Here is a 57,671-nt window from a genome sequence, read left to right as displayed (position 1 = left end):
TTTGGCGTCGGATGCTACTCCTATTGTAGAATATACGGATCAGGTGGTTTATCTGGAAGATGAAGAAATAGCACTCATCCGCCGAGATAAGCCTTTGCGCATCGTGAACCTGAACAATGTAGAATGTTCGCACGAAGTGAAAACGGTCGCCCTCAACCTTGGTCAATTGGAGAAAGGAGGATATCCGCATTTCATGCTGAAGGAAATCTTCGAGCAACCGGATTGTATCTGCGATTGCATGCGGGGACGTATCAATGTGAATGAGAATCATGTGATACTTTTTTCCGTGATAGACCATAAAGAGCGCTTGCTTCGTGCCAAACGGTTCATCATCGTGGCGTGCGGAACGTCTTGGCATGCCGGCCTTATTGGCAAGCAGTTGATAGAAAGTTTCTGCCGCATCCCGGTAGAAGTGGAATATGCCAGTGAGTTCCGCTATCGGAATCCTGTCATAGATGAGAACGATGTGGTCATAGCCATTTCGCAAAGTGGTGAAACAGCCGATACCTTGGCTGCCGTAGAGCTGGCCAAAAGCCGTGGGGCTTTCATCTTCGGTATTTGCAATGTCATTGGCTCCAGCATCCCGCGCATCACGGATACAGGTGCTTACATTCACGTGGGGCCGGAGATTGGTGTGGCTTCCACAAAGGCTTTTACGGGACAAGTGACGGTATTGGTGATGTTGGCTCTTACCTTGGCCAAGGAAAGGGGAACGCTTTCCGAGGCCGAGTACTTGTCAATGGTTCGCGAATTGAGTGCCATTCCAAGTAAGATGAAAGAAGTACTCCAGCTTAACGACCGTATTGCCCAACTTTCGAAGATATTCACTTACGCCCACAACTTCATTTACTTGGGACGTGGATACAGCTATCCGGTAGCTTTGGAAGGGGCGCTTAAGCTGAAGGAAATCTCATACATACACGCCGAAGGCTATCCCGCAGCCGAGATGAAGCACGGGCCTATTGCTTTGATAGATGCCGAGATGCCTGTCGTGGTCATCGCCACCCGCAACGGTCTTTACGAAAAGGTGCTGAGCAATATACAGGAAATCAAGGCCCGCAAGGGACGTGTCATTGCCCTGGTCACCCGAGGAGATACGGTAATCAGTCGCATAGCCGACACGTGCATTGAATTGCCGGAAACGCCCGAGTGCCTCGAACCGCTTATCACTACCGTGCCCCTGCAAATGCTGGCCTATCACATTGCCGTGTGCAAGGGGATGGATGTGGATCAGCCGCGCAACTTGGCTAAATCGGTGACGGTGGAGTGATATCGAATAGCAGGGTTGAACGTTTCAACGTAGTAAGGTTGAACGTTTCAACGTAGCAAGGTTGAACGTTTCAACGTAGCAAGGTTGAACGTTTCAAAACAATTATAAACTGACATACATTATATAATATATATGGAACAACTGAAACATGAATGTGGCGTGGCCATGATACGCCTGCTGAAACCCTTGGAGTACTACGAACAGAAGTACGGGACATGGATGTACGGGCTGAACAAGCTTTACCTGCTGATGGAGAAGCAGCATAACCGGGGGCAGGAGGGAGCCGGTCTGGCTTGCGTCAAGCTGGAAGCTAACCCCGGAGAGGAATACATGTTTCGCGAAAGGGCTTTAGGCTCGGGAGCCATTACGGAGATATTCAATACCGTGCATAGCCAATTTAAAGACCTGACGCCTGAGCAACTGCACGATGCGGACTATGCCAAGAAATGCCTGCCTTTTGCCGGCGAGGTCTATATGGGACATCTGCGTTACTCTACTACAGGCAAGTCGGGCCTCTCGTATGTGCATCCGTTCTTAAGGAGAAACAATTGGCGGGCGAAGAACCTGGCTTTGTGCGGCAACTTCAATCTGACTAATGTGGATGAGATATTTGCCCGCATCACAGCTATGGGGCAACATCCCCGCAAATATGCCGATACCTATATCATGCTGGAGCAGGTAGGCCACCGGTTGGACCGGGAAGTGGAACGACTCTTCAACATTGCTGAAGCTGAGGGATTGGCAGGGATGGATATCACTCACTATATAGAAGATCATATAGATTTGGCCAACGTGTTGCGCACGTCGAGCAAGGAATGGGATGGGGGATACGTCATCTGCGGACTGACGGGTAGCGGCGAGTCATTTGCCATCCGTGACCCGTGGGGGATCCGTACCGCTTTCTGGTATCAGGACGATGAAGTGGCAGTGCTGGCCAGTGAGCGTCCTGTGATACAGACGGTATTCAATGTACCCATCGACTCCATCAAGGAAATGCAACCCGGACAGGCGGTTATCTTTACCAAAGGTGGCAAGATGCGTACGGTGCAGGTGAACAAGCAGCGCGCTCTGAAGCCCTGTTCTTTCGAGCGCATCTATTTCAGCCGAGGAAGTGATGCCGATATCTACCTGGAAAGGAAACTCCTCGGCAAGGAGTTGGTGCCCAGCATCCTTCGGGCCATCGACAATGATATTGACCATACTGTTTTCTCCTTCATCCCCAATACGGCTGAAGTGGCCTATTGCGGCATGATGGAAGGGTTGAATGAATACTTGAATGAAGAGAAGGTCTATCAGATAGATGCCTTGGAACACACTCCTACGCACGAACAACTGGTCAACATCTTGTCCCGTCGTATACGTAGCGAGAAGGTGGCCATCAAGGACATCAAGCTGCGCACGTTCATTGCCGAGGGCAACACCCGCAACGACTTGGCAGCCCATGTGTACGACATCACTTATGGTAGCTTGGTACCGGGAGTAGATAACTTGGCTATCATAGACGACAGCATCGTGCGCGGCACCACCCTCAGGCAGAGCATCATCGGCATATTGGACCGGTTGGGACCGAAGAAGATCGTCATCGTGTCCAGCTCTCCCCAAGTGCGCTACCCCGACTACTACGGCATCGATATGTCCCGCATGAGTGAGTTCATCGCTTTCAAAGCTGCCATCGAACTGCTGAAGGAGAGGGAGATGCGCAACATCATCGCCTCGGCCTACCGTAAGTCGAAAGAGCAGGCAGACTTGCCCAAGGAGCAGATGCAGAACTATGTGAAGGACATCTACGCACCTTTCAGCGACGAGGAGATTTCGGCCAAGATTGCTGAGCTGCTCACGCCTAAGGGCATCAAAGCCAAGGTAGAGATTGTCTACCAGCCCATACAAGGACTTCACCAAGCCTGCCCCAACCATCCGGGCGACTGGTACTTCAGTGGCGACTATCCCACGCCAGGCGGGGTGAAGATGCTGAACAAGGCGTTCATCGACTACATCGAGCAGGTATATCAGTTCTAAATGAAGAATGAAGAATTTAGAATGAAGAATGAAAAGAAGAAACCCGACATCGCGGGCGAATGGTTAACCATTGGCATCGCACTCGGCGTGGCATTTGGCATCATCTTCGATAACATCGGCCTGTGGCTGCCCATCGGCGTATGCATAGGGCTGGTGGGACCTGCGATGAAAAGAATAAAGAATAATAAGAACAACAATAACGAACCAGATAAAGAATGAGAAACGTAACCCTTATCCTCGACGACGGCTCGTGCTTCCACGGGCAGTCGTTCGGTTATGAGAAGCCCGTGGCGGGCGAAGTGGTCTTCAACACGGCCATGACGGGATACCCCGAAAGCCTGACAGACCCCAGCTACGCCGGGCAGTTGATGACACTGACTTATCCCTTGGTGGGCAACTACGGCGTGCCGCCCTTCACCTTCGCCCAGAATGGGCTGCCCCACTACATGGAAAGTGAAAAGATACATGCCGAGGCCATCATCGTCAGCGACTACAGCGAGAACTACAGCCATTGGAACGCTGTGGAGAGCCTGGGCGACTGGTTGAAACGCGAACAGATTCCCGGCATCACGGGCATCGACACGCGGGCACTGACCAAGGCTCTGCGCGAGCATGGCGTGATGATGGGCAGAATCGAGTTTAATGAAGAATCAAGAACGAAGAATGAAGAATTTCCTTCGTATGGGGAGATAAACTATGTGGACCGCGTGTCGTGCAAGGAGATCATTGTCTATGCAGGCGACAAAAGCAAGACGTTCCCCGTCGATACCCCGAAGAACGAACTGAACGAACAACTGAATTCTTCATTCTTCATTCCTAATTCTTCATTAAAAAAGGTCGTCCTGGTCGATTGTGGTGTGAAAGCCAATATCCTCCGCTGCCTGATAAAGCGCGGCGTGGAAGTCATCCGCGTTCCCTGGAATTATGACTTCAACGGCCTGGAGTTCGACGGCCTGTTCATCTCCAACGGCCCCGGAGACCCTGATACGTGCGATGCTGCCGTGCAGAACATCCGCCGCGCAATGCAGAACGAGAAGCTCCCCATCTTCGGCATCTGCATGGGCAACCAATTGCTAAGCAAGGCCGGAGGGGCGAAAATCTACAAGCTGAAGTACGGACACCGCAGCCACAACCAGCCCGTGCGCATGGTGGGGACGGAGCGCTGCTTCATCACCAGCCAGAACCACGGCTATGCGGTGGACAACAACACGCTGGGCACGGATTGGGAACCGCTCTTTGTGAACATGAACGACGGCTCGAACGAGGGCATCCGCCACAAACGCAATCCCTGGTTCTCCGCACAGTTCCACCCCGAAGCGGCATCGGGACCGACGGACACGGAGTTCCTGTTCGACGAGTTCGTGAAGCTGCTCTGATTTGTAAATAGTTTTCTCGCCCGTCCCGTTTGAAAACAGCCATTGTAACTTGTTGATAATCAATAGGAGTCCCGCGAGGGTCTCGTCGGGGACAAACGAGGCCCTCGTGGGGGACAAACGACACCCTCGTCGGGGACAAACGAGGCGGTCATGGGGGACAAACGGGAAAGTCGTCATTCAGATGTAAATAAATATGTAAACAAGAACAATCCTATAAGCAATATGAAACCAACAGATATAAAGAAAGTGCTGCTCCTGGGTAGCGGCGCATTGAAGATTGGTGAGGCAGGCGAGTTCGACTACTCCGGCTCGCAGGCTCTCAAGGCCCTGAAGGAAGAGGGCATCGAGACCGTGCTCATCAACCCCAACATCGCCACCGTGCAGACCTCGGAAGGCGTGGCCGACCAAATCTACTTCCTCCCCGTCACGCCTTACTTCGTGGAGAAGGTCATCGCGAAGGAGAGGCCGGACGGCATCATGCTGGCCTTCGGCGGGCAAACGGCGCTGAACTGCGGCGTGTCGCTCTACCGCGAAGGCGTGCTGGACAAGTACAACGTCCGCGTGCTGGGCACGCCCGTGCAGGCCATCATCGACACCGAAGACCGCGAGCTGTTCGTCGAAAGGCTGAACGAGATTGACGTGAAGACCATCAAGAGCGAGGCCGTAGAGTGTGCCGAAGACGCCCGCCGTGCCGCCCGTGAGCTGGGCTATCCCGTCATCGTCCGCGCCGCCTATGCCCTCGGAGGCCTGGGCAGCGGCTTCTGCGACAACGAGGAGCAACTGAATGTATTGGTAGAAAAAGCCTTCTCGTTCTCCCCCCAAGTATTGGTAGAGAAGTCTCTGCGCGGCTGGAAAGAGGTGGAATACGAGGTGGTGCGCGACCGGTATGACAACTGCATCACCGTCTGCAACATGGAGAACTTCGACCCCTTGGGCATCCACACCGGCGAGTCCATCGTCATCGCACCCAGCCAGACGCTCTCCAACACCGACTACCACAAGCTGCGCGAGCTGGCCATCCGCATCATCCGTCACATCGGCATCGTGGGCGAGTGCAACGTGCAGTATGCCTACGACCCGCAGTCGGAAGACTACCGCGTCATCGAGGTCAATGCCAGGTTATCCCGTTCGTCCGCCTTGGCAAGTAAGGCGACGGGCTATCCCCTGGCTTTCGTGGCAGCGAAGTTAGGATTGGGATACGGCCTCTTCGAACTGAAGAACTCCGTCACCAAGACCACGAGTGCCTTCTTCGAGCCGGCGTTGGACTACGTGGTCTGCAAGATACCCCGTTGGGACTTGGGCAAGTTCCACGGTGTGGACAAAGAGCTGGGCTCCTCAATGAAGTCCGTGGGCGAAGTCATGGCCATCGGCCGCACCTTTGAGGAAGCCATCCAGAAGGGCCTCCGCATGATAGGACAGGGCATGCACGGCTTTGTGGAGAACAAAGAGTTGGTCATCCCCGACATCGACAAGGCACTCCGTGAGCCGACGGACAAGCGCATCTTCGTCATCTCCAAGGCATTCCGTGCAGGTTATACCGTCGACCAGGTGCACGAGCTGACCAAGATAGACCGCTGGTTCCTGGAGAAGCTGATGAACATCATGCAGACCTCGAAGGAACTCCACGCTTGGGGCGCCAACCACAAGCAACTGACCGACCTGCCCGACACCTTATTATATAAAGCGAAACGTCAGGGCTTCTCCGACTTCCAGGTGGCCCGCGCCATCGGCATGGAGGGAGAGATGGAGGATGCCATCGTCACCATGCGGCAGCATCGCAAGCAGCGCGGCATCCTGCCTGTGGTGAAGCAGATAGACACGTTGGCGGCCGAGTATCCTGCCCAGACCAACTACCTGTATCTGACATATAGCGGCACGGAGAATGATGTACATTACCTGGGCGACCGCAAGTCCATCGTCGTACTCGGCTCCGGTGCCTACCGCATCGGCTCCAGCGTAGAGTTCGACTGGTGCGGCGTGCAGGCACTGAACACCATCCGCAAGGAGGGCTACCGCAGCGTCATGATTAACTATAACCCTGAGACGGTATCGACTGACTACGACATGTGCGACCGTCTCTACTTCGACGAACTGACGTTCGAGCGTGTCATGGATATCCTCGACCTGGAGAACCCGCATGGAGTCATCGTCTCTACCGGCGGACAAATCCCCAACAACCTGGCCATGCGCCTCGATGCCCAGCAGGTTCCCATCCTCGGCACCTCGGCCAAGAGCATCGACAACGCCGAAGACCGCGACAAGTTCTCCGCCATGCTGGACCGCATCGGCGTGGACCAGCCCGAATGGAGCGCACTGACCTCGATGGAAGATATCAATGCTTTTGTGGAGAAAGTAGGTTTCCCCGTCTTGGTGCGTCCTTCGTATGTACTGAGCGGTGCCGCCATGAACGTCTGCTCCAACCAGGAGGAACTGGAACGCTTCCTCCAGCTCGCAGCCAATGTCAGCCAGAAACATCCCGTGGTGGTCAGCCAGTTTATCGAACATGCCAAGGAGGTGGAGATGGATGCCGTGGCAAAGGATGGAGAAATCATCGCCTATGCCATCAGCGAACATATCGAGTTTGCCGGAGTACACTCAGGAGATGCCACCATTCAGTTCCCGCCTCAGAAGCTGTATGTCGAGACCGTTCGCCGCATCAAGCGCATCAGTCGGGAGATAGCCCGCGAGTTGAAGATATCGGGGCCGTTCAACATACAATTCCTGGCAAGAGACAACGACATCAAGGTCATTGAGTGCAACCTGCGCGCCTCCCGTTCCTTCCCCTTCGTGAGCAAGGTGCTGAAGATTAACCTCATCGAGCTGGCCACCAAAATTATGCTGGGCATCCCCGTGGAGAAGCCGGACAAGAATCTGTTCGACCTCGACTATGTGGGTATCAAGGCCAGCCAGTTTAGCTTCAACCGCTTGCAGAAGGCCGACCCTGTGCTGGGCGTCGATATGGCCTCGACGGGTGAAGTAGGCTGTCTGGGTGACGACACCAACTGCGCCATCCTCAAGGCGATGCTGTCCGTGGGTCAGCGCATACCCGAGCGGAACATCTTGCTGTCCACGGGTGGGCCGAAGCAGAAGGTGGAGATGCTCCAGGCTGCCCGGCAGTTACAGCGTAAGGGCTATAAGCTTTTTGCTACTGGCGGCACGTCGAAGTTCCTGACGGAGAATGGAGTGGAGAACACCTTGGTCTACTGGCCCAGCGAGGAGGGGCAGCCGCAGGCGCTCGACATGCTGCACCGCAAGGAGATAGACATGGTGGTGAACATACCGAAGAATCTTTCCGCGGGTGAATTGACCAACGGCTACAAGATTCGCCGCGCAGCCATCGACCTGAACATCCCGCTTATCACCAATGCCCGTTTGGCCAGCGCCTTCATCAACGCTTTCTGCACGATGTCGGTGGACGACCTGGCTATCAAGTCGTGGGCGGAGTACTGTTAAAGAGTTGAGAATTGAGAATTGAGAGTTGAGAAATAAGGGGGATTGAAGACTTCTGCAAGGGGGGGTGTGTCAAAATATAAAATGGCACGCAGATGACACTGATTAAACAGATTTTCGCAGATTTGTCTAACTGTAAATCAACGAAGTATAATCAGTGGTCATCTGTCGCATCTGCGTCATCTGCGTGCCATTTTATATTTTGACACACTCTCTTGTTTTTGTGGGGCAGGGGGAGGATATTCTTCATTCTTCACTCTTCATTCTTCATTTTCATGCTGCACCGTCAGCACCCCCGGCCAGAGATATGCGCGTGCTTTTTTCAAGGGCTTGGGGCTGGTAGAGCACTGGCTGACCACCTTCAGCCGGTACTGCCCCGGCGCGAGGTCGGCGGGAAGCTGGAGGGCGATGCGGCCGCGGGTGCAGAGGGCGAAGGTGTCGGGCGTCAGGTGGCAGGCCACGTCCATCGTGTCGGCACGAAGCAGGTAGACGCCGCGTTCGGGCAGGTCACCATTCATCAGCAGTTGTTGGCCGTAGATGAAGACGATGCCGCCCGGGGTGAGGCGGTCGCCGATGCTGCCGCTCTTGTTGTCTTTCACGGTGTGGATGAAGAACTTGGTGCCTCCCGGTGTGTCTTGCAGCAGGATTTGTTCGTCCATCAGCCGTTGCAGGCGGGGGCTGACGCTGTATCTCACGGTCGCCTGGTTCTGTGCGCGCACGTCGGGGTCATAGCGCCGGCTGGTGCCCCAGATGCCGTTCACCGTGGGGGTGAGGCGCCCGATGGGCAGGCGGACGATGGAGCCTTCGAGCAGCATCTCTTCGACTTTGCGCAGGAAGAGGCCGACGGCATGGCGTACGTTTTCGGGCTCGAGGGCGATGCTCTTGTCGTGGCTGACGCGTTGCAAGACGTCGTCCAGCGTATAGCTGCGGGGGTGGCGCACTTGGGGGACGAGGGCGTCTTTGATGGGGGTGAGATTGGAGGGGTGCAGGGTGACGTACCACGTGCGGTTCTTCTTAGTCATAGGCAAGGGGTGTTTGGTGAATGAAGAGGCGCAGCAGCCTCGATAGAGCCTCCGGATACATAGGCTGTTCTCCTCCGGATACATAGGCTGTTCTCCTTCGGATACCGAGGCTTCTACGCCGGATATCTGTGCAAAGATACAAAATATATTTCACGTGAGATAACTTTTTTATTCCATGTGGAATAATTTCTTTATTCCACATGAGATATATTGCTTATTCCTCGTGGAATATGTAGTTTATTCCACGTGAGATATGCGGCCTATCCTTAGGCTAATCGGAGGGGGATATGCCTGTGAAGCGTGTGCCTCTCACGACTCATAGGAGGTGCCGCATCCCTGCGGCACCCTCTTACACACAAAAAGCCCGCAGGGCGCGTCGTCCAACGCCTGCGGGCCTACTCGTATCTTGTATCTCGTATCTCGTAGCTACTTATAATTCTCCAGCCCCGTCTCGAGGAACTGCACATACTTCTGCACATCCTCGTCGTAGGAGTACGAGTGGTTCAGCGGCCGCCCCTCGTTGTCCACCAGCACGTAGAACGGCTGCGCGTTCGCCCCGAACTTCGTGCGTTGCAAGTAGCTCCACTTGTCGCCCACCGTGCGCAGCGTGCGTTCCGCGTCGTTCTCCACCACACGCATGGGTTGGGGCAGGGGCGTCTTGTCGTCCACGTACAGCGTGATGAGCACATAGTCGTCATTGATAAGCGTGCGCACCTCCGGGGCCGTCCACACCGACAGCTCCATCTTGCGGCAATTCACGCAGCCATAGCCCGTGAAGTCCAGCATCACCGGCTTGCCCTGCTGGCGGGCATAGGCCATGCCCTGGTCATAGTCCGTGAACTGCGCGTGCACCTCGTCCGTGTACAGGTTGAAGTCCTGCGTCTGCAACGGCGGGGCGAAGGCACTCACCGCCTTCAGCGGCGCACCCCACAGGCCCGGCACCATGTAGATGGCAAAAGCCAGCGAGGCCAGGGCGCAGAAGAAACGCGTCACACCGATGCGCGTCTCCTCGTCGTCGTGCGCAAACTTAATCTTGCCCAGCAGATACAGGCCCAGCAGCCCGAACAACGCAATCCACAACGCCAGGAACGTCTCACGGTCCAAGATGCCCCATCCGTAAGCCAAGTCGGCCACCGACAGGAACTTCAACGCAAAGGCCAACTCGATGAAGCCCAGCGTCACCTTGATGACATTCATCCAGCTCCCCGACCGCGGCATCGACTTCAGCCACGACGGGAACAGGGCAAACAGCGTGAACGGCAACGCCAACGCCAGCGCAAAGCCCAACATGCCGATGGCCGGACCCATGATGCTGCCCGTGGTCGACACCTCCACCAACAGGAATCCGATAATCGGCCCCGTGCACGAGAACGACACCAGCGACAGCGTGAACGCCATCAGGAAGATGCTCAGCAAACCCGTCGTCTGCTCCGCCTTGCTGTCCACCGCATTGCTCCACCGCGAAGGCAACGTAATCTCAAACGCCCCCAGGAACGACGCGGCAAACACCACCAGCAGCAGGCAGAAGAACACGTTGAACACAGCGTTCGTAGACAACGCATTCAGCGCGTTCGCCCCGAACAGAGCCGTGACCGCCAGCCCCAGCGTCACGTAGATGACCACGATGCTCGCCCCGTAAGTACAAGCGTCGCGCACACCCTTCCGCCTGTCCTTCGACCGCTTCAGGAAGAAGCTGACCGTCATCGGGATGATGGGCCACACACACGGCGTGAACAACGCCAGCAATCCCCACACGAAGCCCATGCCGAAGACATAGAGCCACGACAGGTCGCGCTGCGCCACCGTCTCGCCAAACCCGTTCAGCTCGTCCACCACCGGTGCCCAGTACGACGGTTGCCCGTCCGTCACCGCTATCGACGTCTGTCCGTCCGCCCCGCCGATAACGGGACTGTCCCCTCCGGCCGGCCTCTCGCCATAGCTGAAAGGCACCTGCGTGGGCGGCAGGCAGTTCTCGTCGTTGCACGCGCCATACTCCAGGTAACCTTCTATCACGTAGTCCTCTGCCGTCAGCTTCAGTTCCTGCACGAACTGCGCCTCTCCCTCGAAGTAGCGCACCTGCATGTCGAACAACTTGTCGTAGGCCTCCACCTCCTTGCCCACAGGCTTCAGTGTGCCCACCAGTTCGCACCCCTCCAGCTTCTCGGCGTGGAACGAAGCCGATATCGGCCCCCCGTCGCCCAGGTCGGTGGAGTAGACATGCCATCCCGGGTCAATCTTCGCGGTGAACACCACCTCGGCCTTCCCGTCGTCCTGCTTGTTCAACTCCATCTTGAACTTCACCGGTTCCAATATCTGCGCCTGCGCCGCCATCGAGGCCAGCACCAGGCACACTGTCATGAAGATGTTACGTATCCTTGTCTTCATACCCTCCTCCTCAAATTTCATAGTCCACACAAGCCCGGCTCTCCTTCACATCAGCCAGCAGGGCGGCAGCAGCCACATGGTCGGGATGCGCGGCATACGCCTTGACATCCTCCAACGAATCAAACTCACTATACAGGGCAATGTGCCACGACTCGCCCGGGTTGATATTCAATCCCACTTCCACTTTCCGGACAAAAGGTATCTTGGCCGGCAGTGCTTCGATGGCCTGCTTGAAGGCGTGCATAACCTCCAGCTTGCGTTCGGCCGGCGCCTCTTCTTTCAACTTGAATAATACAATGTGCTTTACCATATCATTATCATTTCATTTAAGTTATTAGTTTGTAAGTTTATGAGTTTGTGAGTTTATGAGTTTGTAAGTTTATGAGTTAACACGTGACAAGGTCTTGCAAAATGATGACTCAGCTTCCCCCATGTAGTCTCGTCCCCTCGTCCCCTCGTCAACTTACCAACTCATAAACTTACCAACTCACAAACTCATAAACTCACAAACTCATAAACTCATCTTACTTCTCCTCCGCAAACATCGGGTCCCAGGCCGGCAACTGTATGGGCTTCTGACTGAACACCTTCAGCACCTTCTCCGGCACATACTTCGTCTCCACCACCAGGCGGAACATATATTCGTCAAACCAGCGGTCGGTCATAATCAGGTGTCCCTGATGGCCATACGATGCCCCCCAACTGTTTTCCACCATCCACTTCGTGGGCTTGCCTTCTTCATCCAGGTCAACGGCCACCAATGTCATGGCATGGGCAGACATGCTGCTGAAGGTCTGTATGCGTTGCTTCTTGTCCATATCGAAGTCCACGCCCATCAATGAGCCGAAATCATAGTTGTTCACATCCAGATAGCCCCGTTTGGAATCCAACTGCGTGATGTCGCTGCTGAAGTACATGGCCGTGCTGTCTTTCAGCGAAGCAATGGCCATCTGCTTGATGTCTTCCAGCGGCAGGTTGACGTATGTCCAGTTCTTGCCGTCATAACGGTGACGGTCGTAGGCAATCTCATAACACTTATAATATTCACGGGTGGGGTCGTTCATCAGCATCACATAATTGTTCAGCAACTGCGTGTCGCCGTATTTCTCCAGAAACGACATCGGTGTGTGATGCTCTACCTCCACACGCTTGCCACCGGCATCGCGGCGCACATAATCGAACTCCGTAGGCGGAACACCCACGGTAAGGGCCAGCATACGGTAGACCGTCTTCAGCATCTCTGTCTTCCGCTCTTCAAGGGCAGCCGGTTTGGTGCCTTGGGCCTTCTTGTCACGCAGCTCCAACCCAAACTCCTTCAGCTTCAGCCCGATGAGGTTGGACATCTGGCTGGTATGTTCGCTGCTATAAGTCTCGGGCATGGCCTCTTTAGGCACTAAACCATACTTGCTTACAATGTCTGCTACACCGGTAAAGGTGCCCCCATCACTCAACGGGTGTTTGAACAGCCATTCTACGGTCTGGTCGGTCATCGGTTTGTCTGCCGTATCGATAATGCCTTGCAGGAACAGGTTGGCCTTCTCCAGTTGGTCCCAAAAGAAAGAATATGCCTGCGAAAATTCCAACCCCGGTAAGTTATAACGAGCGATGGCTTTGGCCCGCATCACGTTCATGCCTGCAAACAGCCAGCACCGTCCGGATGACTGTTGGTCAGTAATACCTTTTGATTTCACCCGGATGGAGAAATCAGTGTCCAATCCCTTCTGATTGTCCCAGTTGACTGTCAACTTACGGATGTCGTTATTGACTATTGCATTGCGGATGGCCTTTTCCGAGCGTGTCTCTTCATAAGATTGTTGAATCTCTCGAAGCATATCAGGGCTGATGCCTCCCGTTTGCTGAGCTTGTGCAGCCCATGAAGAAATGCTGAACAGGGCTACGATTAAAAACTTCTTTTCCATTTATATATCTGTTTATTGTTGTTTTCGGGGGCAAAAATAGTGGATTTTTTAATATTTTAGGACAGCCTTTAGATTTATTGTCGCTTTTGAGGAAACTATTTCACGAAAAAGAGTTTCCTTTGCAATTCATTTACATATCGCATGAAGAAATCTGTATTGATTACTATTTTATTATCCTTGATAACAGTGAGCGCTTTACAAGCTCAAGAGACAAAAAATGATTCATTGACATCGCACGATTCCGTTTTCTCTCAGAAAGAATTACGTCGGCAACGTGTAGCTAAACGCAATTTCCATTATAATATATTAGGGGGGCCTAGCTATTCTCCCGATTTCGGTTTGTTAGTAGGAGGCAGTGCTTTGATGACTTTTAGTATTCAGCCTTCGGACAGTACCTTAAAACGTTCTGTACTCCCTATGACCATTGCTTTTATATTCGATGGAGGCATTAACTTGTTTATGAAACCGCAGTTGTTCTTTAAGAACGACCGTTTTCGCATCTTTGGCAAATTCAGCTATAAGAATACTCAAGAAAATTATTATGGAGTAGGCTATTCTACCAATAAAAATTATGTGCGAAGCGATACGACCAGTCAATACCGGTATAGCGGCGTACAAATTAATCCCTGGTTTTTGTTCCGCCTGGGCAATACCAATTTATTTGCAGGTCCTCAGATTGATATCAATTATGATCATTTCACTAATCCGGGAAAGTATCTGGCGATGGAAGAATCTTACACAGATGCTGGTGGGGATGCACATGGATATAAGAACTTTAATTCCGGATTGGGCTTTTTGCTGACTTATGATAGTCGTGATGTACCATCCAATGCTTATCGGGGAATGTACTTGGATTTTCGAGGCATGATGTATCACAAAATATTTGGGAGCGATAAAAACTTTTATCGGTTAGAGTTAGATTACCGTCAATATAAGCAAATAGGCGAACGTAAAGTCATAGCTTGGACTGCTCAAAGTAAAAATGTCTTTGGCAAGGATATACCTTTGACACAATATTCTTTGACGGGTACACCTTTTGACTTGCGAGGCTACTACATGGGGCAATATCGTGATAAATCTTCGCATGTAGTATTGGCAGAGTATCGCCAGATGTTTAATACAGACGAAGACACTTGGTTAAAACGCATCATTCAGCATTTAGGATTCGTGGCATGGGCCGGCTGTGGCTTTATGGGGCCTACGGCCACTAAGGTGGAAGGGGTGCTGCCCAATTACGGTGTCGGCTTGCGTATCGAGGTGCAACCTCGTATGAATGTACGTTTGGATTTGGGTAAGAATACGGTGAATAATCAGACTCTGTTTTATTTTAACATGACAGAAGCGTTTTGACAGGAAGACCAATCCTTGCCTGTCCGGGTGATGGTAAAAGCTCATGAAGGAAAGGATTGGTCACAAATTTTATCAGATAGACTTAACTGTTTCTATGATTGGTGATGCGTATCCGTTCTATGCCGTAATTGAGTGCAATAATTACGGTCGTTAAGAGTTCGGATAGGCAAAGAGCCAGCCAGATGCCATGAATCCCCATGGCTTTGGGAAGAAACAAAAAGCTGGGTATCAACAGAATGAATCCGCGTAACAAGGCAATAAGAGTGGCAGACTTTACCCGTTCTATGCTTTGGTAATAGCCTATTACAGTCAAATTGATGATAAAGAAGACGAAGGCTGCTGCGAAGTATGGGTATCCTTCGATAGCCAGACGGGCAGCCGGGCTGTCCGGACGAATGAACAGCCCCACTAATAGATGGGGAAAGTAGGCGAAAATCATTGTTACCATGATGCCACAAACGACTGCCGTGTATAGGGCTATCCGTTCTGTCGCAGATACCCTTGTCCGGTATCCCAATCCAAAGTTATAGCTGATAATAGGCTGGGCCGATTGGGCTATGGCATTGCCAACCATGAATACAAAAGGTATGTAATAGCAGGCGATGCCGAAGGCACCTACGCCGTCGTCTCCTAAGTATTTCATAAACACATGATTGCCCATGAACATCAGCATGGCCAGTGTTGCTTCGGTCAGCAGTGCGGAAGAGCCGATGCGGCATTGGTAACTGATGTTTCGTAGCGAGAGGCGCAGGCTTTTCATGCTCCACTTCAGTCGGTAGAGGCGCAATCTGGTGGCGAAGCCAGATAGGTAGGCAATCCCTATGATGCTGCCTGCAAGCAAACCGATGGTAGCTGCCAGGGCCGCCCCCATTAATCCCCACTTCAGCGGGAAAATGAACAGCCAACCTAAGATGACGGAAATGAGAGCGGCAGCGACGTTGCACTGCATGGCCAGGCGGGGATTACCGTCCAGACGAATGACGAACAGGCAGATGGAACACCACATCTGGAACAGTAGGGAAGGTATGAACCAGAGTAAATATTCGCGCACCAGGGGAGTCAGTGACGGGGAAGCGCCGAGCAGACGGGCGGTGTCTGAGGGCCAGATGTACATCAGTGTGGAGGGGACAATGGCTATTAGCGTCACTGACAGCAGTGCTTGTGTGACATGGATACGGGCGGCTTTCGTCTTTCCTTTCGACAATTGTATGGAGGCCACGACGGACGAGCCTACGCCCATCATCAGTCCTACGCCGGTGAAAAGCATCAGCAGGGGGATGCAGATGTTGATGGCGGCGATGCCGTCGCTGCCGATGCCGTGGCCTACGTAGATGCCGTCTACGGCTGTGACGGCCGACATGCTGAGCATGCCCATGAGGGTGGGGATGAAATACTTCTTGAACAGTGTAAACACGTTGATGGTTCCTAAGTCGATTGCATCTCTTTTCATTGTTCTTTTTGCTTTAAGGGTTTCGTTGATAGAATGTGAAATGAGCTTGCAAAGTTTGTCTTGTTGTGCCGGCACACATGAAAAAAGCCGGATAAGAAGATTGGTTTTACCCAGTCATCTTATCCGGCATTTCTTCTGCCCTCCGATGAGGATTACAAAACGCTTTGTCTTGCTATTTCGGCGCAAAGTTGGGTCAAAAGTTGGAAGTATGCAAGTTTTGACCCGGAAAAATGAAAAGATTCTTGGCCGGCGTCAGGCGAAGATGTCGGTGCGCTCGACGTAGGCTATGACGTCGCCTTTGTTGACGATGTCGCCTTGTTTGGCGCAGACTTCGACGACGCGTCCGGTGAATCCGGTCATGACTTTCTCGTATTCGCCCCAGGGGGTGGAGAGGTAGCAGAAGACTTCGTCGTGCTGGTATTTGCGCCCGATGAAGGGTGCGGACGAGGGGCCTTCGACGGATACTTCCCACAGGACTTGTCCTTTGGAGGGGGCGATGATGGGGTCGGCTTTGGCGCGTTTGAGCTTGCGTATGGCGTCTTCGGAGAGGCCGCCTTTGGCCAGGGAGGCGTCTTTGGCGCGCATGAGTTCTTCTTCGAAACGCTTTTTGGCTATGCCGGACTTGTAGTCGCGGTACTGGCGGTCGTGCATGGCCAGTTCGAAGAGTTCTTCGTCGTCGGGGCCGCAGTCCCAGCCGTTGTCGGCCATTTCCTTGCGGTATTGGTCGAGGGCATCGGGGTAGTTTTGCTGCGGGTCGGCGTCGGTAAATTCGTAGCCTTTCTGGTGGGCCAGTTCGATGATTTCGGGGGCCAGGGGACCGGGCAGTCGTCCACTCTTGCCGAGTATCATGTCCCAGGTGTGGTTGTCAATCATGGTCCAGCGTTGTTCACCTTTGACGAGTTGCATGAGGTTCATGAGGGCCACGTTCTTGACGTATTGGCTGAAGGGGGTGACGAGTGGGGGATAGCCGAGTTTGGGCCATACGTATTCTACTTCGTCGAAGAGCATGACGAGCAGGTCGTCCAGGCTGAGTTCGGGTTTGCCTTGCCCCTTGAGCAGCATGTTGATGCCGGCGTGCACGCCTTTGAGGTCGGCCATCATGGAGCCCATCATGCCGCCGGGCAGTCCGCATTTGAGCAGCAGGGAGGACATGTGTTTGTTGGTGGGGTCCATGAAGTATCCCAGGAAGTCGTCGATGAAGCTTTGCGTCATGCTGCGTGTCTCCATGTAGGCTTTCATGTTGATGTAGGGCACTTGGAAGCCGGCATCGCGCAGCATGGCCTGTACGGAGATGACGTCGGGGTGAACCTTACCCCAGGACATGGGTTCCATGGCTACGTCGATGATGTCGGCGCCGTTTTCGCAGACTTCGAGGATGGAGGCCATGGAGAGGCCGGGGCCGCTGTGGCCGTGGTATTGGATGAGGACGTCGGGGTGTTTCTCCTTGATGCGCTTGACGAGGCGTCCCAGCATGGCGGGTCGTCCGATGCCGGCCATGTCTTTCAGGCAGATTTCGGGGGCTCCGGCGGCGATGAGCTGGTCGGCGATGCCGGCGTAGTAGTCGACGGTGTGGACGGGGGAGTAGGTGATGCAGAGCGTGGCCTGGGGTATCATGCCTGCCTCGAGGGCGTACTTGATGGAGGGGATGATGTTGCGCGTCTCGTTCAGGCCGCAGAAGATGCGGGTGATGTCAACGCCTTGGGCGTGCTTGACGCGGTACATGAGGCGGCGCACGTCGGCGGGTACGGGGTACATGCGCAGGGCGTTCAGGCCGCGGTCCAGCATGTGTGTCTGTATGCCTGCTTCGTGGAAGGGTCGGGTGAAGGCGCGTACGGCCCGGTTGGGGTTCTCGCCATACAGCAGGTTCACTTGCTCGAAGGCGCCGCCGTTGGTCTCGACGCGTGCGAAGCAACCCATGTCGATGATGAGCGGGGCGACGCGTACCAATTGGTCTACTCGCGGCTGGTATTTGCCGGAAGATTGCCACATGTCTCGGTAGACAAGGCTGAATTTGATTTCTTTTTTCATGTCAGTTCTTCAATTACAGTGTTTCTACAATGTCGGTTAACTTGAACGATTGCAAATGTAGCCTTTTTCGTTGACATATTGTCATCTTCCCCTCCGAAAAAACAAGGGCAGAAGATATGTTTAATATCATATTATAGCCTCCCCGGGGGCAGCCGGCCGCAGTCCGCAGACACCTGCCTCCAGACCCCTTCCGGAAGCACGGCGGGAGGGCGTCTGACATCACGCGTGAAAGGCATCCGACATCACGCGTGTTTTATATTGTTAATAGGCGTGATGTCAAGACCCTTTCACGCGTGATGTCAGATGGGCTTCATGCGTGATGCAAATCGGTAACACGCGTGATGCAGACAAGTAACACGCGTGATACAGACGGGTAACACGCGTGATGCAGACAGGTAACACGCGTGATGCAGACGGGTAACACGCGTGATACAGACAGATAACACGTGTGATACAGACAAACAGCCGCCGACATCACCCCACCACACCTTACGGACAGCCCGCATCTTTTTTTACGAAAAAATCGTAGAACATATGTGATTTTTTCATAGCTTTGCTGACAGATAACGAAAAACACATTATTCACTTAAAATCAAATCAAGCAATCATGAAGTCAATCAAACACCAAGCACTTCTTCTGCTGACACTCCTGCTGGCCGCCGCGCCCGCGTGGGGACAAGGGCTGAAAGCCTTCAAGCTGAAGAACGGTCTTTCCGTATATATATGGGAAGACAACACGAAATCAGACGTCTACGGCATCGTGGCCGTCCGCGCCGGCTCCGTCAACGAACCCGCCGAATACACCGGACTTGCCCACTACCTGGAACACGTCATGTTCAAAGGCACCGACCAGATAGGCGCCCTGGATTGGGCCAAGGAGAAACCCCTGTACGAGCAAATCATCGCCAAATACGACGAGCGGGCCGCCACCGACGACCCGGCACGGAAGGAAGCCATCAACCGCGAAATCAACGAACTGAGCGTCGAAGAAGGCAAGCTGAGCGTCTCCAACGAGTTCTCCGACCTCATGGAAAGCATCGGAGGCAAAAACCTCAACGCCGCCACCGGCTACGACCAGACCTACTACCACAACTCCTTCCCTGCCTACCAGATAAACAAGTGGCTGGAAATCTCCTCCCAACGATTCATCAACCCCGTCTTCCGCACCTTCCAGTCCGAACTCGAGAACGTGTACGAAGAATACAACATGTACCAGGACGACCCCGGCAGCCAGCAACGCAACTTCCTCTTCTCCAAAGCCTTTGAGGGACATCCCTACGCACGCGACGTCATCGGCCTGCCCGAACACCTGAAAAACCCGCACCTGAGCCGGCTCATCGACTTCTACAACCAATGGTACGTCCCCGAAAACATGGTACTCATCCTCGTGGGCAACGTCAACGCACAGCAGATAGCCCGAAACATCGCCGGAACCTTCGGACGCCTGCCCAACCGCCCCCTGCCGGAACGCAAGACATGGCCCGACCTCAACATACAGGGACGCACCCAACACACCGCCAAAGTCGGCTACTATCCCAGCGTCTGCCTAATATATAAAGGTGTACCCGCCGGACATCCCGACGAAATTCCCCTCGAAATAGCCATGTCCCTGCTGAGCAACAGCAGCCACACCGGCACCCTGGACAAACTGGCCCTCGACGGCGAACTGACCGACTGCGCCGCCATGCCCCTGACCATGCGCGAACAAGGCCGCAACCTCGTCCAGTGCGTACCCCTGTACGATGAAAACCAACGCCGCTTCGAATCCAACAAAAGCACCGAGAAAAAAGCCCTGAAAGCCATCAGGCAAATAGCCGACGGACAGTTTGCCGACTGGCAAATCGAAGCCATCAAAATGAACATGTGCCGCGACTTCGACGTACAGATGGAGTCTAATACCTTTAAAGGAAACCTCCTGATGGACGCCTTCATCAACGAAAAAGACCTGGCACGCGTCCTCAACTACAAAGACGAAGTCATGGCCGTCACCACCGACGACATCAAACGCGTCGTCAAGCAATACCTGAACGACAACTACCTGGCCCTCTACATCGAACAAGGCAAAACCAAGAAAGCCGAGAAAATTCAGAAGCCCGGCTACAAACCCATCGAGCCACCCGTAGGCAAACAATCGCTCTACGCCATGCAATTCAAAAACATGCCCATCGGACAGGTAGAAGAAAAGTTCATCGACTTTAGCGACGTGCAAGTCAAACCACTTAACGACCGCTCCAAACTCTACTACACGCCCAATACCGAGAACAACGTCTTCAGCCTCACCCTGCGCTACGGCGCCGGCGAACGCGAGTTCCCCAAATTGGGCATCGCCGCCGAACTCATGAACAACGCCGGCGTGATGGGAGCCTACGAACCGCAGCAACTGAAAGAAGAACTGAGCAAACTGAACGCCACTTGCCAGGTATGGGCCAGCGACGACTACCTGTACATCATGATGCGCGGCTACGAAGAGACACTTCCCCAAGCCTGCCAACTGCTGTCACGGCAGATTCTCATGCCACAATTGGACGACAAACAACTAAGCCGCATCAAAGGTTCCGTGCTCGGTTCGCGCCAACAACGCAAAGAAAACGTCAACACACTGGCCGACGCCCTGTCGCAATACATCCGTTACGGGGAAAAATCCTCCTACATCGACGAACTGACAGACAAACAGATGCTGGAGCTCCAAATATCCGAACTGACAGGCGACATCAACCGTGCTGCCAACTACGAGGCAGAAATCTTCTATTGCGGAACCCTGCCCTTCGAAACAGCTTATAACGTACTGAGCCAGAACCTGCCACTCGTAGCCAACGAACGTCCCACGACTTCGCCCCAAGACAAGTCATTGGTTTCCGTGACAGAAAACACCGTCTACTTCCTGCCTAACGACGATGCCGAACAAGCACAAATCTTCTTCTTCATGCCCATGGGCGCTTATGACAAGAAAGACGACGTGCAGCGCGATGCCTTCAACCAATACTTCTCCGGAGGATTCGGAGGACTGGTGATGAACGAAATCCGTGAGAAACGTTCGATGGCCTACTATGCAGGTGCACAAGTGATAACCCCCTCCTTACCCGGTAATCCGACATACATGTACGGACATATCGGAACCCAAAACGACAAGGCAAACGATGCCATTGACGTATTCATGGGCTTGGTAAATAACATGCCCCGCAATACAGAACGCATCGGCAACATTAAAAGCTACCTGCGCCAAGAAGCTTTGAGCAGTCATCCCGACTTCCGCGACAAAGCTCAATACTTACGCATTTTCCAACGTATGGGCTACGAAGGCGACCCAGCCAAGGAAAACTTGCCGAAAATCGACGCCCTGACATTTGACGATATTGCCAAGTTCTATGAACAAAACGTGCAAGGCAAGCCTTACGCCATAGGCATCATTGGCAATCCGAAAATGATTGACCTCGATCGGCTTGGACAGTATGGCAAGGTTGTTCGCTTGAACAGCCGTAAACTGTTCAACACAGAAGACACACTCTTCTAAGAAAAACGATTATCCCCGCAAGCAGTTTCAAACTACTTGCGGGGATTTTTATGTAGATATCAAGTCCGTAAAAGGAATTATTCATTTTCATTCCCGGAAAGGATAGGAAGGCAAATATTATAACGCACAGCCAGCACGCGGACCAGAAAAACCGTGATGCCACCCGCCAGTTGGCAAATAAAAGATTCGGCACCCAACTCCCAACAAATCCAATAAACTGTCCCTCCTACGACACAAGCCATAGCATAAATCTCTTTGCGAAAAATAAGCGGTGTTTCATTAATAAGCACATCGCGGATAACACCACCTGCCGCTCCCGTGATACTGCCCATGATAATAGCCACCCAGAATGGATAACCCAGAGCCAAAGCTTTGCCGCATCCTACTACAGTGAATAGTGCCAAACCAATAGCATCGAATGTAAAAAGCGTGTTGTTCATGTGTACAATATGTTTTCCGAAGACAATCACCCATACCAAGGCCAAAGCCGTGCAAAACAGATAAATCGGGTCTGTCATCCATGCAGGAGTTACGTCCAGTAGCAAATCGCGGATGGTTCCTCCCCCCACCGCTACTGCAAATCCACACACATAAGCTCCAAACCAGTCGAAGCGTTTAGCAGAAGCCAGCCGTATGCCGCTGACGGCAAATGCAAAGGTTCCTATGAAATCGAGTATTTGAACAAATGTAGGCACCGTATCTTTCTTTAAAAATTCAGGCAAAGAAACGAAATTTTCATGTAAAAACGTATATTTGCACCGTCATTTATTTATAACTACACCGATGAAAGTAACTATCATCTCAGGAGCCCGCCCTAATTTCATGAAAATAGCTCCCATTTGCCGGGCCATTGACTCTGCGCGAAAAGCAGGGAAAGACATTTCTTATCGTGTCATCTATACAGGTCCGCAAGATGACGTAGCATTAGAACCGTCCTTGTTCAGCGACCTAGCCATGCCCGTTCCGAACGGTTACCTGGGCGTTTCTGGACATGACCATTCTCAAGTAGCTGCAGCCATTATGCTGGCTTTTGAAAAGGAATTAGATAATCATCCGGCTGACACTATATTGGTGGTCGACGACATGACTGCCACCATGAGTTGTGCCATCGTGGCTAAAAAAAGAGGTTTGAAAGTGGCCCATGTGATTGCTGGTACGCGTTCGTTCGACATGAACATGCCCCGTGAAGTAAATCGTACGATTGTCGATGCTATTTCCGACTATCTCTTTACTGCAGGAATGATAGCTAACCGGAACCTGAATCAAGAAGGTATGATACCAGATTACATACACTATGTTGGTAATATACTCATAGATACTATCCGCTACAATCGTAATCGTTTATTGCAGCCTTTGTGGTTTGACACCCTTGGTCTTCGTAAAGGCAACTACATTCTTCTCACTCTTAACCGGCATGATTTGCTGGAGAAACGAGTTGTATTACAATCTCTTTTGCAAACCCTTGTCAACAAAGTAGGGAATTTGCCCATTGTCGCTCCCTTGCATCCCTATGCAGAGCAGATTGTAGCATCATTGGGGTTGGCTGTACCTACTCTTCATTTGCTCCCCCCACAAAGCTACCTTCATTTCGGTTTCCTTATTAACCAAGCTAAAGGCATCGTGACCGATTCAGGTAATATCGCCGAAGAAGCTACCTTCCTTGACGTCCCCTGCATCACTCTTAACACTTATGCCGAACATCCAGAAACATGGCGCATCGGCACCAACGAACTTGTAGGAGAGAATACTTTTGCTTTATCTGCAGCGCTTGACAAATTAATGCAAGGTGAGTGGAAACACGCAACATTACCTGAACGTTGGGATGGACGCGCTGCAGAACGAATTGTACAAACCTTGTTGAAATAGCTGTTACACATATTTCTCTCAATGCCGTAAATATACTCTTTGATAGTAAACTCTTAAAGATTCCTGTTTTTCTTTAGAGTATATTTGCTTCAAGAAGTACATCTATTTGCTATTTTTGTGCCCTGAAAGTGAAAGATATGAAGCAACTACACATATATTACGTTCTTTTTTTGCTGCTAACATTCATTCCACAGGATGCAATAGCCCAAATTCGGGGAGTCATCACCGATTCGCTTACTCATGAACCGCTGATGTTTGTCAACGTGCAATACAAAGGTTCGACTTTTGGTACACGTTCAAATGAAGAAGGCGAATATCGCTTGACTATCAGGCAGGGGTTTGATGAAATAATCTTTTCCTATATGGGCTATAAAACAAAAATAGTAAAAGTACAGCCTGGAGAGAGTAATATGGATATACAATTATGCCCGGATAACATTGTGCTGTCAGAATTAGTGGTCAAGCCTAAACGCGAACATTATTCGCGTAAAAACAATCCGGCTGTTGATTTTATGCGTAAAGTTATTGCACATAAAAAGAATCTGAAATTAGAAGAAAAAGATTTCTATCAATACCAGAAATATGAAAAAATGAAGATGTCTCTCAATGACATCACTCCGGATAAATTAGAAAAAGGAGTATACAAGAAGTTCGCTTTCTTTAAAGATCAAGTTGAAGAATCTGCTCTGTCTGGTAAACTGATTCTACCTCTTTCCATCAAAGAAACGGCCAGTCGTACTATTTATCGTAAAACACCTCAAAGTAAGAAAACGATTATAGAAGGTATGAATTCGACGGGTGTAGAAGAATTCTTCAATACAGGTGATATGCTTGGAACTGTCTTAAATGATGTTTTTTCGGACATCAATATTTATGACGACAACATTCGTTTGCTACAACGCTATTTTACTAGCCCTATTGGTCGTGGAGCTATTGCTTTTTATAAATATTATCTGGAAGATACGATAATGGTAGATGGTAGTGAATGTATTCATTTGACATTTGTGCCTCAGAACTCACAAGATTTTGGTTTCACTGGTCATCTGTATGTATTGAAAGATTCAACGTATGCTGTAAAACGCTGTACTATGAATCTACCGAAAAATACAGGAGTCAATTGGGTGGAATCAATGAATATTGTTCAAGAGTTTGAACAACTTCCTGACAAAAGCTGGGTATTAGCAGATGATGATATGATTGTGGAATTGGGTATTACAAAAGGTATACAAGGTCTCGAGGTTCAACGCACAACCAAATATACAGAATATAAGTTTGATCCTATTGAACCTCGTCTTTTTCGATTAAAAGGAGATGTAATAAAAGAAGCTAATATGTTATCACGCCCAGATGAATATTGGGCCCAAATTCGTCAAGTGCCTTTGACTGCAAAAGAAAGTTCGATGGATGTTTTTATGAATCGTATAGAACAGATTCCCGGTTTTAAGTATATCATCTTTGCAGCAAAAGCATTAATAGAGAATTTTGTAGAAACTGGTGGCAAAAAACATCCCAGCAAAGTAGATATTGGACCAATCAATACAATGATAACCAGCAATTATCTGAATGGAACCCGTTTTCGTGTAAGTGCTATGACAACCGGTAATTTGCATCCTCATTGGAGTTTTAGTGGTTACGGAGCTTATGGAACGAAAGACAAAAAATGGTTTTATTCTGCTCAAGCCGCTTACTCTTTCAATAAACGAGAATATGTATTATGGGAATTTCCTAAACACTACATCGCTTTCAAATACACATATGATGTAATGAGCCCAATGGATAAATATTTAGTTACGGACAAAGATAATATGTTTGTTGGGTGGAAATGGGCAACAGTGGATCAGATGTCGTATATCCGTGATGCAACATTAACTTATGAACTAGAATCACAAACTGGATTTTCTATGCAGGCTCTCATGCGGCATCGCAATGATCAACCCGGGGGAAATTTGGCATATTGGAAGAATAATGGAAGTGTTGCTGGAGTATTGGATGAGAAAAACACTAAAGTACATGATATAACGACAACAGAGTTAGGAGTAACGTTAAGGTATGCTCCAGGAGAAACTTTCGTTAATACCAAGCAGAGACGCATCCCAGTATCGCTTGATGCTCCTGTTTTTTCATTATCGCACACAACTGGTTTCAAAGGAATATTAGGTGGAGATTATAATTTCAACTTAACGGAATTGAGTATGAGAAAAAGGTTTTGGTTCGGGTCATGGGGAAAACTTGATGTAACCGCCCGTGCAGGTGCACAGTGGAACAAAGCTCCTTTTCCTTTGCTAAATTTGCCGATGGCCAATCTTTCTTATATTACTCAAAACAATGAATCGTTCAATCTTATTAATAATATGGAGTTTATGAATGATAGATATGCATCATTGGCTTTAAGCTATGATTTAAATGGAAAACTTTTTAATCGCATTCCGCTCATCAGAAAATTGAAATGGAGAGAAATGTTCAGGATACGAACATTATGGGGTACGCTAACCGATAAAAACAATCCATATAAAAATCAAGATCCAGAGATATTTCTTTTCCCTATGCGTGATGGCCAACCGACAAGCTATGTCATGGGAAGAACGCCTTATATTGAAGCAAGTGTAGGCATCTATAACATTTTCAAATTGCTCCATATAGAATATGTTAGAAGATTGACATATACGAATATACCCGGGACAACCAAATGGGGAATACGATTCATGGTGTTAACTCTATTTTGAAATTATGCAACCTTTAGCAGAAAGACTTCGCCCCAATACATTGGATGAATATATTGGGCAAAAACATCTTGTAGGACAAGGTGCTGTATTACGTCGTATGATAGATTCCGGGCATATTTCGTCTTTCATTCTTTGGGGGCCTCCTGGAGTTGGAAAGACTACATTAGCACAAATTATTGCGCATAAGTTGGAAACCCCTTTCTATACATTGAGTGCGGTAACTAGTGGAGTAAAAGATGTACGTGACATCATAGAGCGTGCCAAGAGTAATCATTTTTTTTCTGCTACCAGTCCTATTCTTTTCATTGACGAAATTCATCGTTTCTCCAAATCTCAACAAGATTCTTTATTAGGTGCTGTGGAACAAGGAATCGTTACGTTGATAGGAGCAACAACAGAAAATCCTTCATTTGAGATCATCAGGCCATTGCTTTCTCGATGTCAACTCTATGTGCTCAGGCCTTTAGAAAAAGATGATTTGTTAACCTTGCTTCATCGTGCTATTACTACCGATTTCATATTAAAAGAAAGAAAAATTGAACTGAAGGAAACAAATGCCTTGTTACGTTATAGTGGAGGAGACGCTCGTAAACTACTTAATATACTTGAATTAGTGATAGAAGCAACAGAACATGATCCTGTAGTCATTGATGATTCTCTTGTCATAGACTGTCTTCAACAAAATCCATTAGCTTATGACAAAAATGGAGAGATGCACTACGATATCATTTCTGCTTTCATTAAAAGTATTCGAGGTTCTGATCCAGATGCTGCTATATATTGGCTAGCCCGTATGGTAGAAGGGGGAGAGGATCCTACATTCATTGCTAGAAGATTGGTTATCAGTGCTGCTGAAGACATAGGGCTTGCCAATCCCAATGCGCTGTTGTTGGCTAATGCTACTTTTGATACTGTTATGAAAATAGGATGGCCCGAAGGGCGTATTCCATTAGCAGAATGTACCATATATTTGGCAACCAGCCCTAAAAGCAATTCTGCTTACATGGCAATCAATGATGCCCTGGCTTTGGTAAAACAAACAGGAAATTTGCCAGTTCCTCTACATTTACGCAACTCACCAACTAAATTGATGAAACAATTAGGATATTCTGATGGCTATAAATATGCCCATAATTATCCTGGACATTTCGTTCGTCAGCAGTTTATGCCCGACGATTTGAAAAATTACCATATCTGGCACCCTCAAGAAAATTCAGCAGAAATGCGCCACAAAGAACGAATGGAACAACTTTGGGGGAAAGAATGATGAAAGTAGCCTTCATTTTTTATTCTAAGTAAATGCTCTATACATATTAATCAATATCAATATAGTAACAACAGAAAATATGAAAATTGTGGTATTAGACGGTTATGCCGCCAATCCGGGTGACCTTTGCTGGGATAATCTCAAAGCGCTAGGAGAATGTATTATTTACGACCGCACCTCTCCTAGCGAGTTACTAGAACGTGCAAAAGGTGCTGAAGTGCTTTTAACGAATAAAACAACTCTTAGTGCTACAGATATCGATTCATTGCCTACACTACGTTACATAGGCGTTTTAGCGACAGGATATAACATAATAGATATTAAAGCAGCGAACCGGCATGGTATTGTTGTAACAAATATTCCTGCATACAGTACTGGTTCTGTTGCACAAATGGTTTTTGCACATTTGTTGAACATTGCTTTGCAAGTACAACATCATGCAGAAGCTGTACGTCAAGGCCGGTGGACGTGTAGCAAAGATTTTTGTTTTTGGGATGCACCTCTTATTGAGTTAAGCGGAAAAAAAATAGGCATCATTGGATTAGGGAATATTGGTTATCAAACAGCTCGTATTGCTTTAGGTTTTGGCATGCAAGTTGAAGCCTGGACTTCTAAATCGTCTCTTCAGCTTCCTCCAGAGATTCATAAAGCAAATTCATTGGATCAGCTTTTTACAGAATGCGATGTGATCAGTTTGCATTGTCCTTTGACCAATGAAACTCATAATATAGTTAATGCTCAACGCCTGGCATTAATGAAATCGACAGCAATCCTAATTAATACCGCTCGAGGGGCATTGGTAGACGAACAGGCTTTGGCCAATGCATTAAACGAAGGAAGAATCTACGCAGCTGGATTAGATGTTTTATCCTCAGAACCTCCCCACACAGATAATCCTTTGCTCCATGCGCGCCATTGTTTTATAACTCCACATATTGCTTGGGCCAGTATTAATGCTCGTCAACGTTTGATGGAAATAGCTGTTTCCAACATTAAAGCTTGGCAAGAAGGGAAAAATGTGAATAATATTGCCATATAATTTTTCGTTATAATAGTTTGTATATTCATAAAGAAAAACGTACCTTTGCACGCGATATCTAAATGGATAGCATAAGGTTGGTTCCGTAGCTCAGCTGGATAGAGCAACGCCCTTCTAAGGCGTGGGTCCTGCGTTCGAATCGCAGCGGAATCACACTTTTTTAAAGTTTTTGAGTTAAGGCAAATTAAAAGCAGGGAGCTTGGGAAAGTTTCTTGCTTTTTTGCTTTAAAAACTATTGCTCGCATTTACATTTTTGCTCAAGCTTGAGTTTCATTACTATTATTTTAAATAACCTTTCTCTGTTTTTCCTAACTTTTTTGTATTTTTGCGCCCTTGAACACATAACGTGATAATAATTAAAGATATATAATGATGGGTAAGAAGTTTGCCGAATACCGGAAGTTTGATCTTTCGGAAATCAACAAAGAAATATTGAAAAAATGGGATGAAGATCAAGTCTTCGCCAAAAGTATGACAGAGCGAGAAGGATGTCCTTCTTTTGTCTTTTTCGAAGGGCCTCCTTCTGCCAACGGTATGCCTGGCATTCACCATGTATTAGCTCGTACCATCAAAGATACTTTTTGTCGTTATAAAGTGATGAAAGGTTTTCAGGTGAAGCGTAAAGCAGGGTGGGATACGCACGGTTTACCTGTCGAATTGGGTGTAGAAAAGGCCTTGGGCATTACAAAAGAAGATATCGGCAAAACAATTTCCGTAGCTGATTATAATGTAGCTTGTCGTAAAGAAGTGATGAAATTTACTAAAGAGTGGGAAGACCTGACTCATAAAATGGGTTATTGGGTGGATATGAAGAACCCTTATATTACATATGACAATCGCTATATTGAAACTTTATGGTGGCTTCTTAAACAGTTTTATAATAAGGGGCTTCTTTATAAAGGATATACCATTCAGCCTTATTCGCCAGCCGCAGGTACGGGACTTAGTTCACATGAATTGAATCAACCTGGTTGTTACCGTGATGTGAAAGATCTGACTCTTGTAGCTCTTTTTAAAATTAAAGATCCTAAACCTGAAATGACAGAATGGGGAAAACCATATTTTATTGCATGGACTACGACCCCTTGGACTTTGCCTTCTAATACAGCTCTTTGTGTTGGACCTAAATTTGATTATGTTTCTGTTCGTACCTATAATGGATATACGGGTGAAAAAATTACCGTTGTTCTAGCTAAAGATTTACTCTATACTCATTTCAATAAAAAGGCTGAGAGTATATCTCTAACAGACTATAAATATGGGGACAAACTTATACCATTCCAAATTGTGGGTAACTATAAAGGAACCGATCTTGTGGGAATGCATTATGAACAACTCATACCTTGGGTAAAACCGATCGAAATAGATAATAATGGTCAATGGAAAGAAGCTGAATCTAATGCTTTTCGTGTCATTTCAGGTGATTATGTAACAACAGAAGAGGGTACTGGCATAGTACACATCGCTCCAACCTTTGGCGCTGACGATGCTTTTGTTGCACGCCAAGCAGGCATTCCTTCACTTTTCTTGATAAATAAACGCGGGGAAACACGTCCCATGGTTGATTTAACTGGAAAATTCTATTTACTTGATGAATTAGATCCAACTTTTGTTCAGGCTTGCATTAACGTAGATCTGTACAAAGAATATCAAGGGCGATGGGTAAAGAATGCATATGATCCACGTTTTACTATTGATGGGAAATATGACGAGAAAGCAGCACAAACAGCCGAGTCACTGGATCTAGATCTTTGTATGATGCTAAAGGTTGCTAATCAAGCTTTCAAAATCGAAAAACATGTACATAACTATCCCCATTGCTGGCGAACTGATAAACCTATACTCTATTATCCTTTAGATAGTTGGTTTATTCGTAGTACAGCATGTAAAGAACGTATGATAGAATTAAATAAAACCATTAATTGGAAACCAGAATCAACAGGAACGGGGCGTTTTGGTAAATGGCTAGAAAACTTGAATGATTGGAATTTAAGCCGTTCTCGTTATTGGGGAACTCCGTTACCTATTTGGCGAACAGAAGATGGTAATGAAGAAAAATGTATTGGTTCAATAGAAGAATTATTTAATGAGATAGAAAAATCTGTAGCTATAGGATTCATGTCTGAGAATCCTTATCAAAAACTAGGTTTTATACCAGGTGTTTATACTAAAGATAATTATGGTAAAATAGATTTACATCGCCCTTACGTGGATAATATTGTTTTAGTGTCGGAAGGTGGTAAGCCAATGAAACGTGAATCAGATTTGATAGACGTTTGGTTTGACTCTGGTTCTATGCCCTATGCACAAATTCATTATCCGTTTGAAAATAAAGAAGCATTAGATAATCGTCAAGTTTATCCTGCAGACTTCATAGCTGAAGGAGTAGATCAAACTCGTGGATGGTTTTTTACGCTTCATGCTATTGCAACAATGGTCTTCGATTCTGTCGCTTATAAGGCTGTTATCTCCAATGGTTTAGTGCTCGATAAAAACGGTAATAAAATGTCTAAACGCTTAGGAAATGCTGTTGATCCTTTTGCCACTATTGAAAAATATGGTTCAGACCCTTTGCGTTGGTATATGATTACCAATTCGTCGCCATGGGATAATCTAAAATTTGATATAGAGGGAGTAGAAGAGGTTCGGCGCAAATTCTTCGGCACATTGTATAATACTTATTCATTTTTTGCTCTTTATGCAAACGTCGACCATTTTGATTATAGTGAATCTGATGTGCCAATGAATGAACGTCCAGAAATTGATCAATGGATACTTTCCTTACTTAATTCTCTGGTAAAAGAGGTAGATGCTTGTTACAATGAGTATGAACCAACGCGTGCAGGTCGTCTTATTTCAGATTTTGTTAATGATAACCTTTCTAATTGGTACGTTCGTTTGAACCGTAAACGCTTTTGGGGAGGAGGTATGACCGAAGACAAACTCTCGGCTTATCAAACTCTTTATACATGTCTAGAAACTGTATCAAAACTAATGGCACCGATTGCTCCTTTTTATGCGGACATGCTTTATTTAGATTTAGTAAAAGTGACAGAACGTGATAACGTAACATCTGTACATTTGGCCAAATTCCCAGTTAGTAATGAAAATTTAATTAACTTGGACTTGGAAGAACGAATGCAGGTAGCTCAAGATATCACTTCTATGGTACTAGCTTTACGCCGCAAGGTAAATATAAAAGTGCGTCAACCGCTGCAATGTATCATGATACCAATAGTGGACGAAGAACAGCAAATTCACATTGAAGCTGTGAAATCTCTCATTATGAATGAAGTGAATGTGAAAGAAATAAAGTTCGTGGATGGCACTGCTGGTGTATTGATCAAGAAAGTAAAATGTGATTTTAAAAAGCTAGGGCCTAAATTCGGTAAACAAATGAAAACGATAGCCTCTTTAGTGAACAATATGAGTCAAGAAGCTATTGCTGAATTGGAGATGAAAACAAGTTATTCTTTTGTTCTACCAGATGGAACAATTGCAACGATTGATGCATCAGATGTAGACATTTATAGTGAAGATATCCCAGGTTGGTTAGTAGCTAATGAAGGACGTTTGACTGTAGCTTTGGAAGTTACTCTAACTGATGAGCTTCGTCGTGAAGGTATTGCACGTGAGCTAGTCAACCGTATTCAAAATTTGCGTAAGTCTAGTGGATTCGAAATAACTGATAAAATAAGTATCACATTATCTAAAAATCCCCAAACAGATGATGCAGTAACCGAATATAAAGACTATATTTGCAACCAAGTTTTAGGAACGGAGCTTGCACTGACTGATGAAGTGAAAAACGGGGTTGAATTAAATTTTGATGATTTTTCTCTTCAGATATGTGTAGCTAAAGAATAAGTTTTTTAATACCACATTTAAACACATTACGTTATGGCTGAAAAAACAAGATACTCGGATGCCGAGTTAGAAGAATTTCGCGCTATTATCTTAGATAAATTAGCATTGGCGCAGCGTGATTATGATATGCTAAAAGCTAGTTTAACAGGTGCAGATGGCAATGATACAGATGATACCTCTCCGACTTATAAAGTGTTGGAAGAAGGAGCAAACACACTTTCTAAAGAGGAAACTACACGTCTAGCTCAGCGGCAATTGAAATTTATACAAGGATTACAAGCCGCATTGGTGCGAATTGAGAATAAAACGTATGGCATTTGTCGTGAAACAGGTAAACTGATTCCTGCTGAACGTCTTCGAGCAGTGCCTCATGCAACATTGAGCATTGAAGCCAAGAATAATGGGAAAAAATAAAAAATATAATATTAGAGCAACGAGCTGCAAACGTAAGTTTGTAGCTCGTATTTATGACGAGAGCATAGGATTGACGATGAACAGGTTTCTTACAAAAGGACGAATAGCCACCTTAGTTATTTTAGGAGTTTTGCTTATAGACCAAATTATAAAGGTCTGGATTAAAACTCATATGTATTGGCATGAAAGTATTCGTGTAACAGATTGGTTTTATATTTTCTTTACAGAAAATGTAGGTATGGCATTTGGCATGGAAATATTTGGAAAACTGTTCCTTACAATCTTCCGATTAGTAGCTGTCAGCATTATTGGATATTTTTTGTACAAGTGTATTAAATATCAATTAAAGATGGGATTTATCCTATGTGTATCTTTAATTTTGAGTGGAGCATTGGGGAATATTATCGACAGTCTTTTTTATGGGGTGTTGTTTAATGAAAGTACCCCTTCTCAAATAGCTTCATTTTTACCGGAAAGCGGAGGATATGCTCCTTTATTTTATGGAAAAGTAGTAGATATGTTCTATTTTCCTATCATAGATACTTATTGGCCTCAATGGATGCCTTTTATTGGAGGAGAACATTTCATTTTTTTCAGTCCCATATTCAACTTTGCTGATGCTGCTATAAGTTGTGGAGTCATTGCATTATTCTTATTCTACAATAAGTCATTTAGTGAGGCTTATCATTTGATTGTAAAGAAAAAATGATAAAGATAAAGAAGTATATCCAATTGGGGGGGATGATTTTCATCGGAGTTCTTTGCCTCACTTCATGCAAAGTAAAGCGTCCTGATACAATATTATCTGATGCGCAGATGGAAGCTGTGTTGTATGATTATCATATAGCAAAAGTTATGGGAGAACAGCTTCCGTATAATGAAAATTATAAGCGGGCGCTTTATATAAACTCTGTATTCAAAAAACATGCTATCACGGAAGCCGAGTTTGATACATCTATGGCTTGGCTTGCACATAATCCTGAGGTTTTAAGAGATATTTATGAAAAGATTAATAAACGGTTGAAAGCAGAGAAAGAGAATATTGATAATTTGATAGCCATACATGATAATAAACCAAAGGAATCTAAAGCGGGAGATAGTATTAACGTATGGGCATGGCAAGAAGTATATCAATTAACAGGTATGCCATTCGATAATAAAATGGCATTTAATCTTCCTTCTGATATTAATTTCCAGAACAGAGATACTTTACGATGGAATATGCGATTCCATTTTCTTGGAGGAAAGGCTACGAAAGATTCACTGTATCAACCTGTAATGGCCATGCAGGTATATTATGAGAAAGACAGTATCGTAAATACTGTCCGTAGAATACAACATTCAGGAGAAGAGTCCATAAGCCTTTGGGCTGATACATTGGGAAGAATCGAGAAGATATATGGCTTTGTATATTATCCTCGTCAATTATCTGGTAACCAGACGTTGTTGATTGACAAAGTTTCTTTGATGCGTTATCATGCTAAAGACAGCCTGGCGACAGATACGATAGAGAAGATAGAGCGGCCTGCTACGCCTGTACTTGGAAAAACGAAGCCGACGTTAAAGAAAAGTCCGATAAGACCTTTGAGACAGCCTGTTCGCCAATGATTTCGACCAAGCATCGTTATGTGGCTCATTATCTTTATACTTCTTCAAGCGGATATTTGAAGATGTATGGCGTAGAGATAGAGGGTGGGAGACTGGCCCGCATTTTTCCTTTTACGGAGGAAGTGGAAAATGTGGAGTGGCTTCCCGGCGTTATCAAGTTGGAGATGACGCCGGAGTATGGGCTGGAGATATGGCATTATTATCCTTTTGACTTTACAAAGATGATGCCTGTCTCCGGAACTCGGCGCAAGCGATTGCTGTAGCTATGGCCACATTAAGTGATTCTGATGCTTCACGGCCTGACGGATAGTTCGGAATATGAAGTTTGTATGTAACGAGCTTCTCAATGTCCACCTTGATGCCGTTTCCCTCATTTCCCATGATTATCAATCCATGCTTTGACAGCTTTTGCTTATAAATGTTTTGCCCGTTGAGAAAGGTTCCATAAACCGGGGTCTCTGCTGGCAATCTGTTTATGAGCGTGGATAAAGAAGTGTAATGAACTGCCACGCGAGCAATGGCCCCCATCGTAGATTGTATGACTTTGGGATTGTAGACATCCACTGTGTCCGGTGAACAAAAAACATGCTCTATCCCAAACCAATCGGCCAGTCGGATGATGGTTCCCAAATTGCCGGGGTCCTGTACGCCATCCAACGCCAGGCATAATGAACGGGTAGGGGCTGCGAAATCTGCGGCTTCCTGGGGGTGGCGGAAAACGGCGAGGACTTGCTGGGGGGCGCACAGCAGGCTAGCTCGGGCCAATTCTTCTTCCGTGGCCTCTATGATTTCTTCCGAATCCGGATGGGGATGCGCGGACAGCCATTCGGCAGTCGCCACAAGCAGCGGGCAGGCGAATTTTCCCAGTAAATCATTTATCAGTTTGGGGCCTTCGGCCAGGAAAACTCCTTCGGCTTTCCGATATTTCTTCTGTTCGAGCGAGTGAATGTATTTAATCCGGTTCTTGCTTAGTGCCATAATGGTTTTTGTTAATCGCGGACAAAAGTACACGAATCTTTCCAATAATCCAAGGTTTGCCGCCTTTATGCTCGGGAAGAGAGCCTCCGAGACATTTAACTTGCCCGTTCGTATGGAAAAGTTTCCTGCAATACAGCCCATTTATCTACCGGCAAGGTGAGAATCTCTATTTCCAGCTTAGAAATATATTTTTCCAGCCTGTGAATATATATTTCTATCCTGTGAATATATATTTCTAAGCTGGAAATAGAGATTTTCCCATAGGGCAACAGCTTTTGGGCCGTATTCCGGAGATTTATCAGACAGAGGAGCGGACGGCTTTCTGCTTTATATTTCATTTTCACTTTCCAGACAGAAAAATAACGGCTATATTTGTAGCAGATTATACGGGACAGATGAAAAAAAGATTGAAACATATGATCCGCCTTTTGTCATCGGCTTGCCTCATGCTAACGCTTGTTGCCTGCTCGGTGACGAAATATGTGCCCGAAGGTTCTTATCTGCTGGACGATGTGCGCATACAAACGGATAATAAAGAGGTCAAGCCATCCGATTTGTCATTATACCTCCGGCAACACCCCAATTCAAAGTGGTTCAGCTTGATAAAAACTCAACTGTACGTTTATAACTGGTCGGGACGTGACTCAACACGTTGGATCAACCGCGTATTGCGCCGCATGGGAGATGCTCCTGTCATCTACAGCCCGGAAGAAACCATGCGAACTGCTGAAGAAATGACCAAAGCCGTACAAAACATGGGATACATGGGAGCCACGGTCAACACCCTGCCCGAAGTCAGCGGACGGAAAATGCGCCTGACTTACCAGATACATACAGGGCGGCCTTATTCGGTGCGCACGTTGAAATACGACATAGCCGATTCCAAAATCCGTACATACATGCGTCGTGATTCTGCCTCTACACTGCTTCATGAAGGAATGTACCTGGACGTAAATGTTCTGGATGCAGAACGTCAGCGCATCACCTCTAATCTTCAAAGATACGGCTATTATAAATTCAACAAAGATTACATTTCTTACACCGCCGACACTGTACGCAATACTTACCAGGTCGATTTGACGCTTCATCTGGCACCTTATCACCGTCATGCCAGTGGCGCTTCGGTGCCTCATTCACAATACCGCATCAACAAGGTTTCGTTCATCACCGACTATAACATGCTGGAATCCACCACTACGAACAACATATCAGTGACCGATTCCATCCACTACCTGCAATACCCCATCTATTATAAAGACCAACTCTATCTGCGTCCCAATGTATTGGTAAACAACTTGCATTTCGCGCCAGGTGAGCTGTACGATGCCCAAGACGTGCAGCGTACCTACCTGAACTATGGCAGGTTACAGGCTTTGAAATACACAAACATCCGCTTTCTGGAAACACAAAAAGACAGCACCAGGCTGAACGCCTATGTCATGCTAACCAAGAATAAGCCACAATCCATTTCCTTCGAAGTGGAAGGAACCAATTCTGCCGGAGACCTGGGAGCAGGCGCTTCTGTCACATATAATCATCGTAACCTTTTCCGGGGTTCAGAAGTGTTCATGCTAAAACTGCGTGGCGCTTACGAAGCTGTATCCGGATTGCAAGGGACTGGATACAATCAAAACTATATCGAACTGGGTGCCGAAACATCTATCAATTTCCCACGTTTCCTGTTTCCGTTTCTGTCGAACAACTTTACACGACGCATATCTGCGACCACCGAATTTGGTTTACAATATAATTATCAAATGCGACCAGAATTTACCCGTATCGTAGCATCTGCTGGATGGAGTTATAAATGGGGGATGCAACATTTACGCTCCCAGCACCGCATCGATTTGCTTGACATCAACTATCTTTATATGCCATGGATGGATGAAGGATTTCGTAATCTATATTTGGAACAAGAGGAAAACTACATATTGAAGTATAACTACGAGGATCGCTTAATAGTACGGACAGGTTATAGTTATACATACAATAGTGCCGGCCGGGCATTGATGAACAATGCTACATTAGGCAATTCTTACACTGTACGATTTAATTTCGAATCGGCCGGCAATTTGTTATATGCCTTGGCAAAAGCAACCCATATGCAACGAAATGCCGATGACGAATACACGCTTTTAGGAATACCGTTTGCACAATATGTCAAAGCCGATGTAGATTTTGCTAAAAATATAGTAATAGATAATCGCAATTCATTGGCTTTTCACATTGGTGCAGGCATTGCCATCCCTTATGGAAATGCGACGGTGGTTCCCTTCGAAAAACGTTATTTCTCAGGAGGTGCCAACAGTGTACGCGGATGGTCAGTACGTGACTTAGGACCGGGTTCCTTTCCTGGAGATAACAATTTCTTAAATCAGTCTGGCGATCTTAAATTTGATGCAAGTATCGAATACCGTACGCGATTGTTTTGGAAACTTAAGGGGGCAATATTTATTGATGCAGGTAATATCTGGACGCTGCGTGAATACGATGAACAACCTGGAGGAAAATTTGAATGGAACAAATTCTATAAGCAAATAGCTGTGGCATATGGATTAGGGATACGTCTTGATTTAGACTTTTTCGTACTACGTTTCGATGGAGGAATGAAAGCTATCAACCCAGTTTACGAAAGCGGTAAACAAAGATATCCTATCATTCATCCCAATTTCAAACGCGATTTTGCGTTTCATTTCGCCGTAGGTTATCCCTTTTAATGAGAAACAAAAAAACGGGCAAATGTTAATTTGAGAACATTTGCCCGTTTGAATATTTACGAATCAGGTCAATTCAAAGCATAATAATAACTGTCTGTCATTACAGCTTGACGAGCAGTAGAGATACCTTGTGTATCAAGTGTAACGGTTAAATCACCACCATCAGGTAAAGTCATTTGAGCTGTTCCGTCGTTGTTCAGTTTCAGAAGCTCTGCGCTAGTGCCATCAGCTACTACATTCCAAGAATTTTGCTCTGCATTATATATCAATTGCATAGAAACATCTTCTCCTTCTTTAGTAATAGAGTATCCATTTTCTAATGTTTCGACTAGGTAATTTCCATTTTCTCCTTTAATAGTTTTGACATCACCAATACTAGCCATTGGGTTACTGCCACTCCAAAATTCTATGGAGTTAATGACTAGTGCATCAGCTAAGTAGCATACACCATACACTGGAATAATGTTAAAAGCCAAGAATACCAGTTCGTTAACAAATTTGTTGCTGATGTTCTGATTCCAATTGCTCAATTTGGTATGCAAACCAAATGATCCCACACACGAACTGAAAAGAAACGCACCGCAAATCATAACGGTAGCAGCCATTTTGAGAGTAAGTTTTTTCATAACAGTTTCTTTTTAATTTTGTTAAATCTGTAAATAGGAGACAATCCTTGTTGCAAATATAGTTCTTTTTTTAAGGAAACTACCATTTTCATAAAAGTTTTTCATAGTACAAATCAACATTTAAAGCGGATATTCGCACACAAACTTTACTTTTCTCTTGTAATGATTGCAAATATGATAGAATCATGGTATATAAAGCCTGAACCATGGTATATTATGCTTCTTTGTGTTGACAAAGAGTTGGTGGAGTTATTAAGTTCGTAGCAAGGCTTGGGCTTTTGCAGATATTCATAGGCATCTTATCAGGGTGCAAACCTCTTAGAGACAAAATCTTGTATGACGGGATAAATAGTTTCTGGGTCATTGATTCCGTCGCAAGCAGTTTCTAAAGGACAGCGTCCATCTTTCTTACGATTGATAATAAAAGGTACTTCAATGCCAAAATTTGTAGAAATATGGGCTTGGCGCAACAGGGTGAGAGCTGGAGTACTGATAACATCCGCATACAAATACGAAATTTTTCCCAACACAAGTAAGGCCGCAGCTCCTTTTCCTATGACTTTATCTGCCACGAACGCGCCACAACAAAAATCTGGAGAAGATTGATACAGCTCGTATAAATCAATAACACCATGACGATGGAAAGTCCGGATTTCTGTATCATTTTGTACTACACATGAATACCCGCCTTGATGCAACAGGTCTATAATACCTTGTATTTCCATAATAATCCAATAAGATTCTATAATGTTCCTTGCTTTAAATTTTCTACAAAATCATTGATTCGTTGCATTTGATGAGGTATATCGATAGACTGTGGGCAATGCGGGTTACACTGTTTACATCCAATGCAGTGGTCTGCTTGACGTAAACGAGGTACACTTCGGTCATATCCGACAAGGAAAGCACGACGAGCCTGGTGATAATTTTCATCCTGGATGCTTCTTGCAAGATTGCCTTCATTAACGCATTTATTATAATGCAATAGTATAGCAGGAATATCAATACCATAGGGACATGGCATGCAATATTTGCAATCATTACACGGTATGGTAGGATACTGAGTAATGAGATTTGCTGTATCGAAAAGGAACTGGCGTTCATCTTCTGTTAAAGGAACCAAAGGAGAATATGTACGCAGATTATCTTGTAAATGTTCCATATACGTCATGCCACTTAAGACTGTCAGTACATTCGCTGGAGAACCAGCAAAACGAAACGCCCATGAAGCTACACTATTTTCCGGTTGTCTTTGTTTAAGTCTCGCTACAATATGGTCAGGCAATTTAGATAAACGCCCTCCTAACAATGGTTCCATAATAATAGCAGGAATATGCTTTTTCTGTAACTCTTCATACAGATAATCAGCATTTACATTATTACCTGATGCATGGTTCCAGTCCAAATAGTTCAATTGAATTTGTACGAAATCCCAATGCACCTGCTCATGCATAGCAAGTACTTCGTCGAATACATCTTTTGTTCCATGAAAAGAGAATCCCAAATGACGAATACGTCCAGCTTCACGTTCTTTTATCAGATAATCTAACATTCCATTCTCAATATAACGGGCATTGAAAGTACGTATTCCACCGTTACCAATTGAATGTAACAGATAATAATCTATGTATTCTACCTGCAAATCAACGAAAGACTGCTTATACATTTTAATAGAATTCTCACGGGTATAATTGGAGAAATTGGATAATTTGGTAGCAATCTTGAATCGTTTCCTCGGATACCGTTTTAAAGCAATGCCAGTCGCTTTTTCACTCCATCCTTGAACATATACAGAAGTATCATAATAATTTACCCCATGCTTCATGGCATAATCCACTAACTGATTTACTTTTTCTTGATCTATCAAATCTCCTTTCCCGTCTGGCGATGGGGTAGTAGGCCAACGCATACAACCATATCCTAAAATAGAAACACTTTCTTTCTCCTGATCAGAAAAGTTTCGATATGTCATTTTGGCAGGCCTAGAATCTGCATCATCTACAGCAGTTTTTAGCTTTTTCTTCGGTCCAGGCGTACATCCTTGCAGTATATTTATAGAAGAAGCTGCTGTAGCAATTCCCACAATTCTGAGAAATTCACGTCGGCCAATATTTTTTTTGTAGTTATCCATTAACGATTTATTTAGGTGCCTTTTGATATAGATAGAAAGCAATAAAAGAATAAAGAATATTTGGAATCCAAACAGCAATAGCAGGAGGCATATTTCCATTCACAGCAAAAGTAGAAGCAATAGTTTGAAATAAAATATATGAAAAACTTAATGCCAGACCTATACCTAAATGCAGTCCCATCCCCCCCTTAGTTTTACGTGAAGAAAGTGAGACGCCAATCAGTGTTAGTATGAATGAAGCAAAAGACATGGCAATGCGTTTATGATATTCAATTTCGAATTCTTTAATATTAGCAAAGCCTCGTTGTTTTTGTCTATCTATATATTCACTCAATTGAGGACTTGTCAACATTTCTTGCTGATTTTTCATAATCAGGAAATCAGCAGGTTCCATAAAAAGAGTGGTATCAATTCGAGCTCCCTGAGTAATTATTTCCTTCATTCCATCCATTTCACGAATCATATAATCCTTCACAATCCACTTATGTACGGCAGCAGTATCATATGTAATGCTTCTGGCTGTCAAATGAGAAACGAGTTGCTTTCCTTTAAATTTATCTAGTGAAAAACGATACCCCGTATTACTGTAATTTTCAAAACGATCAATATATGCGATGACTCCACTATCTACTTCTAATTGGATATTACGTGCCGTATTCATTTTTCTCGACTTATAATATTTGTCTTCAAAGTTGATACGAGTAACGCTTCCTTTAGGAATAATATAAGCACCTAAACCAAATGTCACAACAGCTATAATAGCAGCAGATAACATATATGGTCGTAGCATACGCTTAAAACTCATTCCAGTGGAAAACATGGCAATAATTTCAGAGTTTTCTGCCAGCTTCGAAGTAAAAAAAATGACAGCAATGAATACAAAAAGAGGGCTAAATAAGTTGGCAAAATAAGGTATAAAATTCAGATAATAGTCAAAGATAATAGCACTCCAAGGTGCATCATGCGACATAAAGCGATCTTGCTTTTCATTAAAATCAAATACTACCGCAATAGAGATAATCAATGCAATGGCGAAGACATAAGTCCCCAAGAATTTCTTCATGATATACCAATCTAAGCGCTTTAAAAGCTTTTCTTCAGGCCATTTCATTTTTCTCAATATAGGCAATTTTAATAGCGTCATAATCTTGTAGATATACGTTTTACCATAACTGCTTTCCACGTCGCAAAGTCACCGGCAATAATATGCTGTCGAGCTTCGTTTACTAACCAAAGATAAAAAGCTAAATTATGCACAGAGGCTATTTGCATAGCTAACATTTCCTGAGCATGAAACAAATGTCGCAAATATGCCTTAGAATATAAAGTATCCACATATGACGCACCATTTGCTTCGATAGGAGAAAAGTCTGCTTCCCATTTCTTATTACGCATATTCAGTATGCCATCTTTGGTAAACAGCATCCCGTTGCGCCCGTTTCGAGTAGGCATTACACAATCAAACATATCCACACCACGTTCTATACCTTCCAATATATTAACAGGTGTACCGACTCCCATTAGATATCGAGGCTTGTCTTTAGGAAGAATACCATTGACCAGTTCTATCATTTCATACATCTTTTCTACTGGCTCTCCTACTGCTAACCCTCCAATTGCATTTCCATCTGCATTCTTAGAAGCAACAAATTCTGCGGATTGAGTACGTAAATCACGAAAAACGCATCCTTGCACAATGGGAAAGAGAGATTGTTTATACCCATACTTAGGCTCTGTTTCATTAAAGCGCTGAATACAACGATCTAACCAACGGTGAGTTAACCCTAATGACTGCTTCGCATATTCATAGTTAGAATTACCTGGAGGACATTCATCAAAAGCCATCATAATATCTGCACCAATTGTACGTTCAATGTCCATAACCTTTTCAGGGGTGAAAAAGTGTTTACTACCATCTATATGTGAACGAAATTCAGCTCCTTCTTCGTACAATTTACGTATACCAGCTAATGAAAAAACCTGAAAACCTCCACTATCTGTTAATATTGGACGGTCAAAACCATTAAAACGATGTAAACCTCCTGCTTTTTCAATGATATCCAAGCCTGGACGCAAATATAAATGGTAAGTATTTCCTAAAATAATTTGCGCTTTTATATCTTGTTTCAATTCTGACAAATGAACTCCCTTTACAGTGCCAACTGTTCCTACCGGCATAAAAATAGGAGTCTTTATTGTTCCATGATCTGTGGTGATTAGCCCAGCTCGTGCATTTGTCTTATTGTCTATATATTGTAATTTGAATATCATCCTTTATTTTCGCCTTTTTCTTTTTTTACTTTAAAATCAATAGCATCCACCACTTTTTCATTTGTTAAAGCTATTGATAACACTTCTTTGATATCTCTTACATAATAAAAAGTCAACCCTTTCAGATAGATTTCTGGAATCTCTTCGATGTTTTTTCTATTTTCTTCACACAAAATAATTTCCTTGATCCCAGCTCGCTTAGCTGCTAGAATTTTTTCTTTAATTCCACCGACCGGAAGAACTTTGCCACGTAATGTAATTTCTCCTGTCATTGCTAAATTAGCTTTAACTTTACGTTGGGTTAAAGCAGATGCTAAGGACGTTACCATAGTAATGCCTGCAGAAGGTCCGTCTTTAGGAATTGCCCCTTCAGGTACATGAATATGGATATTCCAATTATCAAATATTTCATCATCAATATTTAATAAAGAAGCATGAGCTTTAAGGTACTCTAATGCTAACATTGCAGATTCCTTCATTACATCTCCTAAATTGCCTGTCAAGGTCAAACGGCCTCCCTTCCCTCTACTAAGGCTTGTTTCAACAAACAGGATTTCTCCTCCTACAGCAGTCCATGCAAGTCCAGTTACAACACCAGCATATTCATTCCCTTGATATTTATCTCGAGTATATTCTGGAGCTCCCAGAAAACCATATAAATCTTCTGGTTTAATTTCTGTCTTTTCAAAAGATCCTTCTGTTGCATATTGTCGCGCCAACTTACGCAAAATTTTTCCTATTTTCTTTTCCAGCTCACGCACACCACTTTCTCGAGTATAATTTTCAATTATAGCCTCTAAAGTTGCTTTAGGAAATTTGATCGCATTTTTTTTCATGCCATTAGCCTCTAGCTCTTTGGGTACCAGATGGCGACGTGCAATCTCTATTTTTTCTTCTGTTATGTATCCACTAACCTCTATTAATTCCATACGATCTAACAATGGACCAGGAATAGAATTCAAATTATTGGCTGTGGCAATAAACATAACTTTGGATAAATCATAATCAACATCCAAAAAGTTGTCATGGAATGTAGTATTTTGTTCAGGATCTAAGACTTCCAATAAAGCTGAAGAAGGATCGCCTTGCCGATCAGAAGTAACCTTATCTATTTCATCTAAAATAAAAACCGGATTAGATGAACCAGCCTTAATCAAACTTTTAATAATTCGGCCAGGCATAGCACCTATATAAGTTTTACGGTGTCCCCGTATTTCGGCTTCATCATGTACCCCTCCTAAAGACATACGGATGTATTTTCTCTTTAAAGCTGCAGCAATAGAACGGCCTAAAGAAGTTTTTCCGACTCCTGGAGGTCCGTATAAACAGATAATTGGAGATTTCATATCTCCTTTTAGTTTTAATACAGAAAGATGCTCTAATATTCGTTCTTTGACTTTTTCTAATCCATAATGATCTTTATTCAGGATTTTTTCCGCATTTTTCAAATTTAAATTATCTGTAGTGTAAATTCCCCATGGCAAACTTAGCATAGTTTGAAGGTAGTTTAATTGTACACTATAGTCAGGCGATTGTGAATGAGTACGTTCAAGTTTATCTACTTCTTTCAGAAACACTTTCTTAACTTCTTCACTCCATTTTACAGTTTCAGCCTTAGCGCGCATTTCTTCTATTTCCTGTTCTTGAGAAGCACCGCCCAATTCATCTTGAATAGTCTTAATTTGTTGCTGCAAAAAATATTCACGTTGCTGCTGATCTATATCTTCACGAGCACGCATTTGAATAGATTCTTTAATCTCTGCTAATTGAACTTCCTTATTCAGAATTTCTAATAAACGATAAGTTCGTTCGCGTAAAGAATTGATTTGTAGTAGCTCTATTTTTTCATCTTTCTTTAATGGTAAATTTGTACATATAAAATCCACCAGAAACATTGGATTGCTAATATTCCGAATAGCAAACGAAGATTCTTGTGGAAACATTTCTGATGTTTTAATATATTTCACCGTTAAATCTTTACACGCCTCTACCAAAGCCTGAAATTCACGATCAGTTTTATCAGGAAGTACTTCATCTAATAACGTAATACTACCTTTTAAATAGGGGTCCGTATTTGTAATCTGCTTTAGTTCCATTCGTTTAGACCCTTGAAGGATAACAGTTGTTGTCTGATCTGGCATCTCAAGAGTACGGACAATCTTAGCTACAGTTCCTATATGATGTAAATCCTCGAACTGAGGATTTTCAGTTTCAGATATTTTTTGACATACAACAGCAATATATGAGTTTTTCTTTTCAGCATCACGCACTAATTTTAGTGAAGATACTCTTCCCAACGAAACAGGCATAAATACACCTGGGAACAGTACCATATTTCGTAGCGGCAATATGGGCAAAATATCCTCCACTTTAATATCCATCAGTTGCTCTTCATTCCCATCAAAGTCTGCAATCACAGAAAATGAATTTCCACTGCCTTTATTTTCGCTATTGAATAGGTAATTTCTTTTTTTCATTTTGTTTTTAATTATGCCAGTTATAACAGACAAATAAAAAGTGTCTGCAAAGTTAAACTATTTAATTTATAATAAGCTCCTCGCTTTATTTAAAAACACAAAAACAATGCCACTTTTGAAGTTATTCAATCGATATTGTGTATTTTTGAAGCAATTTAAAAACAGAGCATATGTCAAACGACTTCTTTAAGTTTAAACAATTTACAATCTTTCATGATCGTTGTGGAATGAAAGTTGGAACAGACGGGGTTTTATTAGGTGCGTGGGTAAATGTAGAAAATGTTCAACGAATTTTGGATGTAGGAACAGGCAGTGGGTTAATATCGTTACAAATAGCTCAACGAAATAAGAATACAAAACTTGTAGCTATTGAGATTGATAAAGAAACGGCGAATCAGGCTTTGGAGAATGTTGAGGCTTCTCCTTGGAGAAATAGAATCCAAATCATATGTAAAAATTTCCGGTACTATGATGATATTGAGAAATTTGATGCCATTGTGTCAAATCCTCCTTACTTTATCGATGCCTTACGTTCTTTAGATATCAAACGGCGACTGGCACGTCATGTAGAGGAGCTTAACTATAATTTATTATTTCAACATTCTAAATCATTATTGAACCCGCAGGGGGCTATTTCTATCATCATTCCATCCGAACTGGAGAGATTAGTCTTAAATACGGCATGGGAATATGATTTTTATCTTTCCCGAAGAACTAATGTTTATACCAGTCCCTTAAAAACATGTCGTCGAATATTGTTTGAGTTCAAAACTCAGCAGACCAAATGCGAAGTAAATGAACTATACATAAAGGATGGAGAAGGGAAATATTCAGATGAATATGTTGCTTTGACTCACGATTTCTATTTATATATGGATTGAGTCAGTTCATACAATAAAAAAGAGAAGAAATTTGTCGAAACCAAACAAAATTTTTATCTTTGCAGCCGATTTAACGCGGGGTGTAGCGCAGTCCGGTTAGCGCACCTGCTTTGGGAGCAGGGTGTCGCAGGTTCGAATCCTGTCACCCCGACAATGAAAATCAGGTCATTCCAAAACAATTTTGGGATGACCTGATTTTTTATTTCCAAGATAAGATTGTTAAAAAAACAGGAAGATGATTGTCTGATTTTCCCCTTTAAAATATTTCTGTCCTGTTGTTTCCCTCAAATATTGCTTTAATTAAAAAGCCAAGGATTCTTTTTATTGAGCAAAAAGAGTGCCCTTCTTAAAGAAGGGGATGGTTAATATACTATACTTCGCATATTGAACTACCGTACTTCGCATACTTAACTACTGTACTTCATATACCGAATTACTGTACTTCATATACCGAATTACTGTACTTCATATACCGAACTACTGTACTTCGCATACCGAACTACTGTACTTCATGACATCAGGTTACACAGAAAACCCGGACAAAATAGGTTAGGGATAAGTTGTATTAAATAAAAAGCCCGCATTTCTATAACAGAAATGCGAGCCCTCCCTTTAAGGATAAAATATTTAGTGGATAATATCCAATACTTTAAAACATTTAGTTAGCTTCTCGACTGCATAATCTACTTGTTCTTTTGTATGAGTAGCCATCAACGCAACACGTACTAAAGTATCTTGAGGTGCACATGCAGGAGGAATAACAGGATTAATGAAAATTCCTTCATCAAAAGCCAATTTTGTCACCATAAATGTTTTATCTGTATCACGTACGTATAGGGGGATAATAGGAGACTGAGTATCACCGATTTCAAAACCTGCTTCACGAAAACGTTTTAATGCATAATTTGTTATTTCCCACAAACGTTGATTTCGTTCAGGTTCTGTTCGAATGATGCGTAAAGCCTCACGCGCAGCGGCTGTAGCAGCAGGTGTATTACTTGCTTGAAATATATAAGAACGAGCATTGTGACGTAGCCAATTTATGACTTCTTTATCACCCGCAACAAAGCCTCCAATAGATGCCAAAGATTTACTAAAAGTTCCCATGATGAGATCCACATCATCTGTCACGCCAAAATAATCACAGACTCCACGACCTTCTTTGCCAAAGACACCTATGCCATGGGCTTCATCTACATAAATGCTAGCATTATATTTTTTCTTTAAGCGAACTATTTCAGGTAAATTTGCCAAATCACCTTCCATAGAAAAGACACCATCTACAATAATTAATTTCACAGCATCTGGGTCACATTTTTGGAGTTCTTTCTCCAAAGCGCCCATATCATTGTGTTTATATTTCAACTGTGTAGCAAAAGAAAGACGTCTTCCATCAACAATAGATGCATGATCACGGTCATCACAAATAATATAATCGCCACGGCTTACTAATTGCGGGATAACTCCTTCATTCACCGTAAATCCAGTGGAGAAACAAAGAGCTTCATCCTTGCCAACAAATTCAGCTAGTTCCTTTTCTAATTCTACATGTATATCAAGCGTTCCGTTTAATAAACGAGATCCAGCACACCCCGTCCCATATTTGTCTGTTGCGGCTTTAGCAGCTTCGATAATTCGTTTATCATATGTCAATCCCATGTAAGCATTCGAGCCAAACATTAATACTCTCCTGCCATCCATAATTACTTCCGTGTCCTGATGGCTATCTATCGTACGGAAATAAGGATATACGCCTTTAGCCATAAATTGTTGTGGCACATCGTATTTTGCAAATTTGTCTTGTAATAACCCCATGAAATATTGTTTTACTATGAATACTTATTCCTAACAAATAAATTTTTGCTATGCATTTCTTTTTTAAAACAGCGTGCAAAGATAGCAAAATATGTCGTTATACTCTTCATTTGGTTTGAAAAAACAATGTGTTTCCTATAAAAAAAGCAGTTTAGTAACTTCAAAAAGCAAAAGAAGATTTCAATTTAATAAGAATTACATTACCTTTGCATTACAAACCTTCAAAAACCTCTCTTTATATGGACGTTAAGAAGCAAATAGTGTTTATTGTAAATCCCAAATCTGGACTCTTAGATAAGCAACAAATCTTAAACTGGATTGAAAAAAGATTAAACCAGGACCTTTTTGAACCAACATTTTTTCATACTGAATATGCTGGCCATGCATCAGAAATAGCTGCTCATGCAGCCCGAAAGGGGATATTTGCAGTTATTGCAATTGGGGGAGATGGAACCATTAATGAAATTGCCCGTTCTCTTATTCACACCCAAACGGCATTAGGGATAATTCCTTGCGGTTCAGGGAATGGTTTAGCTCGTCACTTACAAATACCGTTAGACCCAAGAAAAGCTATTGATATTATAAATGAACAAGTCATAGAAAATATAGATTATGGACTCATTAATGACACTCCTTTTTTTTGTACATGTGGAGTAGGATTTGATGCTCTTGTCAGTCTGCAATTCTCAAGAGCAGGAAAAAGGGGGCCTCTTACTTATTTGGAGAAAACTCTGTCTGAGAGCCTAAAATATCATCCGGAAACTTACGAATTAAAAATGGATGGAAGCATGTCGCGCTATAAAGCTTTTCTTATAGCTTGTGGTAATGCTTCACAATATGGGAATAATGCATATATAACTCCACAGGCAACATTGGATGACGGTTTATTAGATGTTACGATTTTAGAACCATTCACAATATTGGATGTACCAACATTAGCTTTTCAGTTGTTTCATAAAACAATTAATCAAAATAGTCGAATCAAAACATTCCGGTGTCAAAAATTAAATATTCATAGAAACAAGCCGGGCGTAGTACATTATGATGGTGACCCTGTTGTCATGGGAGTTGATATTGAAGTAAAAATTGTAAAAAAGGAATTGCGAGTCATTGTTCCTCAAAATGCTGAACATGACACACCAAATGTTTTTCAAAGAGCTCAAGATTATATTAACGGACTAAAGCAGCTAAATAAAATGTACCTTCAGAAGATGAACGAAGAGTGGAAAGAACGTGAGATGCCTTGGTTTTGGAAAAGCGATGAAAATAAAATCGAGAAATGAAAAAAATCTCTTCATAGTACTCTATGAAAGTTTTTTGTGTACTTTTGCATAACAATTATTTGTAAACACTTATATATATAAAATATGTATAGATCACACACATGCGGGGAACTCCGTATTTCAAATGTAAATCAAGAAGTTACATTATCTGGATGGGTGCAGCGTAGTCGCAAAATGGGAGGAATGACCTTTATTGACATACGAGATCGCTTTGGAATTACTCAATTGGTCTTCAACGAAAACTTGGATGCTGCTCTTTGTGAACAAGCCAATCATCTTGGACGTGAATACGTGATTCAAGTTACTGGTATAGTAAATGAACGTTTCAGTAAAAATAAAAATATTCCAACGGGAGATATTGAAATAATAGTATCTGCGTTGCATATACTTAACACATCATTAACTCCTCCTTTTACGATTGAAGATAATACTGATGGTGGAGATGATATCCGAATGAAATATCGTTATTTGGATTTGCGGCGTAACATTGTTCGAAAGAATTTAGAACTTCGCCACAAAATGACTATTGAAGTACGCAAATACCTAGATTCAAAGGGATTCATTGAAGTTGAAACTCCTATTTTAGTAGGTTCTACTCCCGAAGGAGCACGTGATTTCGTTGTACCGTCACGCATGAATCCCGGACAATTTTATGCTTTACCTCAAAGCCCGCAAACTCTTAAGCAATTATTAATGGTTTCGGGGTTCGATCGCTATTTTCAAATTGCAAAATGTTTCCGTGACGAAGATTTGCGCGCAGACCGTCAACCTGAATTTACTCAAATCGATTGTGAAATGTCTTTTGTTGAGCAAGACGATGTCATTAATCTATTTGAAGGTATGACTAAATATCTTTTTAAAACCATTCGTGGTGTAGAATTGGCAGAACCATTTCAGCGTATGCCATGGTCTGAAGCTATGAAATATTATGGGAGTGATAAACCAGATTTACGTTTCGACATGAAGTTTGTCGAGCTAATGGACATATTAAAAGGCCATGGTTTTTCAGTCTTTGATAGTGCAACTTATATTGGAGGTATTTGTGCAGAAGGAGCGGCGCATTATACACGTAAACAGATAGATGCGCTTACTGATTTTGTAAAAAGGCCCCAAATAGGAGCTAAGGGATTGGTATATGCCCGTGTAGAAGCTGATGGACATGTCAAATCCAGTGTCGATAAATTCTATACACAAGATGTATTACAAGAGCTGAAGGCTGCATTCAATGCTAAACCAGGAGATTTGATTCTAATTTTGAGCGGTGAAGATACAATGAAGACCCGCAAACAGCTTTGTGAACTCCGCCTTGAAGTAGCCAATCAATTGGGATTAAGAGATAAAGATAAATTTGCCCTTTTGTGGGTCGTAGATTTTCCGATGTTTGAGTGGAGCGAAGAAGAAGGCCGACTAATGGCCATGCATCATCCATTTACGCACCCAAAAGATGAAGATATTCCTCTGCTGGATACAAATCCAGAAGCAGTACGGGCTGATGCTTATGATATGGTATGCAATGGCATAGAAGTTGGTGGAGGCTCTATTCGTATTCATGATGCTAAATTGCAAGAGAAGATGTTCGAAATATTAGGTTTTACACCAGAACGTGCCCAGGAGCAATTTGGTTTCTTAATGAATGCTTTTAAGTATGGCGCTCCTCCCCATGGAGGATTAGCGTACGGGTTAGATCGTTGGGTCAGCATATTTGCAGGCTTAGACAGTATACGTGACTGCATTGCTTTCCCTAAAAACAACAGTGGTCGTGACGTTATGTTAGATGCTCCTTCTTGTTTGGAAACGAAACAATTAGAAGAACTAAAGTTAATTGTGAAAGAATAATAATAGGGAAGGAGTTGAAAAGAACTACCCAGATATTCCGTTTTGCGGTAATCGGTACATTAAATGCACTGATTACCGCATTTGTCGTATGGATAATGATGCATATATTAGATGTCAATTATCGTCTTTCTAATATTAGTGCATACGTTATAGCTCAAACGCATAACTTTATCTGGTCTAAATATTGGATATTTCCTACCAATAAAAAGAGCAACACTTGGCGTCAAGTATTGCTCTTTACCATTGCTTTTGGGGTCTCTTACATGGCCCAATTTCTTTTCTTAATCGGATTAGTAGAAGGATTGGGATGCAATGAATATCTAGCCCAATTTTTAGGTCTTTTTGTTTATGGAGGTGTTCAGTTTATAATGAACAAGCAGCTAACATTCAATCTATAAAACGTTTTGTTAGCTCTTGATAAGCATCGATGCGGCGATCACGCAAAAAAGGCCACCAACGACGTACATTTTCCGAGCGTTCTAAATCGATTTGTACAACCAAGTTTTCTGGGCGAAGATTTTCGGCTTTTGCTAAAATTTCGCCTTGAGGCCCCGTTACAAAACTATTTCCCCAAAACAGAATACCATTGGTTTGACCCGAGGGGTCTGGTTCATGTCCGACTCTATTAACGCTGATAACAGGCAAGCCATTTGATACAGCATGTGCACGTTGGATGGTGATCCAGGCATTTAGTTGACGCTCTTTTTCGTCATCGGTATCTGTGCTTTCCCAACCAATGGCTGTAGGATAGATTAAAATTTCCGCTCCCTTTAGTGCCATTAACCGGGCTGCCTCTGGATACCATTGATCCCAGCAAACCAGTACTCCTAAACAACCTACTGAAGTTTGTATGGGTTCAAAACCTAAGTCTCCTGGAGTGAAGTAGAATTTTTCATAATATGCAGGATCGTCAGGAATATGCATTTTACGATATTTTCCAGCAATACTTCCGTCTTTTTCAAATACGACGGCTGTGTTGTGATAAAGCCCAGGAGCACGTTTCTCAAATAATGAAGTTACAAGTACAATGTTTAATGATGCAGCTAATTCAGAAAAGAAGCCAGTGGAAGGGCCAGGAATCGGTTCTGCCAAGTCAAAAAGTCGCGTATCTTCTGTCTGACAGAAATAAAGTGTATTGTGCAATTCCTGAAGAACCACGAGTTCTGCACCGTGTGCAGCACAAGTTTCAATACTATGTGCCAAGTGCATCAGATTTTCATGCATATTAGCTGTATTAGCTTGTTGGATGATTCCGACTTTCAATATTCTTGCCATAAAAGTTATATTATTGGTTAGATGTTACTTTTTATTTGATAACTCCCATAGGATATTGCATTGTTACGCAGTGTAGAGAACCATGTTGCCGGATGAGCGGTAAGCAATTTATTCCTACAATATCATGTTTAGGAAAAGCTTTCTGTAACATGATACCTGCTTCTTGATCTTTTTGCGGTTGATTGTATGTTGGATAAAGCACCGCATCATTCAAAATAAGAAAATTTGCATAAGTGGCAGGTAAACGTTCACCATTTATCAGGATAGGATCTGGCAGAGGCAGAGGAAACAGGCGATAAGGTTTGCCGTCAATAGTTCGCATGGCGGTTAATTCTTTTTCCATTTGTGCCAATTCTTCATAATGTTCGTCTGAAGGGTTGTCGCAACAGACATAAGCGATGCTTTCCGGATCACAAAAACGCGCCAATGTATCTATATGACTATCGGTGTCATCTCCTGCCAAAAAACCATGATTCAACCATAAAATCCGTTGTAAATGGAAAGTAGAACACAGGTATTCTTCTATTTCTGCCTGATTCATCTGTCCGTTTCTATTAGGTGAAAGCAGACAACGGCTGGTTGTGAGTAATGTCCCCATACCATCGCTTTCAATAGAACCTCCTTCTAACACGAAGCCTAACCGATTTAAATATTCTCCGTGTAAGGCTCCTGATTGTATCAGATGGCGCGTAATAAGATTATCTTTATCGGCAGCAAACTTCAACCCCCAACCGTTAAACGTAAAGTCCAACAAACATGGGCCATTGGTATCCAGCATGGTAATGGCTCCATGATCTCGTGCCCAAGTATCGTTCGTGGGACAGGCCGCAAAACGTACATTAGACATCTGTACACCGGCTTTTATAAGCTGTCTTTCTATTTCTTCCGGCTGCGGATGCACCACTAAGAGGCGTTCGCGTGAAGCAATCTCGCGGGCAATAGTAATAAAGCATGCTTCCACTTCATCCAACATTCCGGTCCAATCGGTATCTTCATGCGGCCACGTTAGTTGTACGCCACTTTGCAAAGCCCATTCTGCCGGCAACAACGGAGCACACGTTTCTATTTGGTATCCTACATTTTTGTCAAAACGTACTTGATATTCTTTTTCTCCGGTTGTTCCTCCTAATGGTAATCCTACGAAATATCCCATATAACTATTCTTTTTATTATGATGGTGCAAAGATACACTGTCTTAACCACATCGCAAAGTTATTTGATATGCTTATTCAAAGGATACAAGAGTTTAGAAAATCTACATCTTCAGCCTGAAGATGTAGATCTTTAGGTTAGAGATATAGAACTCTAGCCTAGAGATGAACATCTTTAGGCTAAAGATAAACCTTATTCCACTACTTAACAAATATTTCTAATACATTGGCAAATTCTTTGTCTCTAACTTAAGCATCCCCAGCTCCCTATCGCCGAAAATGAGAATTTTCCATCTGCATCTGTTTTTTTATTTCTCGTTTTTTCCTACCTTTGCACCCAAAAATCATGCGAATCTGATGAAAATCAAGGAAATCATAGATGCCCTTGAGCATTTCGCGCCCTTGCCCTTGCAAGACAGCTTTGATAATGCAGGCTTGCAAACGGGACTGACAGGGACGGAAGCTACAGGGGCATTGTTGTGTTTAGACGTCACGGAAGCTGTTCTGGATGAAGCAATCTCTCAAGGGATAAACTTTATTATAGCACACCATCCATTGCTGTTTCATCCATTAAAAGCTCTGACAGGACGTACTGAGGTAGAACGTTGCGTTATGAGAGCCATACGTAACGATATTGCCATTTACGCATCCCATACAAATTTGGATAATGCGGAAGGAGGCGTGAACTACAAGATTGCTGAAATAATAGGTCTGACTGATGTCCACATCTTAAGCCCCCGTGAAAATAAACCAGAAACTGGAGCAGGTGTTATCGGACGACTGAAAGAACCCGAAGAAGAAACAGAATTTCTTCTTCGGCTAAAAAAACTCTTCAATGCATCTTGCCTTATGTACAATAATCGTTTGCAAAAACGAGAAGTACATACAATAGCATTATGCGGAGGAGCTGGTGCTTTTCTTATTCCTCAGGCTATACAAGCTGGCGCAGACGTTTTTGTCACAGGAGAAATCAAGTACCACGAATTCCAAGGACATGCGAATGACATCCTCTTAGCAAGCCTTGGCCATTTCGAGAGCGAACAATATACTGTAGATTTATTAGAAAGTGTTATTCACAATGCTTTTCCTCAGTTGCTGGTACGAAAAACGCAAATAAATACTAATCCTATTAAATACATGTAAATATAGAAAATATGGCTACAACAAAAGAAGTAAAAAAGAATCCACAAGAGCTGTCAGTGGAAGAAAAACTGAAAGCTTTATTCCAGTTGCAAACGATGTTGTCCAAAATAGACGACATTAAAACTTTAAGAGGTGAACTGCCTTTAGAAGTACAAGACTTGGAAGATGAAATAGCCGGACTGAATACTCGTATAGAAAGATTGAAAGGTGAGATAGCCGAGTTAAAAACCTCCATTGCAGGCAAAAAAGTAGAAATAGAAGCTGCCAAATCCTCCATCAGTAAATATAAAGAACAGCAAGACAACGTTCGCAATAATCGTGAATATGACTTCTTGAGTAAAGAAATTGAATTTCAAACTCTCGAAATGGAATTGTGCGAGAAACGCATTCGGGAATTCTCAGAACAAGAAAAGGAGAAAAACGAAGAAGTCGAAAAATGCACAACTAAATTAGAAGAGCGTGCCAAAGATTTGGAAGCCAAAAAAGGAGAACTGGATGAAATCATAGCAGAAACCAAACAAGAGGAAGAACTTCTGCGTGATAAAGCCAAAGAATTGGAAACAAAAATAGACCCTCGTTTGCTACAATCTTTCAAACGGATTCGGAAAAACTCACGCAACGGTTTAGGTATTGTCTACGTGCAACGTGATGCATGCGGCGGATGCTTTAATAAAATTCCCCCTCAGCGTCAGTTAGACATCCGTTCACGTAAGAAAATTATAGTTTGTGAATATTGTGGCCGTATCATGATTGACCCTGAGTTGGCAGGTGTAACATCTGAGGCTAAAACAGATATGACTAAAGAAAAAACAACACGCAAACGAAAACTTACAACTGAAGCGTAAAAAAAATTTCAAAGTTCTGCATAGCACGGTATTGCAGGAAGGAAAGCATAACTTTCACGGTCATAATCCATGCGGCAGCAATAATGGCATACTCCATTACTCACTATCAGATAATTGACTTGTAACACCAGATTATAACGATATATTTGATCAAAAACAGCCTGAGTAATTTCTATGTGAGGAGCCTTGTATTCAATAATCATCTGCGGTGTGAGATCGCGCTTGTATAGCACGGTATCACACCGTTTTTTTGTTCCATTCAATGCTAATTGTACTTCGTTAGCCATCAGAGCCTTAGGATATCCCTTATGTTCCAACAAAAAATGAATGAAATTCTGTCGGACCCATTCTTCTGGCGTTAATGCCACATAACGACGGCGTATAACATCAAAGATGACATGTTTTCCACCGGCTTTCTTTATTTTAGCCTCGAAAGTAGGGAGATTTAATGATAACATTGCTATATTTGTACGATTTTGGAAGATGATCCTTTTTTCTGGGGACAAAAATACATAAAATCACTCAATATGAAAAACAGGATCCTATTCTCTTCCTATAAAAATTATATAGCAAAATTCAAATGTCATGCCTCAACAAGAAGTTACTTTTGAAAGCATCTTTAAAGAATTAAAAGCAAAAAAATATTACCCAATCTACTACCTGATGGGGGAAGAGCCTTATTACATAGACCTCATTTCTGATTATATTGCCAACCATGTTCTTACTGAAACAGAAAAAGAGTTTAACCAAACTATAGTCTATGGTGCAGATACGGACATAGCATCCATTATCAACGCGGCTAAACGATATCCAATGATGTCAGAATACCAAGTCGTAATCGTCAAAGAAGCACAAGCCCTGCGGAATTTGGATGAATTATCTTACTATCTTCAGAAACCACTGATGTCAACAATCTTAGTAATCTGTCATAAACACGGTGCGTTAGACAAACGTAAGAAGTTGGCAATTGAAATCGAGAAAAAAGGGATTCTATTTGAATCTAAACGATTAAAGGAATTTCAGCTTCCTACCTTCATCAATTCTTACATGAAACGTCGAGGAGTCGATATAGAATCTAAAGCCATTTCCATGCTGGCAGAATTTGTAGGAACAGACTTGAGCCGCTTGGCAGGAGAAATGGAAAAACTTATCATCACACTTCCTAAAAATCAAACACGGGTCACCCCAGAACAAATAGAAAAAAATATTGGCATAAGCAAAGATTATAATAACTTTGAGCTTCGGGCAGCTTTAATAGAAAAAGATGTAGTGAAAGCAAATCGTATCGTAAAATACTTCGAAGAAAATCTGAAAACTAATCCAATACAATTAACATTATCCTCACTCTTTGTCTTTTTCTCAAATTTGATGCTAGCTTATTACGCGCCCGATAAATCTGAGCAGGGCATAGCGTCATTCCTTGGTTTGAAAGCTTCTTGGCAGTCGCGTGAATATCAAACAGCAATGCGCAGTTACAGTGGAGTAAAAACGATGCATATCATAAGTTACATTCGATATGCCGATGCTCAATCAAAAGGAATACAAAATAGTTCTACAAATGATGGTGAAATTTTGCGTGAACTTATTTTCAAGATTTTGCATTAACTCATATTCCCGAGAAAAATATTCATGTAATAAATAGATAAGTCTGTTCTCTCTATATTCATTCTAGAAAGGTATT

The 57,671-nt window shown here is 44.1% G+C and carries 43 protein-coding genes and 2 tRNA genes (1 of these 45 running past the window's edge); 26 read left to right on the top strand and 19 right to left on the bottom strand.

All coding sequences use genetic code 11. The features are described 5' to 3' along the window. The 5 genes from glmS to carB all read left to right on the top strand — a co-directional run. A protein-coding gene (glmS, locus tag M3090_RS10015; protein ID WP_249055813.1) for a glutamine--fructose-6-phosphate transaminase (isomerizing) crosses the window boundary here: on the top strand, nucleotides 1-1,270 show its 3' portion. It extends 575 nt beyond the left edge of the window; only the last 1,270 of its 1,845 coding nucleotides appear in the window; the start codon falls outside the window, past its left edge; its stop codon occupies nucleotides 1,268-1,270. Between the two features lie 132 nt (nucleotides 1,271-1,402). After that, complete coding sequence (locus M3090_RS10010) at nucleotides 1,403-3,286, top strand: amidophosphoribosyltransferase (RefSeq protein WP_249055812.1); 1,884 nt, start codon at nucleotides 1,403-1,405, stop codon at nucleotides 3,284-3,286. Nucleotides 3,287-3,307: 21 nt separating this feature from the next. Further along, nucleotides 3,308-3,505 carry a hypothetical protein gene (locus M3090_RS10005; protein WP_249055811.1) on the top strand — a complete coding sequence of 66 codons (198 nt, stop codon included), beginning with the start codon at nucleotides 3,308-3,310 and terminating at the stop codon, nucleotides 3,503-3,505. Further along, nucleotides 3,502-4,662, top strand: coding sequence for a glutamine-hydrolyzing carbamoyl-phosphate synthase small subunit (gene carA, locus M3090_RS10000; RefSeq protein ID WP_249055809.1), 1,161 nt, complete (start codon nucleotides 3,502-3,504; stop codon nucleotides 4,660-4,662). Before M3090_RS10005 ends, carA begins: the two co-directional genes overlap by 4 nt. A gap of 222 nt (nucleotides 4,663-4,884) precedes the next feature. Beyond that, complete coding sequence (gene carB / locus M3090_RS09995; RefSeq protein WP_249055808.1) at nucleotides 4,885-8,115, top strand: carbamoyl-phosphate synthase (glutamine-hydrolyzing) large subunit; 3,231 nt, start codon at nucleotides 4,885-4,887, stop codon at nucleotides 8,113-8,115. Between the two features lie 257 nt (nucleotides 8,116-8,372). On the opposite strand, the gene M3090_RS09990 is transcribed toward carB, so the two are convergent. From M3090_RS09990 to M3090_RS09975, 4 genes are all read right to left on the bottom strand, one after another. Beyond that, nucleotides 8,373-9,134: a DUF4469 domain-containing protein gene (locus tag M3090_RS09990; protein WP_249055807.1), complete on the bottom strand. Its 762-nt coding sequence runs from the start codon at nucleotides 9,132-9,134 to the stop codon at nucleotides 8,373-8,375. Between the two features lie 426 nt (nucleotides 9,135-9,560). Next, nucleotides 9,561-11,519: a protein-disulfide reductase DsbD family protein gene (locus M3090_RS09985; RefSeq protein ID WP_249055806.1), complete on the bottom strand. Its 1,959-nt coding sequence runs from the start codon at nucleotides 11,517-11,519 to the stop codon at nucleotides 9,561-9,563. 10 nt (nucleotides 11,520-11,529) lie between these two features. Continuing rightward, nucleotides 11,530-11,829, bottom strand: coding sequence for a Dabb family protein (locus M3090_RS09980; RefSeq protein ID WP_249055804.1), 300 nt, complete (start codon nucleotides 11,827-11,829; stop codon nucleotides 11,530-11,532). Nucleotides 11,830-12,043: 214 nt separating this feature from the next. Then, on the bottom strand, nucleotides 12,044-13,438 hold the full coding sequence (locus M3090_RS09975) for a C1 family peptidase (protein WP_249055803.1): 1,395 nt from the start codon (nucleotides 13,436-13,438) through the stop codon (nucleotides 12,044-12,046). Nucleotides 13,439-13,579: 141 nt separating this feature from the next. Between M3090_RS09975 and M3090_RS09970 the strand changes: the two genes are divergently transcribed. Continuing rightward, the gene (locus M3090_RS09970) at nucleotides 13,580-14,788 is read left to right on the top strand and encodes a BamA/TamA family outer membrane protein (RefSeq protein WP_249055801.1); all 1,209 of its coding nucleotides are present in this window, start codon (nucleotides 13,580-13,582) and stop codon (nucleotides 14,786-14,788) included. 82 nt (nucleotides 14,789-14,870) lie between these two features. Here M3090_RS09970 and M3090_RS09965 read toward each other — a convergent pair whose 3' ends face one another. After that, the gene (locus M3090_RS09965) at nucleotides 14,871-16,238 is read right to left on the bottom strand and encodes an MATE family efflux transporter (protein WP_249055799.1); all 1,368 of its coding nucleotides are present in this window, start codon (nucleotides 16,236-16,238) and stop codon (nucleotides 14,871-14,873) included. Between the two features lie 252 nt (nucleotides 16,239-16,490). Further along, nucleotides 16,491-18,266, bottom strand: a complete 1,776-nt coding sequence (locus tag M3090_RS09960; RefSeq protein ID WP_249055796.1) for a biotin/lipoyl-binding protein — start codon at nucleotides 18,264-18,266, stop codon at nucleotides 16,491-16,493. A gap of 607 nt (nucleotides 18,267-18,873) precedes the next feature. Between M3090_RS09960 and M3090_RS09955 the strand changes: the two genes are divergently transcribed. Then, a complete protein-coding gene (locus M3090_RS09955; protein ID WP_249055795.1) occupies nucleotides 18,874-21,777 on the top strand; it encodes a M16 family metallopeptidase in 2,904 nt (967 codons plus the stop codon). Between the two features lie 77 nt (nucleotides 21,778-21,854). Here M3090_RS09955 and M3090_RS09950 read toward each other — a convergent pair whose 3' ends face one another. Beyond that, nucleotides 21,855-22,472 (bottom strand): trimeric intracellular cation channel family protein, encoded by a 618-nt coding sequence (locus M3090_RS09950; RefSeq protein WP_249055792.1) that lies wholly within the window; start codon nucleotides 22,470-22,472, stop codon nucleotides 21,855-21,857. A gap of 88 nt (nucleotides 22,473-22,560) precedes the next feature. Between M3090_RS09950 and M3090_RS09945 the strand changes: the two genes are divergently transcribed. The 10 genes from M3090_RS09945 to M3090_RS09900 all read left to right on the top strand — a co-directional run bounded on the left by M3090_RS09945 (nucleotide 22,561) and on the right by M3090_RS09900 (nucleotide 34,824). Further along, nucleotides 22,561-23,643: a UDP-N-acetyl glucosamine 2-epimerase gene (locus M3090_RS09945; protein WP_249055790.1), complete on the top strand. Its 1,083-nt coding sequence runs from the start codon at nucleotides 22,561-22,563 to the stop codon at nucleotides 23,641-23,643. A 137-nt stretch (nucleotides 23,644-23,780) separates the two neighbouring features. Further along, nucleotides 23,781-26,366, top strand: coding sequence for a DUF5686 and carboxypeptidase-like regulatory domain-containing protein (locus M3090_RS09940; protein ID WP_249055788.1), 2,586 nt, complete (start codon nucleotides 23,781-23,783; stop codon nucleotides 26,364-26,366). A gap of 4 nt (nucleotides 26,367-26,370) precedes the next feature. Further along, nucleotides 26,371-27,633, top strand: a complete 1,263-nt coding sequence (locus tag M3090_RS09935) for a replication-associated recombination protein A (RefSeq protein WP_249055786.1) — start codon at nucleotides 26,371-26,373, stop codon at nucleotides 27,631-27,633. 79 nt (nucleotides 27,634-27,712) lie between these two features. Continuing rightward, on the top strand, nucleotides 27,713-28,672 hold the full coding sequence (locus tag M3090_RS09930) for a D-2-hydroxyacid dehydrogenase (RefSeq protein ID WP_249055783.1): 960 nt from the start codon (nucleotides 27,713-27,715) through the stop codon (nucleotides 28,670-28,672). Between the two features lie 79 nt (nucleotides 28,673-28,751). Further along, nucleotides 28,752-28,825: transfer RNA gene (locus tag M3090_RS09925), tRNA-Arg, on the top strand. A 219-nt stretch (nucleotides 28,826-29,044) separates the two neighbouring features. Next, nucleotides 29,045-32,539 (top strand): isoleucine--tRNA ligase, encoded by a 3,495-nt coding sequence (gene ileS, locus M3090_RS09920; RefSeq protein WP_249055839.1) that lies wholly within the window; start codon nucleotides 29,045-29,047, stop codon nucleotides 32,537-32,539. Between the two features lie 33 nt (nucleotides 32,540-32,572). Continuing rightward, on the top strand, nucleotides 32,573-32,953 hold the full coding sequence (locus tag M3090_RS09915) for a TraR/DksA family transcriptional regulator (RefSeq protein ID WP_249055780.1): 381 nt from the start codon (nucleotides 32,573-32,575) through the stop codon (nucleotides 32,951-32,953). A gap of 76 nt (nucleotides 32,954-33,029) precedes the next feature. After that, nucleotides 33,030-33,662, top strand: a complete 633-nt coding sequence (locus M3090_RS09910) for a lipoprotein signal peptidase (RefSeq protein ID WP_249055836.1) — start codon at nucleotides 33,030-33,032, stop codon at nucleotides 33,660-33,662. Then, the gene (locus M3090_RS09905) at nucleotides 33,659-34,561 is read left to right on the top strand and encodes a DUF4296 domain-containing protein (protein WP_249055778.1); all 903 of its coding nucleotides are present in this window, start codon (nucleotides 33,659-33,661) and stop codon (nucleotides 34,559-34,561) included. Before M3090_RS09910 ends, M3090_RS09905 begins: the two co-directional genes overlap by 4 nt. Beyond that, on the top strand, nucleotides 34,558-34,824 hold the full coding sequence (locus M3090_RS09900) for a hypothetical protein (RefSeq protein WP_249055776.1): 267 nt from the start codon (nucleotides 34,558-34,560) through the stop codon (nucleotides 34,822-34,824). The genes M3090_RS09905 and M3090_RS09900 overlap by 4 nt, the downstream gene beginning before the upstream one ends. On the opposite strand, the gene M3090_RS09895 is transcribed toward M3090_RS09900, so the two are convergent. Both M3090_RS09895 and M3090_RS09890 read right to left on the bottom strand, forming a co-directional pair. After that, nucleotides 34,775-35,539: an RNA methyltransferase gene (locus M3090_RS09895; protein ID WP_249055774.1), complete on the bottom strand. Its 765-nt coding sequence runs from the start codon at nucleotides 35,537-35,539 to the stop codon at nucleotides 34,775-34,777. The genes M3090_RS09900 and M3090_RS09895 overlap by 50 nt on opposite strands. Nucleotides 35,540-35,634: 95 nt before the next feature. Next, complete coding sequence (locus M3090_RS09890; RefSeq protein WP_249055772.1) at nucleotides 35,635-35,877, bottom strand: integrator complex subunit 13; 243 nt, start codon at nucleotides 35,875-35,877, stop codon at nucleotides 35,635-35,637. A gap of 57 nt (nucleotides 35,878-35,934) precedes the next feature. On the opposite strand from M3090_RS09890, the gene M3090_RS09885 reads away from it, so the two are divergent. Next, on the top strand, nucleotides 35,935-38,256 hold the full coding sequence (locus M3090_RS09885; RefSeq protein ID WP_249055770.1) for a BamA/TamA family outer membrane protein: 2,322 nt from the start codon (nucleotides 35,935-35,937) through the stop codon (nucleotides 38,254-38,256). A 68-nt stretch (nucleotides 38,257-38,324) separates the two neighbouring features. Here the strand turns inward: M3090_RS09885 and M3090_RS09880 are convergent, their stop codons facing one another. The 6 genes from M3090_RS09880 to lon all read right to left on the bottom strand — a co-directional run bounded on the left by M3090_RS09880 (nucleotide 38,325) and on the right by lon (nucleotide 45,761). Then, nucleotides 38,325-38,882, bottom strand: coding sequence for a DUF3332 domain-containing protein (locus tag M3090_RS09880; protein ID WP_249055768.1), 558 nt, complete (start codon nucleotides 38,880-38,882; stop codon nucleotides 38,325-38,327). 302 nt (nucleotides 38,883-39,184) lie between these two features. Beyond that, nucleotides 39,185-39,607 carry a DUF1893 domain-containing protein gene (locus tag M3090_RS09875; protein ID WP_262918885.1) on the bottom strand — a complete coding sequence of 141 codons (423 nt, stop codon included), beginning with the start codon at nucleotides 39,605-39,607 and terminating at the stop codon, nucleotides 39,185-39,187. Nucleotides 39,608-39,624: 17 nt separating this feature from the next. Continuing rightward, nucleotides 39,625-41,013 (bottom strand): aldo/keto reductase, encoded by a 1,389-nt coding sequence (locus tag M3090_RS09870; protein WP_249055765.1) that lies wholly within the window; start codon nucleotides 41,011-41,013, stop codon nucleotides 39,625-39,627. A gap of 7 nt (nucleotides 41,014-41,020) precedes the next feature. Continuing rightward, nucleotides 41,021-42,157: an LptF/LptG family permease gene (locus M3090_RS09865; protein ID WP_249055763.1), complete on the bottom strand. Its 1,137-nt coding sequence runs from the start codon at nucleotides 42,155-42,157 to the stop codon at nucleotides 41,021-41,023. Beyond that, nucleotides 42,154-43,284 carry a tRNA guanosine(34) transglycosylase Tgt gene (gene tgt, locus M3090_RS09860; RefSeq protein ID WP_249055761.1) on the bottom strand — a complete coding sequence of 377 codons (1,131 nt, stop codon included), beginning with the start codon at nucleotides 43,282-43,284 and terminating at the stop codon, nucleotides 42,154-42,156. The genes M3090_RS09865 and tgt overlap by 4 nt, the downstream gene beginning before the upstream one ends. Further along, nucleotides 43,281-45,761 carry an endopeptidase La gene (gene lon, locus M3090_RS09855; protein WP_249055759.1) on the bottom strand — a complete coding sequence of 827 codons (2,481 nt, stop codon included), beginning with the start codon at nucleotides 45,759-45,761 and terminating at the stop codon, nucleotides 43,281-43,283. The genes tgt and lon overlap by 4 nt, the downstream gene beginning before the upstream one ends. 170 nt (nucleotides 45,762-45,931) lie before the next feature. Here lon and M3090_RS09850 point away from each other — a divergent pair, with 170 nt between their 5' ends. Both M3090_RS09850 and M3090_RS09845 read left to right on the top strand, forming a co-directional pair. After that, entirely contained in the window at nucleotides 45,932-46,642 is a 711-nt protein-coding gene (locus M3090_RS09850) for a tRNA1(Val) (adenine(37)-N6)-methyltransferase (protein ID WP_249055756.1), read from the top strand. 76 nt (nucleotides 46,643-46,718) lie between these two features. Beyond that, nucleotides 46,719-46,793 (top strand) — tRNA-Pro (locus tag M3090_RS09845). A 476-nt stretch (nucleotides 46,794-47,269) separates the two neighbouring features. On the opposite strand, the gene spt is transcribed toward M3090_RS09845, so the two are convergent. After that, entirely contained in the window at nucleotides 47,270-48,457 is a 1,188-nt protein-coding gene (gene spt / locus M3090_RS09840; protein ID WP_249055754.1) for a serine palmitoyltransferase, read from the bottom strand. A gap of 239 nt (nucleotides 48,458-48,696) precedes the next feature. Between spt and M3090_RS09835 the strand changes: the two genes are divergently transcribed. The 3 genes from M3090_RS09835 (at nucleotide 48,697) to M3090_RS09825 (ending at nucleotide 51,974) form a co-directional block, all read left to right on the top strand. Then, a complete protein-coding gene (locus M3090_RS09835; protein ID WP_249055751.1) occupies nucleotides 48,697-49,740 on the top strand; it encodes a diacylglycerol/lipid kinase family protein in 1,044 nt (347 codons plus the stop codon). An 84-nt stretch (nucleotides 49,741-49,824) separates the two neighbouring features. After that, entirely contained in the window at nucleotides 49,825-51,576 is a 1,752-nt protein-coding gene (gene aspS / locus M3090_RS09830; protein ID WP_249055749.1) for an aspartate--tRNA ligase, read from the top strand. A 14-nt stretch (nucleotides 51,577-51,590) separates the two neighbouring features. Then, the gene (locus M3090_RS09825) at nucleotides 51,591-51,974 is read left to right on the top strand and encodes a GtrA family protein (protein ID WP_249055746.1); all 384 of its coding nucleotides are present in this window, start codon (nucleotides 51,591-51,593) and stop codon (nucleotides 51,972-51,974) included. Here the strand turns inward: M3090_RS09825 and M3090_RS09820 are convergent. Together M3090_RS09820 and M3090_RS09815 are read right to left on the bottom strand one after the other, a co-directional pair. Continuing rightward, a complete protein-coding gene (locus M3090_RS09820; protein WP_249055742.1) occupies nucleotides 51,964-52,851 on the bottom strand; it encodes a carbon-nitrogen hydrolase in 888 nt (295 codons plus the stop codon). The genes M3090_RS09825 and M3090_RS09820 overlap by 11 nt on opposite strands. Nucleotides 52,852-52,882: 31 nt before the next feature. Next, nucleotides 52,883-54,004 (bottom strand): agmatine/peptidylarginine deiminase, encoded by a 1,122-nt coding sequence (locus M3090_RS09815; RefSeq protein ID WP_249055740.1) that lies wholly within the window; start codon nucleotides 54,002-54,004, stop codon nucleotides 52,883-52,885. Between the two features lie 355 nt (nucleotides 54,005-54,359). Here M3090_RS09815 and M3090_RS09810 point away from each other — a divergent pair, with 355 nt between their 5' ends. Next, nucleotides 54,360-55,145 (top strand): Nif3-like dinuclear metal center hexameric protein, encoded by a 786-nt coding sequence (locus M3090_RS09810; protein WP_249055737.1) that lies wholly within the window; start codon nucleotides 54,360-54,362, stop codon nucleotides 55,143-55,145. An 11-nt stretch (nucleotides 55,146-55,156) separates the two neighbouring features. Continuing rightward, nucleotides 55,157-55,990, top strand: coding sequence for a zinc ribbon domain-containing protein (locus M3090_RS09805; RefSeq protein ID WP_249055726.1), 834 nt, complete (start codon nucleotides 55,157-55,159; stop codon nucleotides 55,988-55,990). An 8-nt stretch (nucleotides 55,991-55,998) separates the two neighbouring features. Here M3090_RS09805 and M3090_RS09800 read toward each other — a convergent pair whose 3' ends face one another. Next, nucleotides 55,999-56,448 carry a type I restriction enzyme HsdR N-terminal domain-containing protein gene (locus M3090_RS09800; RefSeq protein WP_249055724.1) on the bottom strand — a complete coding sequence of 150 codons (450 nt, stop codon included), beginning with the start codon at nucleotides 56,446-56,448 and terminating at the stop codon, nucleotides 55,999-56,001. A 127-nt stretch (nucleotides 56,449-56,575) separates the two neighbouring features. Between M3090_RS09800 and holA the strand changes: the two genes are divergently transcribed. Continuing rightward, complete coding sequence (gene holA / locus M3090_RS09795) at nucleotides 56,576-57,595, top strand: DNA polymerase III subunit delta (protein WP_249055721.1); 1,020 nt, start codon at nucleotides 56,576-56,578, stop codon at nucleotides 57,593-57,595. Nucleotides 57,596-57,671 lie beyond the last annotated feature (76 nt).

The sequence above is a fragment of the Bacteroides sp. ET71 genome, assembly GCF_023336905.1.
Taxonomy (GTDB): Bacteria; Bacteroidota; Bacteroidia; order Bacteroidales; family Bacteroidaceae; genus Bacteroides.
This window is presented reverse-complemented; position numbering and strand designations above follow the sequence as displayed.

Coding starts and splice junctions, on each gene's coding strand:
- M3090_RS09890 (WP_249055772.1), bottom strand. CDS start 35,877: ATGAAATATAAAGCAGAAAGCCGTCCGCTCCTCTGTCTGATAAATCTC.
- M3090_RS09835 (WP_249055751.1), top strand. CDS start 48,697: ATGGACGTTAAGAAGCAAATAGTGTTTATTGTAAATCCCAAATCTGGA.
- M3090_RS09990 (WP_249055807.1), bottom strand. CDS start 9,134: ATGACTAAGAAGAACCGCACGTGGTACGTCACCCTGCACCCCTCCAAT.
- M3090_RS09850 (WP_249055756.1), top strand. CDS start 45,932: ATGTCAAACGACTTCTTTAAGTTTAAACAATTTACAATCTTTCATGAT.
- M3090_RS09900 (WP_249055776.1), top strand. CDS start 34,558: ATGATTTCGACCAAGCATCGTTATGTGGCTCATTATCTTTATACTTCT.
- M3090_RS09875 (WP_262918885.1), bottom strand. CDS start 39,607: ATGGAAATACAAGGTATTATAGACCTGTTGCATCAAGGCGGGTATTCA.
- aspS (WP_249055749.1), top strand. CDS start 49,825: ATGTATAGATCACACACATGCGGGGAACTCCGTATTTCAAATGTAAAT.
- M3090_RS09930 (WP_249055783.1), top strand. CDS start 27,713: ATGAAAATTGTGGTATTAGACGGTTATGCCGCCAATCCGGGTGACCTT.
- M3090_RS09805 (WP_249055726.1), top strand. CDS start 55,157: ATGGCTACAACAAAAGAAGTAAAAAAGAATCCACAAGAGCTGTCAGTG.
- M3090_RS09985 (WP_249055806.1), bottom strand. CDS start 11,519: ATGAAGACAAGGATACGTAACATCTTCATGACAGTGTGCCTGGTGCTG.
- M3090_RS09980 (WP_249055804.1), bottom strand. CDS start 11,829: ATGGTAAAGCACATTGTATTATTCAAGTTGAAAGAAGAGGCGCCGGCC.
- M3090_RS09955 (WP_249055795.1), top strand. CDS start 18,874: ATGAAGTCAATCAAACACCAAGCACTTCTTCTGCTGACACTCCTGCTG.
- ileS (WP_249055839.1), top strand. CDS start 29,045: ATGGGTAAGAAGTTTGCCGAATACCGGAAGTTTGATCTTTCGGAAATC.
- M3090_RS09905 (WP_249055778.1), top strand. CDS start 33,659: ATGATAAAGATAAAGAAGTATATCCAATTGGGGGGGATGATTTTCATC.
- M3090_RS09815 (WP_249055740.1), bottom strand. CDS start 54,004: ATGGGATATTTCGTAGGATTACCATTAGGAGGAACAACCGGAGAAAAA.
- M3090_RS09975 (WP_249055803.1), bottom strand. CDS start 13,438: ATGGAAAAGAAGTTTTTAATCGTAGCCCTGTTCAGCATTTCTTCATGG.
- M3090_RS09940 (WP_249055788.1), top strand. CDS start 23,781: ATGAAGCAACTACACATATATTACGTTCTTTTTTTGCTGCTAACATTC.
- holA (WP_249055721.1), top strand. CDS start 56,576: ATGCCTCAACAAGAAGTTACTTTTGAAAGCATCTTTAAAGAATTAAAA.
- M3090_RS09885 (WP_249055770.1), top strand. CDS start 35,935: ATGAAAAAAAGATTGAAACATATGATCCGCCTTTTGTCATCGGCTTGC.
- lon (WP_249055759.1), bottom strand. CDS start 45,761: ATGAAAAAAAGAAATTACCTATTCAATAGCGAAAATAAAGGCAGTGGA.
- M3090_RS10010 (WP_249055812.1), top strand. CDS start 1,403: ATGGAACAACTGAAACATGAATGTGGCGTGGCCATGATACGCCTGCTG.
- M3090_RS09820 (WP_249055742.1), bottom strand. CDS start 52,851: ATGGCAAGAATATTGAAAGTCGGAATCATCCAACAAGCTAATACAGCT.
- M3090_RS09910 (WP_249055836.1), top strand. CDS start 33,030: ATGAACAGGTTTCTTACAAAAGGACGAATAGCCACCTTAGTTATTTTA.
- M3090_RS09865 (WP_249055763.1), bottom strand. CDS start 42,157: ATGACGCTATTAAAATTGCCTATATTGAGAAAAATGAAATGGCCTGAA.
- carB (WP_249055808.1), top strand. CDS start 4,885: ATGAAACCAACAGATATAAAGAAAGTGCTGCTCCTGGGTAGCGGCGCA.
- M3090_RS09870 (WP_249055765.1), bottom strand. CDS start 41,013: ATGGATAACTACAAAAAAAATATTGGCCGACGTGAATTTCTCAGAATT.
- spt (WP_249055754.1), bottom strand. CDS start 48,457: ATGGGGTTATTACAAGACAAATTTGCAAAATACGATGTGCCACAACAA.
- M3090_RS10005 (WP_249055811.1), top strand. CDS start 3,308: ATGAAGAATGAAAAGAAGAAACCCGACATCGCGGGCGAATGGTTAACC.
- M3090_RS09915 (WP_249055780.1), top strand. CDS start 32,573: ATGGCTGAAAAAACAAGATACTCGGATGCCGAGTTAGAAGAATTTCGC.
- carA (WP_249055809.1), top strand. CDS start 3,502: ATGAGAAACGTAACCCTTATCCTCGACGACGGCTCGTGCTTCCACGGG.
- M3090_RS09935 (WP_249055786.1), top strand. CDS start 26,371: ATGCAACCTTTAGCAGAAAGACTTCGCCCCAATACATTGGATGAATAT.
- M3090_RS09965 (WP_249055799.1), bottom strand. CDS start 16,238: ATGAAAAGAGATGCAATCGACTTAGGAACCATCAACGTGTTTACACTG.
- M3090_RS09895 (WP_249055774.1), bottom strand. CDS start 35,539: ATGGCACTAAGCAAGAACCGGATTAAATACATTCACTCGCTCGAACAG.
- M3090_RS09945 (WP_249055790.1), top strand. CDS start 22,561: ATGAAAGTAACTATCATCTCAGGAGCCCGCCCTAATTTCATGAAAATA.
- M3090_RS09800 (WP_249055724.1), bottom strand. CDS start 56,448: ATGTTATCATTAAATCTCCCTACTTTCGAGGCTAAAATAAAGAAAGCC.
- M3090_RS09810 (WP_249055737.1), top strand. CDS start 54,360: ATGAAAATCAAGGAAATCATAGATGCCCTTGAGCATTTCGCGCCCTTG.
- tgt (WP_249055761.1), bottom strand. CDS start 43,284: ATGATATTCAAATTACAATATATAGACAATAAGACAAATGCACGAGCT.
- M3090_RS09970 (WP_249055801.1), top strand. CDS start 13,580: ATGAAGAAATCTGTATTGATTACTATTTTATTATCCTTGATAACAGTG.
- M3090_RS09880 (WP_249055768.1), bottom strand. CDS start 38,882: ATGAAAAAACTTACTCTCAAAATGGCTGCTACCGTTATGATTTGCGGT.
- M3090_RS09960 (WP_249055796.1), bottom strand. CDS start 18,266: ATGAAAAAAGAAATCAAATTCAGCCTTGTCTACCGAGACATGTGGCAA.